A 57,671-nucleotide genomic window follows, 5' to 3' on the forward strand; every position below is an offset into this window, starting at 1 on the left:
TTGAATAAAACAACAATTCAAGTAGCGCTACCAATTGGTGCCGATTATAAAATTATAGGAAAAGGTAAACTTAAATGGTATGTAGGTAGCACCTTACAACCAACTTATGTACTTAGCGGTAGTGCATTAGTATTATCAAATGATGGCAAAAACTACATTTCTGAAACACCATTATTACGTCGCTTCAATTTAAATGCGGCCGTTGAAACTTTTGCCACTTTTAAACCATCTAACAATGTTACTTTAAGTGTGGGGCCACAGTTTAGGTATCAATTATTATCTACCTATAAATCACAATACAATTACACAGAAAAACTTTATAACGTAGGGGTTAAAATTGGCATCACCACCGGATTGTAACTGCACATAATTTTTACATTATTTTTATTTTCAATAGCTGTTAATATCACATAATTTTGTGTAATGAAGCAATTGATAATTGTATACTTTAGTGTTGCGTTATTGTTAAGTTGTAATAATAACTCAGGTGCAAATAACACTCAAAATTCAACAAATATTAATGCAGCGCAAGATACTGCTGCTAATTTTTTCCCTGTAACAGCTTTCTTAAAAGGAGAAGTCAATAACATAAAAACTGGTGGCGTAACGCCCTTAAAAAAAATAACTATTGGTAACCATACTGATTCAACATGGCTTAAGATGGATTCAATAGAAATAGCTGTATCAGATTTTTTATCACCAATTATTGATAGCGCCAACTTAAAAAAAACATTTACTGAAAAAAAGTTTTTAGACCAAACCATCAATGCATTTACATTTTCGTACGACCCAATTGATGCTAGTAATAATAACTTTTTATTTAAACATTGGGATGTATATGTTGACCCTGATAAAAACATTGTAAAACGTATTTACCTTATTAAAACTGCTAATGATGGCAAAACATTACAACTTACCTGGCAAACAGGCAAATGGTGTAAAATTGTAACCATCGCCACTATTGATGGAGCTGATGTTGTAGTAAAAGAAGAAAAGATTTTATGGAATTTTGATGAACAATGACGCAGCAAGAATTTTCAACCATAGCATCCACCATACCAACACAACCTGGTATTTATAAATATTTTGATGCCAGCAATCAATTAATTTATGTAGGTAAAGCCAAACATTTACGTAAACGAGTTAGCAGTTATTTCAATAAAATGAAAAGCAGCTATAAAACTGCAGAACTGGTAAACAGGATACGTAAAATTGAATTTACCATTGTGAATTCCGATCAAGATGCTTTTCTTTTAGAAAATTCGTTGATTAAGGAGCACCAACCTATGTTTAACATCAACTTAAAAGATGATAAAACATACCCCTACATTGTTGTTAAAAATGAACCATTCCCTCGTGTTTTTTTAACTCGAAGAAAAATAAAAGATGGATCAACCTATTTAGGCCCTTTTACATCAGTTGGTAAAGTTCGTGACTTACTTAATTTTATAAAGCAAAATATACAATTACGTACTTGTAAACTTAACCTTAGTGATAGCAATATCAAAAAGGGAAAATTTAAGGTTTGTTTAGAGTATCATTTAGGTAATTGCAAAGGGCCTTGTGAAGCTTTACAATCAGCGCAAGATTATGCAGAAGGTATTGCACAACTAAAAGATTTATTAAAAGGAAATTTAACTCCAGTAATCAATAATTACAAGGCAAAAATAAAAGAACATGTAGCATTGCTCGAATTTGAAAAAGCAGCTATTTATCAACATAAAATTGATCACCTACAATTATACCAAGCAAAATCTACCGTAGTAAATACCAACACTGGTACGGTAGATGTGTTTAGTATTTTAGAAGAAGGCAATGTAGCTTATGTAAATTACCTAGCTGTAAATAATGGCAGCATCATTCAAACCAAAACCATTACCCTTCAAAAAAAATTAGAAGAAACGGCCGAGGAAGTTTTGGCATTTGCAATTGCACAACTCAGGCAGGTTTTTGAAAGTGAAGCAAGTGAAATAATCGTTCCATTTGCTATTGATTATATTGAAGCAAATACTCAAATTACTATACCTAAAGCCGGCGATAAAAAGAAACTATTAGACCTATCAGAAAAAAACGTAAACTATTTTAAAGCTGAATTGCATGCCAGAAAGTTGTTGAAACTAGAAGATAAAACGAGTGATGAAAAATTGGAGGTACTAACGCAGTTGCAGCAAAATTTACAATTACAAGAGTTACCAATTCACATTGAATGTTTTGATAACTCTAACTTTCAAGGTAGCTACCCGGTTTCTGCAATGGTTTGTTTTAAAAATGGCGAACCGAGTAAAGCCGATTATAGGCATTACAATATTAAGACCGTAGTAGGTATTAATGATTTTGCCTCTATGAAAGAGGTAGTGTACAGGCGCTATAAACGATTAACCGATGAAGGATCAAGTTTACCACAACTCATTATTATTGATGGTGGTAAAGGACAATTAAGTGCCGCAATGGAAAGTATTGATGCCCTACAATTGAGAGGCAAAGTAACATTAGTAGGGTTAGCAAAAAATAAAGAAGAAATATTTTTTGATGGTGACAGCCAATCGTTGTTATTACCTTGGGATAGTGAAAGCCTTAAACTCATTAGGCGTATTAGAGATGAAGTACATCGCTTCGGTATTACCTTTCATAGAAATAAACGCAGCAAAGGCACATTTAAAAATGACCTTGAAGCAATTAAAGGCATTGGTAAACAAACGGCCGATGTTCTTTTAAAAACCTTTAAATCTGTTAAAAAAATAAAAGAAGCACCCGAGGCTGAATTAATTGCTGCAATAGGTTTATCAAAATACACTATTTTAAAAAAAGGGTTGTTAGAGGCAAACAATAATATTATCAATGAATAAACATACAACAACAAAAAAGCCCTTCGAAAAATTCGAAGGGCTTTTTAATATTTTATAAAGTTTTAGTAACTCCATAAATCTTGTTCGTAGTTGAAAATCTTTTCTTTGATATTTTCACCTTCTAACAATTGTAAAATGGTATTTTCACTTAAACCTTTATAGTTTTTAATGTATTGATCGTAAGGGTTATCAATGGTACTTTTTATAATTCTACCATAAAACATCCTACTTTCAAATAACTCTTCCCAACTCATACGAGCACCGTAGTTTTTACCATTGTACACTTCGTATTTAGCAAAAGTGGCCCTCATATCTGGGTAATACACCCAAAACAATTCAGTTTCACCAATATCTAAACCCTGTGGTGTTACAATACGCTTTACTGGAGCTATACCTAATATTCTCCAAAATAAACGAGAACTTTCTTTATCAAACACTACTTCTTCTTTAACCCTGAATTTGTAAATAGAATCGAGGTTGATTTCGTTTCTCATTTTTTTAGTGCCTGTTAAGTTACCAGCAGAGTCATATTGAGGTACATCAACTTCTTCTCCAGCTATGATTTTAGCTACTTCACCTACCGTCATTGGTGTGGTGAAACGATCATCAGTATTACTGAATACCGTTACAGTACTATCTTGTATTGCTTTCAACAAAATGGAGATGAAACGTTGGTTACCATTATCTTGGTCGGCCGAGTACCTAAAAGGTAAATTTATTTTTTCTCTAGCATCTATTTCTCTCCAAATTTTATGGCGATACACCGCATCATCAGCCCTTAAGTTTTCGTACGGCAATGGATTTCTATCTCTGATAGCATCATCATCCACTGCTGCATCTCTTCTTAAAGATTTTGCTACACGTTTAATAGGCAACGTATCAGCTGGTGGCGGTGTTACTGCCGCTGCTACTGCAACTGTATCAACCGAAGCAGTAGATGCTTTTACACTTGATTTTAAATTATTTTTTGTAGTACGCTTTGTAGCGGCACGTTTTGCTGGTGCTTTTTTAGTAGCTTTTTTCTTTTGTGCAAAAGCTACATTGCCTAAGGCACCAAAAAGAATTACCAACAAAAAATACTTAAAAATTTGCTTGTTCATAGTATGCTAATTATACATTTAGTAAAGCGTAATGCTTCTTTCATCAATTGATCTTACTCCATCTGGCCCCTGCACTTTAATATTTACAAAAGTTACAGAAGTACCAGGACCAGCTTTTGCCATATATTGAGCAACACTAGCAAGGCTGTTACCATTAATAGAACCTACTGCAGGGTTAGGGAAGTTAGCACCGCTGAAATAAACAGTTGCACTTACTACGTTAAACTTCAAATCAAAATCAAAGTTTTCTAAATCTGCACGGCAAAATTGTTGGTTTTTAAATTCTACTGCAGGAACACGAGCTTTACCAGTACCAACTTTAAAAATTGGATCAGGAATACGTTTTACCCTAAAAGAGAATTGACTTGGTTTACCATCAGCATTTACAGTTATTGATGCTGGGCCAATTGCACTTACTCTTACAACACGGTTTGAACCTGAACCTGTAATAGTACCACCACTCATTGAAACAGTTGTTTTATCCCAACCTGTTGGTGAGCCAATAGTTACAGGGTTATCAACGCCCATATAAAATACGTTCATTTTATCAAGCATAACCGCAGCACCACCTGGTGTACCTACAACATATTCAACGTTTTTAGTTTCTGTTTTTTCGTTACCATCTTGATCTTTATAACGAATAGTTACAGGTATTGTTCTTGCACCACCGCCTGAAGCAGTAATTTTATACGTTCCTTTACCATCAACAACAGGAACGCTTGAACCGCCAATTGATATTTGTGGCACCGCAGCAGAACTGTAAGCACCAATACCAGCCGTAACTTCAATTTCTTGACCAGGCATAACGTAGTTGGAGCTTTGGCCAATTAATACACCAGTTTTATCAAACTTCACTTTTACTTCACCCACTTTAGAGTGACAGTAAGTTACTACTTGGTTTTCAGCGTTTTTTACGTTATTTTGGAATTTACTCAACAATGTTAAACCAGCTACCGTTGGTGTCATGTGGAAATAAGCATCTGTAAAAGATTTTACTTTACCATCTTGACCTTTTGCAGGTGCACCATCTACTGCTAAAGTTGTAGCAAAAGCGGTGTTAATTTCTGGGTCAATCGCTAACATTGCAGCTTTGTAAGCCTTTAATTTATTTTCTAATTCAACGCCTAAGTTTTTACCACCTGGGCCATTGCCAAATAAACGGGTAGCAGCTTCTAAATCATCTTCTTTAAATTGTTCTTCTTGCTGACCTTGTTCGTTTGTAACCATTTTCAAACCAGCTTCTTCTTTAAGTTGCTTTTTAATGCTTTCAATATAGCTACTCAAATCAGCCGATAATTTTTTAGCTTGTTCAGCTTTGCCGTTCCAAATGGTAGCTTTTTCAGCCGTAACGGGGTCTGCTACTTTTGCTTGTAACGATTTATATAATGTTTCATTTGCAGAAGTTAAGTTTGAGTTTGATGTTTGTAAACTCTTATCAACTACTTTAAATGCATTTAAAATTTCTGATGATACGTTCAATGCCAATAATGCCGTAAGCACTAAATACATGATGTTGATCATCTTTTGCCTGGGCTCTTTCGGTAAAGCCATAACTAATAAGTATTAATAGATTTATTAAATATTGTTTGGATAAATACAGTTGTAAGCTGTTAGTGAAAACGAGGTATTATCTACCTTGCATTGCACCTAACATATTACCATATACTGCATTTAATTTACCTAAGTTAGTAGCCAATGCACCAATTTGCTCTTTTGCTTTGTTTGCATCGTCAACACTACTCATCATCGCTTGACTAGCTTCAGCCATTTTACCGTAGAAGCCATTCAATGCTTTTAAGTGGTTATTGCTTTCTTTTAATTCTAACTCGTAAATAGTATTTAATGAACCTAAGTTTTTAGTTAATACTTGTACTTGTTCGTGGAAACCACGAGCACTTTCAGATGCATTATTGAAAGAAGCCATTGTAGCTGCGCTGCTTGTAAATGCAGTAGACATTGAACTGATAGCGGCTGTAGCTTCTTGTGTTTTTTTAGAAAAATCAGAAGTTGATTTTACAACGTCACTCACATCAGAAATACCTGTTACGGTTGCACCTAATTTTTGGAAACCTTCGCCTAATTTTTTCAAATTAGTTGGAGTAATATCAGCGTCTTGTAACATTTTATCCATGTTGTTTAAAGCTGGGTTACCTGCTGCCACCACTGTTTTTGTTTCATAATCTTCCTTCACTGATGGGTATATCATATACATTACACCATAAGCTAAGAAGATAACTGCTTCTGTAATTAAACCGATTTTTAATAATAAATCTGCTGATGGTGTGTGTAATATTTTTTGTAGTGCACCGTAAATAACTACTGCTGCTGCTACTGATACACCAACGTCCATCCATTTGCTAATGTTTGAAGGAATTTTTACTGACATGTGTTTTTAATTTTAATTTAATTGGGGATTTTTGTTTGAAAAAATATATAGAAATACCTTAAGATAACCCGTTAATATGTAACGGGTTATCAAATATTTATAGTAAAATCATTTAAAATTTAATCGATTATTTACCTTTTTTAATGGTAGGCGGTAAGTCAATAACACAACGGAAACCAATGTATGATTTTGCAGTGTCTTGATATTCGTATGCACGTGTGCCTGTTTGTAAGAAATAAGCAACATCTTTCCAACTACCACCACGAATAACTTTACGCTTCATACGTGGAGGATCAGTTGTTTTCGCATTCCAACGAACATCTGGGTTCATATCATGTTGAAAGTTGTAAGAACCTTCGTAGTATAGAGAAGATGTCCATTCTGCAACATTACCAGCCATATTGTATAAACCGAAATCATTAGGGAAGTAAGCATCGGCTCTTACGGTGTACAAACCACCATCTTCAGGATAATTACCACGACCAGGCTTAAAGTTTGCTAATAAACAACCTTTTTTGTTTCTTAAATAAGGACCACCCCAAGGGTACGATGATTGGGAACGACCACCTCTTGCTGCATATTCCCATTGTGCTTCAGTTGGTAAACGGAAATCAGATTGACCTGCACGTTTTTTACTTTCATTGTAAGCAGCTAAATAATGGGTTCTCCATTCAGCAAAAGCCGTAGCTTGTTTCCAGTTAACACCAACAACTGGGTAATTACCGTATGCAGGGTGGCTGTAATATTGTTTAGACATTGGCTCGTTGTAAGAATAAGCAAAGTCTCTAATCCAACATAAAGTATCTGGATATACAGGAATATCCTGCTTCATAATAAATTCCTTACGTTGTACGGTAGTATCTCTGTTATAAGCTGATGCTTTATAATCAAAAACCTCTGAATGGTATACTATTTTTTTAGCATCCAATTCTTTTTTTCCGAAAATACGGTTATCTGCTGTAACAATGATTGCATCAATTTTTTCGAAAGTTGCTTTATCACCATATTTTATGGTACTAGCTTTTTTCCAATCAACATATTCAATACCATCTTGCCCTTGTTTTACATAATTCATCAACTTTGCAGCGATTGAATCACGAACCCAGTTGGTAAATTGGCGGTATTCGTTATTGGTGATTTCGGTAGCGTCCATCCAAAAACCACTTATAGAAACTTGTTTGTTTCTTGCAGTGTAAGCATAATTTACATCTTCATCACTTGGACCCATATGGAATGTACCTGCTGGCACATACACCATACCTGGCGGACGAGTAAGATTATACCTGTTGCCTGGAGATACGCCATGCAATTGACCATCATTAGGCAATGCACCTGATTTACCTTTACCGCTGATTAATTTACAACTGCCTGCGGTAAGGGCAAGAGAAACAACTGCAATGGAGCACAATAACCGATTGTTCATTTTTTAAACTTTGAGGGTAATAGCAAATGTATTAATTATTTATCTGCAAAAAACACAGCTTTGAAACAGTGAAATGTTAATTTTTTATAAAAAAACAAACACGTTTTGCTTAATAATAACGAGCCTTTTAATTATTTATTGTGGCTAAATGTTGTTAAAAGCACGCAACCTACCCTCGTTAAACAATTCCGAAGTATTGCTAAAAGGTTTCTCACAGATGAAATAACGGCATAAATATATGAAAGTTTTTGAAAAAACAAAGCGATTTTTAAATAAAGGCATATCTGAATTTGTTAAAGTTGATTGAATAATACAATTTGGAATATACTCAGGCAGCACATTTTTAAGTAATGGCATCATATTGGTACCGATAACCGATATTTCATTTATACCTGCGGCAATATTAATTGCATTTGCAGCCCAAACACCGAAGGAATTTGAATGTGTGGAAATGATAGTTTTGAGGGATTCTATCATTTCTACACTCTTTTTACGCCACTCTTGCCTATCAAAAACTACAGATAGGTAGTATAAATTTTTTGCCATAACTGCATTTGCAGATGGTGTTGCGCCATCATACAATTCTATTTTCCGCACAATTACATCTGTTTGTTGCTCATCAGTAAAGAAAAAATAGGGGCTATCCGTATCACTAAAATTTTTAATTACGAATGTAGCATATTGCTGGGCTTTAAATAAATAAGATTGATCGCTTGTAATTTCTTGCAAAGCAATACAAGCCTCAATTAAATAGGCATAATCATCTAAAAAAGCAGGATATTTTGCAACGCCATTTTTATACGTATGTAAAAAAGTTCCCTCTTTTTCCATAAATTTTTGCTCTATAAATGCCATTAATGTTACCGCTTCATGTTTATACATATCATTTTGTAATACTGCATATGCCTTACAAAAAGCAGTAACTAGTAATGCATTCCAACCTAATAAAATTTTATCGTCGGTGCCAGGCCTAACCCTTTTTGAGCGTTCTTGTAACAGCGTTGCTTTTGCTTGATTTATTATAGTAGTTGCGGTGCTAAAATCAAGGTCAAATTGTTGGGCTACTATTGATAATGGTTGTTGTACCCTCAAAATATTATGATGCTCCCAATTACCCTCTTTTGTAACATCAAAATAAGCAGCCACAAATTCAGCATGCTCACCTACGGTGTTTTTAAACGATTGTTCATCCCAAACATAAAACTTGCCTTCTACGCCTTCGCTATCAGCATCAAGCGCAGCAAAAAAGCCACCTTCAGGGTGTTTCATTTCATTTAATAAAAAGGCGATGGTTTTTTCAATACCTATTTTAAAATCATCATCTTTAGTAAACGCATATGCATTGCCTAAGCTCACAATGAAAAGTGCATTATCGTACAACATTTTTTCAAAATGAGGTGCTAACCAAACATCATCTGTACTGTACCTACAAAGTCCACCTGCTAGTTGATCATAAATACCACCATACAACATCTTTTTTAAAGAAAGTGTAGCTTGTTGCAGTGCTTTATCATCATAAAAAAAATAAGCCCCTTGTAACAAACAGTTTATTGAAAAAGTTTGAGGAAATTTTGGCGCTTTACCAAACCCTCCTTCCACTGTATCGGCTTTGCTTAAAATATTTTGAATGATGTTTATACAATCTTGTTTTGAAAACGCAGGTTTATCAACATCTACCACAATCTTATTTTTTAAATCAATAAAATTGTTGGATTTTTTGAGGTGATTGGTTAGTGTATGGGCTTGCTGTATAATAACATCATTTTCGTTGAGCCATGAGTGATGAATATGTAATAGCACGTCAGTAAATGAGGGGCGGTTGTAAGCTTTTACAGGAGGAAAATAAGTGCCTCCAAAAAAAGGTTTAGCATCTGGCGTTAAAAAAACATTGAGGGGCCAACCACCACTACCCGTCATGGCTTGAACAGCATCCATATAAATATGATCAATATCTGGTCGTTCTTCTCTATCAATTTTTATATTGATGAAATGCTCATTCATAATGGCAGCAGTAGCTTCGTTTTCAAAACTTTCTTTTTCCATAACATGGCACCAATGACAAGCTGAGTAACCAATACTTACTAATATGGGCTTTTGTAATGTTTTGGCTAATTGCAAAGCTTTTTCGCCCCAAGGTTGCCAATGCACAGGATTATGTGCATGCTGTAACAAATACGGACTAGTTTCGTGTATTAATTCATTTTTTAAACCCATGTTGGTTGTAGTTGATTTTAAGAAAGATATTAATTAAGTAGCAGTTTAAAGCAAAAAAAAATGGTTGTAAAGCATATACTTCACAACCATCATTTTAAATATGTAAATAAATTATTTCTTTTTTGTAGAAAGGCTTTGTAAAAATTTGTCTAATGCGCTTACCATACCTGGAGATTGTGGTGTTGGTGCTTTAATGTCTAAAGATAGCCCAGCATCTTCAGCAGCCTTAAATGTATTTAAACCGAAACCGCCTAATTTGGTACCGTTTTGTTTAAAATCAGGTATGTTTTCTAATAAACTTTTAACACCACCTGGCGTAAACAAGCATATAACATCATAATTTTTAGCTATTACAGATTTTATGTCGTTGCTAACTACTTTATATAAAACCGGTGTAGCAAATTCGCATTGGTGATTTTTTAACCAATTGGTTACTTCACTATCAAACGATTCTGAACATGGGTACAAAAACTTTTCATGTTCTTTGTGTTTATTAATAACATCGAACAAACTTTTGTTGGTACCATCTGCACCATAAAATACTTTACGCTTACGGTATAAAATAAATTTTTGAAGGTATAGTGCTACTGCTTCTGTGATGCAGAAATATTTAGTTTCTTGCGATACAGTAACTTTCATTTCATCGCATATGCGAAAGAAATGATCAATAGTGTTTCTGCTAGTGAATATTACAGCAGAATATGCAGCAATATCAATTTTTTGTTTACGGAACTCCTTTGCAGGCACCCCCTCAATAATTACGAATGGAAAATAATCAACTGCTACATCGTACTTAGCAATTATTTCTGAATAAGGCGACTTAGCACTTTCTGGCTGTGCCTGGGCAATCAATATTTTTTTAACCTTTTTGGCCGAAGAAACTACAGCCTTCTCTGCGTTTTTTACCATACCGATTTTCCTATGAGGATGCAAAATTACGAATTATTACTTATAAACATCATTACAGTTTTATAAATTAGCATAATCGGCAATATTTCTACTGAAATGATATACAAAAGGAAGTGAAAACCAGCTACTTTAAACTTATGCTGCAACATACTGTATGAACGCAAATACCTAAGTATTACAACTAGGCTTAGCAACAATATTGATATAAAAATAACAATTGCAACTATTTTTTGAACACTAAATGCCATAAAAAGTATAATGGGCAATAAAAAAATACCAATTACTTTATTAATAAGAAATACAATAAATATATAGGTATTAGCTGCAGATTGGTAACCTGTAAGCCAACCTGATAGTTTAAGAACCAAAAATTTTACAAAATAACATATGCCTACTGCGGCAATGCAATAAAAGCATAACAATGCGTTATGCGTTGTATCACCAAGAATTTTATTATGAACATATAAATAAATATAAATGCCCGTAACTATAACAAAATTGAGGTTAAAAATTAGTGACGGTATTTTGGCTTGCTCTAACTGATCGGTTAATTGGTTTTGCCGTAATGATGAATTAAAAAATACCCGAAATAAAGTATTGAAATACCTTGAAAAAAAAGTTCGCATTAAACCAACTAACAAAAACAATAAACTTATAATGTAAAAAAAAGGCTCATTGCTTTGCCTATTTTTAACTTTCGTTACAAAAGCTTGTGGCGTTTGCTTAGCGTTTAATAAGAAGTTACTATCTAATAAACGAACCATCGGTTGCTTTTGGGGCGCTTGTTTATTAACGACAGTATCAATAGTAGGTTTACTTAACAACGTAGTATCAACAGCTGTTTGGGCTTGCAACTTAAAAAGAAACAGTAACCAAAATACCCCAAAAGCAAGTAAGCGTTTCACTAAATTAATTTTTGCAAAAATAAGTAGTTGCCATTCAATGTTATTTAAAAATAGTTAACATAACCAAAATGAATTTTAGCAGCTTGCCTAATATTAAAAGGAATATCATTACGCTTGCCCAATGCCAAACTTAAGTTTAACAAACCTGCTTTTGTTTCGTAAGCAATGCCAAGACCAGTACTTACAAAATTATTACTCAGTTTTACATTTTGGTAGGTTGCTTTAGTGCTTCCATAATCTACAAATCCAAAAAAGTAAGAATTTAAGCCCAATAATGAACGGTATTCTGCTGTTAACACTGCATATTGGGTAGCATATATACTTTCTTCATCAAACCCTCTTAATAATTTATACCCACCAATTTGAAAAATTTCGTTTCTAAAAATGGTTGGGCTGCTATACAATCCTCCATGTAAACTAGCTTTAAAAGTACTAGCTTTTGAAAGCTGAAAATACTTACTAGCAAAAAGTTTTACCCTTAATTGATACGTTTTTAATTGAATAGAATCGTACAACGAAGCATAGTTAAAACTGTTACTTTTTAGAGAAATAATATCGTTGTTTTTTTGGATGCTTTTTAAACCAGTTAAGGCGGTAATACCAACATCAAACCCACTTAATGGATTGTACCTATAATTTGTATTGTTAAACTCGTAGGTAATACCAGCGTTAGTAGCTTTTACATCAATATTAGTAGGTAAGGTTTTGGTTTGTTTAATCATATTTGTATCAATACCACCTAGCAATAAATTTGTATTTTGAAACTGAGCAAACACTTTACCAACCTGATTTTTACCGAGGTTTAGCTGTACACCTACTTGAGCGTTTACTTGCAAAAAACTACTATCTTTTTTAAATAATTCAAATAAGGTACTCAGTCCAAATGCAGATTTTAGAAAAAAAGGTTTATCGTACCCTACATTTAACCTTGGCGATTTGGGCTGCAGGGCTTGGTATTTGAATAACAAGCCTTCGCCTGCACCAAAAACATTTTTTAAATCAAGATTTACATCACCCGTAATCTGTAGTTTACCCGTATTATTTGCATCTGGCAAAAATCCGAAAATAGCACTTGCTTCGCTGCTCTTTTTATTGTCAACATATAAATTTAAAATAGCGCCACTACCCAACATATTGAGGGTTGATGGTTGTTGTGTTTGGGCATATGGCAACTCCAACATGCGTTTATCAACCTCTTTTAATTTTTCTCGACTATAAATACTCCCATTTATAATATTGAGGTAACGCTGTAAAAATTTGGCATTGAGTTTTAGTTTTCCGTAGTTTTTAATACTATCAATTTTATAAATATTGCCTTTATTGCCCATTAATACAGCAGTAATTTGATTGTTATTAATACTTACACTATCTAAATACACCGAAGCAAATGGGTAACCATCATTTTCATATATAGATAATAATTGCTCTTTAAGCCGATTCACTTCTGCTATGTTCATTGGCTTGTTATTAAAAACCTTATCAGTATAACCAGCTTTGCTCAATATATTTTTATCAAACCCGTATGTTCTTAACTGTACCCAATTGTATTGCGTACCTACGTATAGCTGTATAAAAATAGTAGCATTTATTTCCCAAATACTATCAACAGAAGCCACTAAAAAACCTTTGTTGGCTAACAGTTGTGGCAAGTTATTGATGTATTCGTATGCTTGTTGTTTTGTAACAAAACTTGTTTTAATGACGGGCAGCGGTGTATTGATTGTATCTTTGTATTGCACAGTAAGGGTTACATTATTAGGAACCGCTATTTGCGTTTGTGCTTTTACACATAAATGTAGTACACAAGCCAGCATTATTAAAAATGTATGTTGCCCTATTTTTTTTAAAGCCATGTGCATGCGCTATGGTTCAATTTTTTGTAAAAGTAAAGCTATAATTATTTGTCTGGTATTTATATTCATATTCCATTTTGTAGACAAGCCTGCAATTATTGCAATTTCCATTTTTCAGTATCGCTGCAACATAAAAAAGCAATGGTGGCTGCTATTGTGCAAGAAATTACATCAAGGTTAAACTTTATTCCTTCAAAAAAAATTGCCACCGTTTATATTGGTGGCGGTACACCTAGTTTATTATTGGCAGATGAGTTATCACAAATAATTACAGCTGTATACCAACAATTTGATGTAGCAGCTGATGCAGAAATAACCCTTGAAGCCAACCCCGATGATATTAATGACGCCTCTTTACAAACATGGCTACATTTGGGCATCAATAGATTATCAGTAGGTTTACAATCATTTAATGAGAACGAATTGAAGTGGATGAATAGGGCCCACAATGCCACACAATCTATTGAAAGTATTGCGGCGATAAAACGAGCAGGTTTTCAACAATTTTCGGTTGATTTAATTTACGGTTCACCCTTACAAACTGATGAAGATTTGATTCGCAATTTCAACATTATTGCCGCTGAAAAAATACCACATATATCATGTTATGCCTTAACAGTTGAACCGGGTACTTTACTCAATCAACAAATTGCCAAACAAAAAATGAGTAATGTAGATGCAGATAAACAAGCTGCACAATTTGAGTTATTGTTACAATTAATGAAAAATGCAGGCTACGAGCAATATGAAATCAGTAACTTTTGTTTACCAGGCCACCGCAGTAAACACAATAGTAGCTATTGGCAAGGCAAGCCTTATTGGGGCTTTGGCCCATCAGCCCATAGTTTTAATGGTGAAAATATAAGACGTTGGAACGTAGCAAATAATAGCATTTATATAAAATCTATAGAAAATAATATAGTTGCCTTTGAAGAAGAAATACTTACCAAAGACCAACAATTTAATGAGTATGTTATGACAGCATTACGTACCATAGAGGGAATCAATACCACTATTATAAAAGAAAAATTTGGGGGCGACTACCTTTCGCTTCTATCAAAAAATATTGAAAAATATACCACAAACGAGTTACTTGTAATAAATGATGATTGTGTAGTGGTAACTGCCAAAGGCAAGTTTTTGGTAGACGGTATTGCTAGTAATTTATTTGTATAAAGCCGTTAAATCAACAATGATTCAATTTTTTTAAACCCAGCTTTTGCATGTACGCCATTCCATAAAATATCATACACTGTGCTTGCAATAGGCATATCTGCTTTTACTTTTTGGTTAATAATGTACATACATTTTGCTGCATTGTACCCTTCAGCAACCATACTCATTTCAAGTTGTGCATTTTTTACTGAATACCCTTTACCTACCATGTTTCCAAAGGTTCTGTTACGGCTAAATAAGGAGTAACAGGTTACCAACAAATCACCTAAGTAAACAGAGGCAGCATAATTAGCATGTAAATTTTCAATGCCATTACTGGTATGGTCCATATAACCTACTTCTGCATTTATAATACCAGCTTTTCGTAAAAACCCAGCCATTTCATCGGCACTGTTTGCAATAAGTACGCTTAAAAAATTATCACCATAATCAAGCCCATGCACTATACCTGCTCCAACTGCATAAATATTTTTTAGTACTGCTGCATACTGCACCCCATAAATATCTTTATTTAAAACTGTGTTGAGGTAAGGTGTTTTAAAATGTTGTGCAATGTTTTTATTCATATCAGCATCAACACCAGTAAAAGTGAGGTACGATAGTTTTTCAGAAGCAACTTCTTCAGCATGACAAGGCCCTAACAATGCAAAATAATTTTCGATACTTACATTAAAATGTTTTGCCAAATAATCATTCAACAATTCATTTTCATCTGGTAAAATACCTTTAACAGCCGATACAATTTTTTTACCCTCAAAACTATTTTTTTGTAACTGCGATAACGCATTAATTGTAAAAGCAGATGGTATAGCAATTACAATAACATCTGACTGGTCAACTACTTCTTGTGCATTGGTGGTGAGTTGTAGTTTATTAATATCGAAACGGGCACTAGCAAGGTATTGCGGATTGTGATGCGATATTTTAAAAGATTCAATAGCCTCTGCACTTCTATTCCACCAACAAATACTATTACCATTATCAGTTAAAATTTTTGCAATAGCAGTACCCCAACTTCCACTCCCTAATATGCCAAATTTCATGATGTAATTTTTAATAATATAAACTGTTACTTTATTTACAGTCCTAAATTTTCAACGGCTTTAAATGCCGCTAACTGGCTAGCATCTTTCTTATTAAAGCCTTTAGCTTGTGCAATAACTTCACCATCAATAGTAGCACCAATGGTAAACAAACGTCTGCCGCCTTCCATTGATTCATTCACAATAACAAAGGTTAAAGATTTACCATTTTTATTAGCCCAGCCGTATAATTTATTTTTGATGTTAATTTCAATACTTTCCAATTCATCTGTAAACATATGATTAGAAATGATGTATTGCTCAACCCACTGTTGTGTTTTTTTATAGCCTTTATCTAAGTACACTGCACCTATCAGTGCCTCCAAGGTATTGCCGAATATTTGTGATTTCTTTAAAGCAGTGTCTAACTTATTGTAGATGGTAATTTTTTTAAGCCCCATACGCACCGCTATTTCATTTAACTTCTGACGATTTACCATTTTACTTCTCATCTCAGTTAAAAACCCTTCATCTTTATATGGGTATTTCATAAAAAGAAAATGAGCAATAATAGCACTCAGTACCGCATCACCCAAAAACTCTAAACGTTCATTATTTTCATCGGCCCCTTCACGTACAGAACGGTGGCTCAAGGCTGTTTTATACAACTGTACATCACCCGGTTTAAAACCCAACACGTTTTGTAGTTGTTTTTTAAAATCCTTTTTTTGGGGCTCATCTATAAAAATGCCTTGTATGTATAGTAATGTTTTTTTGATATACTTTTTTTGCTAAAATTAAAGAATTTGAATGGAAACATTTGCTTAATCTTTGATTTTCAACATCAAAAAAATATTGAAAAATATACAAACACCCATAGCAATGCTAGGCTATTATTAGCAATAACTAGTAAAATAAATTAAAATAGAATTTAAGCTTTGTACTTTTTAATAATCACACTTGCGTTGTGACCACCAAACCCAAAAGTATTACTCAATGCAGCATTCACCACTTTGTGTTGTGCTTTATTGAAAGTAAAGTTTAATTTAGGATCTAGCTCCGGATCATCAGTAAAGTGATTAATGGTAGGCGGAACAATATCTTTAGTAACCGCTAATATACAAGCCAAGGTTTCTAATGCGCCTGCAGCACCTAAACAGTGGCCGGTCATACTTTTTGTAGAACTAATATTAAGATTATAAGCATGATCACCAAAAACGCTTAAAATAGCTTTGGTTTCAGCAATATCACCTAACGGTGTTGACGTACCATGTACGTTAATGTAATCGATTTCTGTTGGTTGCATACCTGCATCTTGCAATGCGGCATTCATAACATTTTTGGCACCTAACCCTTCTGGGTGTGGAGCTGTAATATGGTGTGCATCAGCAGTAGCACCACCACCGGCAATTTCACAGTATATTTTTGCACCACGAGCTAGTGCATGCTCAAGGCTTTCAATAACTAAAACACCAGCACCTTCTCCCATAACAAACCCATCACGATCTTTATCGAATGGGCGACTTGCCGTTTCTGGTGAATCGTTTCTTTCGCTGAGCGCTTTCATGGCATTAAAACCACCTACCCCAGCTGCACTTACAACCGCTTCGCTACCACCTGTAACTACAACATCGGCCTTGCCCAAACGAATGGTATCAAAAGCATCAATAATAGCGTTGGTTGATGAAGCACATGCACTTACAACAGCATAGTTTGGTCCCCTAAAACCATGTTTCATAGATATTTGACCAGCGGCAATATCTAAAATCATTTTAGGTATAAAAAATGGATTGAAACGAGGCGTTCCGTCACCATTTGCAAAGTTTACTACTTCTTCTTGAAAAGTAATTAAACCACCAATACCGCTAGCGAAAATAACGCCTACTCTATCGGGATTTGCATTTTCTGGCGTAATACCAGCATCTTTCACTGCTTCATCAGCTGCAATCATAGCAAACTGTGTAAAGCGATCCATTTTACGGGCTTCTTTACGGTCTAAATAAGTAGCAGCGTCAAAATCCTTTACCTCACATGCAAAACGAGTTTTGAATTTTGATGCATCAAATTGTGTAATCATAGCACAGCCACTCACACCATCTGTTAAACCTTGCCAATATTCATCAACAGTTTTTCCGATGGAAGTAAGTGCACCAAGGCCAGTTACTACTACTCTTTTTAAAGCCATAAATTGTACGAGTGAAAGTTAAAAATGTTCGAATGCTTTATAAAAAAGCATTCGAACCAGTAATTACTTTGCGTTTTCTTCTAAATAAGAAACAGCTTGACCAACAGTTGTGATTGTTTCAGCCTGCTCATCAGGTATAGAAATGTTGAACTCTTTTTCAAATTCCATGATAAGCTCTACAGTATCTAGGCTATCTGCACCTAAATCATTGGTGAAAGAAGCTTCGGTAGTAACTTCTGCTTCATCAACACCTAGTTTATCAACGATAATTTTTTTGACTCTTGTAGCGATGTCTGACATGTTTGTAATATTTAGTTAATACGGTGCAAAAATATACTTTTTGATAAAAAAACAATCATTTTAAAAAATTTGTTACAATATGTTTTTAAACATTCTTTGTGCAACAAATAAAATTTATAGATAAATAGCACAATTTATATGGAAAATATACCCCAAACGCAATAAACACAACACTTTATAAAAAATAATTTTGGGGTAAAGCAATTTTTTTTATTTGTTTTTATTCAAAAAAAATAGCAAGCTCGTATGTAAAATTTTATTATTCAACAATGTTTTTTCGTAATTTGATAAAACAAATACCTAAAAAACTTGATATGGCGTTAAAACAAATTGATCACGGTAGTAATGAATACCTGCAAATGGTACAGTTAAGAGATATGGTATTGCGTCGCCCCTTGGGTTTAACATTTAACCACGATGAATTGATGGCCGAAAAAGATGATATTCTAATTGTTTGTAAAGAAGATGATGATATATTGGGATGTTGTATTTTAACCAAAATAGATGAAAGTACCGTGAGGTTACGCCAAATGGCCGTACCAGATAAGCTTCACGGTAAAGGTATTGGTGCACAAATAATTCACTTTGCAGAAAATATTGCAAAAGATAAGGGCTTTAAAACCATTACCATGCATGCAAGAGATGCAGCCATTGGTTTCTACGAAAAATTTGGCTACAATATTAAAGGCACTCAATTTATAGAAGTAAACTTACCGCACCATATTATGGAGAAAATGCTGTTATAACATTTACGATTTTACAATTTTTGCGGCGAAAATTTTTCGGGCTTCATGTTCTTCATCACCCACAAAAGCATCTTTTGGAATAATAAAAAATGACCTTGGGTTAAAATATAAATGAAAGAAGTGTGGACTTTCCATCCATGTGCTAAAGGTAGCCCAATCCCAACCTTTGTGGCCTCGGGCATTTTCAATTGCAAATTGCTGTGGCCCCAACACCGCACTAAACGAATCTTTAAATGTTTGTGTTTGCTTATAAATTACTTGAGGCAATAAAAACCAAAATAATATCATTAACACAATCCATAATATGGAGCTTATTAAAAATGCCAAAGGGCTCACAACCTTAAAATAAAATAAAACGGCAGAAAGTATTGCAAAACCGTTCACTACTAACATCATCACTTTAATTTCGGGCCTACTAATAAAGTGGTAACGCAATGCTTGTATTACTTTAGATTTTTGATAAGTAAATGGTGCTGATGTCATGCTGCAAATATAATTAATAAGCCATCAATCTGTACAAGTAATAGGTACAATAACGCCACCACCATCAATAGGTAAACCGCCAATTACCCTATTATTGATACTTACATTTACAAATTGTATATAAGTGTTTTTGTCGTTATTATTAGGTGTTGTAATAGCCACTAAGGGTTTAGTATCACCAAATGCAACTGGTATTAAACGTTTACATGAAACCCCAGCGTTTACTAAAGTTTCATATACTGCCAAAGCCCGTTGAGCCGATAATGATTGTGCATTAATACTAGGTTTATTTGGTACCACATTACTTTCAATACGCAGTAAACTGATGTATTTTTTATCGTTTAAATATTGTTTAATGATTAATACAGCAGCTTTGCCATCGTCTGTTAAAACACTGGTATTACCAATAAAAGTTACGGGCATACTTATAACCACTTTATTACCTTCTAATTGATACTGTTGTGCGTTAGTAATTAAACTAACATTTATGCAAATAAATATTAAAAAATATTTCATACAGTATTAATTATTTAGTTCGCTTTTAATTCACTTTCGTTTACGCTCCATGTTCCTAAAACTGCACCCTTTACGCCAACAAAATCAACCTTTAGGGTACGCTTATTTTTAGCACCACTTACGCTAATCTTACCAAAATTTTGTGCTTCTACCAATGTATTAGCAACCCTATACGGACTATTTTTCTCTACACCCGTAACTTTTGAAACCCCCGATGTATAAGGCGATATAGTAACATCGTATAAAGGATATTGTTGTGGCCTTTCCATTTTTACAACTTCACTATGGTGCCTATCACCCGTAAAAAATAGTACCCCATTAATTTTTTGATTGGTAATAAATTGAAGTAATTGTTGGTATTCGTAAGGATAACGTTGCATACTTTCTGCTTTATCTAACGGATTTAAAACTTGACTACCTACTACAATTATTTTAAAAGTGGCATTGCTAAAACTTAATTGGTTTTGCAACCATTCCATTTGGGCAGCACCAAAAAAATGTTTTTGTGGCGATGGTTGTCCGTTCACACTATCAGGCATTTCATCTTCACTTCTAAAGAAACGGTCATCGGTTAAAAATATATCAACATCGCTGTAGCTAATTTTGGTGTAAATACCTTTTTCATCTTCACCATAACTAGGGTTGAGCATATAATTTTTAAAAACATTTCTACTTTCATTTTTTAAAATATAACTTTTGCCTGCGTCGTTAGGTCCGTAATCATGATCATCCCAAATAGCATATTGTGGCATGCTGGCCATAAAAGGCTGTAAGGCTTTTTGTGCCCTGTCATGCGAAGCCCTATAGTTCAACCCCCAAGCATCATTGTAATCAACTTCCCTTGTATACCAATTATCGCCCATCCAAACATGAAAGGCTGCTGCTGTGTTGGCCATTGTGTAAAAAATACCATCAGTATCGCCATAAGGCTTGCCTGGCCTATCGTATATCGGTTCATTAAAGTAGGCGCAACTACCTGCTAAAAAACTAAAATCTGGTGCTGGTTTACGCCATTGCCACAAATCTTGTGTTGTAAACTGAGTTGCAAAGGGTACGTTTATTTTTTTACCATCTATAATAATTGTGTAGGTGTAGGTAGTGTTAAATTTTAAGCCGTTTAAATAAATTTTTACTGGGTTAAAGTCTAACCCTAAAGCGCCCTTATACGCCACTATTTTTTTATTAATCGGATTGTTTTTTTCAACAAATTCAACGGCCACCATTTTAACAGAAGGTGCGACTTCAGCCCAAATAACCGCTGTACGCATTTGTACATTACCTGCCCATGGGCCACTTACTAACGGGTTTTGTTGTGCCACTATTAACTGGCTAATGAATAAGGTAATAAAAAGGACAACAAAGTGTTTTTTTACAGAAAACATTTTTTAAAATTTTAGTAAAAGTAGTAGTTAGTATAAGGTAGTGGTATTAATAAATTATCAACTTACTTTTCATTGTAGTTTGGGATTGTTAAGGTGCCTATCAGCATCTCTTATTGTTTTTTTATCAAAGTTTTTTTGCAAAGCTTCCGTAAGGTTTACACCTGTTTGGTTGGCCAAGCAAATAAGTACCCAAAGTACATCAGCCATTTCATCGGCTATTTGGTGTTGCTCATCACTTTTTTTAAATGATTGTTCACCATATTTTCTTACCATAATTCGTGATAACTCCCCTACTTCTTCCATTAAAATACCAAGGTTAGTCAATTCGTTGAAATAACGAACGCCTACTGTTTTTATCCACTCATCTACTTGTTGTTGTGCTGCGGCTAATGTTAATGATTGCTCCATTTATATTTTATTTTTTGAATCGATGATGATGGTTAAAGGGCCATCGTTTACCAATGCTAATTGCATATCGGCACCAAATACACCTGTACCAACCGGCTTACCTAATTGTTGCGTTACTGCTGCTACAAAAGCCTCGTATAATGTTGCAGCCAATGGTGGCTTTGCAGCTTTTATATATGACGGTCTGTTCCCTTTTTTAGTAGCAGCATGTAAGGTAAATTGACTTACAATGATGACATCGCCACCAACATCTTTCACACTTAAATTAGGTATAGCAGCCTCATCATTAAAAATACGAAGCTGTACTAATTTTTGTGAAAGCCATTGCACATCGTCATCAGTATCAGCATCCTCTACCCCTACCAAAACAAGTAACCCCGTTTTTATAGCAGCATGTATTTGCCCTGCAATAGTAACACTCGCTTGCGTTACACGTTGAATAACTATTTTCAAAATTGAATAACTAATTGGTTTATAATGTTGGTAAAATTAAATGGAAGTTATTGGATTGTATTAAAATGATACCTTTATTAAAATTTGCAACAACAAAATGGATAACAACGATATTTTAAAGAAATTAAGGGTAGCATTATCACTTCGCAATGAAGATATTATTGAAATTTTAAAACTCGTTGATTTTGAGATTAGCAAAGGCGCATTGGGTGATTTTTTTAGAAACCCTGACCATCCGGGTTATGTGGTGGCACAAGACCAAGTGCTGCGTAACTTTTTAAATGGATTAATCATTTACAAACGTGGTCCTATGCCTCCTTCAAAAAGAGCTTTGCAGGATGATGATGCTGCAAAATAAAAAGGTATTTTTTGTTTGAAAAGCTACATCTTCTTAAAAAAGCCATGCTTGCTTTATATTTGCAGCTATGGCAAATGAAATAAATAATTTTTCCGAGATCATTTCTCACTGTAAAGAATATGGCTACATTTTTCAAAGTAGCGAATTGTATGATGGCTTAAGTGCTGTGTACGATTATGGCCAAATGGGCGCCCAACTCAAAAAAAACTTAAGGGATACTTGGTGGAAAAGCATGACCCAAATGCATGATAACATTGTGGGTATTGATGCTGCTATTTTTATGCACCCAACTGTTTGGAAAGCTAGTGGGCATGTTGATAATTTTAGCGATCCCATGATTGACAATAAAGACAGTAATAAAAGATACCGTGTAGATCATTTAATTGAAGGTTTTGCTGATGAGCAAATAGCTGCAGGAAATGAAACATTAGCAAAAGAAGTATTAGCTCAAATGGATACTTTACTAGCTGCTGATGATTACAGCGGACTTAAAGAATTAATAGAAGCTAATAATATAAGATGTGCTATTAGTAAAACCAGTAACTGGACAGCCATTCGCCAATTTAACCTCATGTTTAAAACGGAGTTTGGAGCAGTAGCTTCTGACAATCCTGATGATAATATTGTATACCTACGCCCCGAAACGGCACAAGGTATTTTTGTAAACTTTTTAAATGTGCAAAAAACTGGTCGTATGAAAATACCTTTTGGTATTGCACAAACCGGTAAAGCATTTAGAAATGAAATTGTGGCCCGTCAATTCATTTTTAGAATGAGGGAATTTGAACAAATGGAAATGCAATTTTTTGTTCGCCCTGGCACACAAAAACAATGGTATGATTACTGGAAAACCACCCGTAAAGCATGGCACGAAAGTATTGGTATACCTGCTGAAAAATTACGTTTTCACGACCATGTTAAACTAGCACATTATGCTGATATGGCGTTGGATATTGAATTTGAATTTCCATTTGGTTGGAAAGAATTAGAAGGTATACATAGTAGAACTGATTTTGATTTAACACAACATGCTACATATAGCAAAAAGAAGATTCAATATTTTGATAATGATTTAAATGAAGAAGGTAAACCGTACGGCAACTATACACCGTTTGTTGTGGAAACTTCTGTTGGTTTAGATAGATTATTTTTAACTGTATTGAGTTTGGCTTACCAAAACGAAAAATGGACCAAAGAAGATGGTACTGAAGATGGCAGAGTGGTATTAAAAATACCGGCTAAAATTGCCCCAACTAAATTGGCCATTTTGCCATTGCTTAAAAAAGATGGATTACCAGAAATTGCCAAATCGTTGTTAGATGATTGCAAAGAAAGTTTCCATTGCTTTTATGAAGAAAAGGATGCCATTGGTAAACGTTACCGCCGTATGGATGCGATTGGCACACCGTTTTGCGTAACTATTGATCATCAAACAAAAGAAGACAATACAGTTACAATAAGATACAGAGATGATATGCGCCAAGAACGCATTGCTTTAAGCGATGTAAAAGTGTTGGTTGAAAAATTGATAAAATAAAAAATAAAGCCCTTGAAATTTCAAGGGCTTTATTGTGGTTAGACCTATAAGGTTTTGAAAACCTTATAGGTCTTTAAACTGATTTTACACCACTACATTTATCATTCTACCTTTCACGAAAATAAATTTCTTTACAGGTTTGCCATCAAACCATTTGGTTATAGCCTCTGTACCCATTACAGCTACTTGTGCTTCAGACTCCGTAACTTCTGTTGGCAATACAATACTGCTACGCATTTTACCATTAATTGATACAGGGTATTCTTTTGTAGCTTCTACCAAATAACTTTCGTTGAGTATTGGGTAAGGTGCTTCTAATATACTTTCAGTATTACCCAATTGGTGCCACAACTCTTCAGCAATATGCGGTGCATAAGGTGATAATAAAATTAATACCTGCTCCAAAATTTCTTTTTTATGGCACTTAGCATCCGTTAAATCATTTACACAAACCATAAAAGCACTCACCGCTGTGTTGTAAGAAAACTGCTCGGTATCTTGTTCAATTTTTTTAATGGTTTTATGCAATATTTTATACTCTGGTTGAGTAGGCGTTTCATCAACAAAAACGGCTTTACCTGGCTCTTTGGTAGCTGGGTTTGCATCAGTATAAAACAAGCGCCATAATTTTTTTAAGAAACGATGTACGCCTTCAATACCTTTTGTATCCCATGGTTTGCTTTGCTCTACCGGACCTAAAAACATTTCGTACATACGAAACGTATCAGCACCGTATTTATCAACCAACACATCAGGGTTAACGGTGTTGTATTTTGATTTTGACATTTTTTCAACTTCATTGCCACATACATATGTACCATTATCTTCTAAAATAAAAGTGGCATTGGCATACTCTCCATTTTTCCATTGTTTAAAAGCATCTACATCTAGCACCATACCATCAACAATGTTTACATCAACATGTAATGCATTGGTTTCGTATTGCTCTTTTTTAGAAGCTGTTACAAACTGTTGTGTTCCTGCAACTCTGTAAACAAACCTACTACTCCCTTGTATCATGCCTTGGTTAACCAACTTTTTAAAGGGCTCATCAAAACCAATAAAACCAAGGTCGTACAATACTTTTGTCCACATACGGCTATAAAGCAAATGCCCTACTGCATGTTCCGTTCCGCCAATGTACACATCAACTTGTCCCCAATAATCGCTGGCTGCCCTATCGCAAAAGCTTTCGGTATTATGTGGATCCATATAGCGTAAAAAATACCATGATGAACCAGCATAACCCGGCATAGTAGATGTTTCTCTTTTGCCTTGTGGCGTTTGTACCCAATCGGTAATATTAGCTAGTGGTCCTTCACCTTCTGGGCCTGGACCATAAGTATCAACATGTGGCAACGTTAAAGGCAAAGCAGTTTCAGGCAAAGCTTCGGCAATGCCCTCATTCCAAATAATAGGAAATGGCTCACCCCAATAACGTTGGCGACTAAAGCCAGCATCTCTCATACGATAATTTACCTTACGCTTGCCTACACCAATTTTCTCTAAAGCATCAATAGCTGCACCAATAGCTTCTTTCATCACCATACCTGTTAAAAAGTCTGATAATTGCAACACTGCTTCTTTGGTAGGGTTAGCGGCTTCGCCAGTATAATGTTCACCAATGATATTGGTAATAGGTATGTTAAAATGTTTGGCAAAACCAAAGTCACGTTGATCGCCACAAGGCACCGCCATAATAGCCCCTGTACCATAGCCAGCCAATACATATTCAGCAATCCAAATAGGTATTAATTGCCCATTAAAAGGATTTTTTGCATAGGCTCCGGTAAAGCAACCTGTAATTTGTTTTACCTCTGCCATACGCTCTCTATCACTCCTGCTTTTTACATAAGTAAGGTACTCATTCACTGCATTGCTTTGTGCAGCAGTTGTAATGCTAGCCACCAATGCATGCTCTGGTGCCAATACTAAAAAATCTACCCCAAAAATAGTATCAGGTCTAGTAGTATAAACAGTTATTTTTTCGTTATGTTCGGCAATGCCAAATTGTATTTCGGCACCTTCACTTTTGCCAATCCAGTTGCGTTGCATTTCTTTCATGGCATCGCTAAAATTTACCGTTTCGAGGCCTTGCAATAAACGATCAGCGTATGCCGTAATACGTAAATACCATTGGCGCATTTTCTTTTTTTCTACTGGGTGGCCGCCACGTTCACTCACACCATTTACCACTTCATCGTTCGCCAATACGGTACCCAATGCCTCACACCAATTTACTTCCCCAAATTTTGAAAAAGCCAAACGACGTTCCATCAACACATCAGCTTGCTGTTGTGGTGTAAACTGTAACCATTGTGCTGCAGTAAAATGCTTACTGCCTTTGGTAGCGTACTTTTCAATAAGCTCACTAATGGGCCTTGCTTTTTGTTGGGTATTACAGAAATAGCTATTGTATAATTTTAAAAATAGTTGCTGGGTAAACTTGTAGTAACTAGCATCGCTGGTTCGTACCTCACGGCTCCAATCGTAACAAAAACCAATTTTATCGAGTTGTGCTTTAAACGTAGCAATATTTTTTTCGGTTGTTACAGCAGGATGTTGCCCCGTTTCAAGTGCATATTGCTCCGCAGGTAATCCAAAACTATCAAACCCCATGGGATGCAATACATTAAAACCTTTATGCCTTTTGTACCTGCTATAAATATCGCTGGCAATATAACCTAACGGATGCCCCACGTGTAAACCTGCACCACTTGGGTAGGGAAACATATCAAGCACATAAAATGATGGTTTGTTTGATGTGTTGCTTACTTTGTATGCATCGGTTGCTTTCCAATGCAATTGCCATTTTTGCTCAATACTCCTGAAATCGTACTCCATACTACTTTGTAAATTTTGTAACCTTTAAATGAAACGATAATTGATATTGCAATGCCACATAAACTCACTATTTGTTGCCAAAAGTTACCATGCTGGGCCTGCGTGAGGGATTGCAGCGAATACCCCACAGCTGCAGCCTTGTGCAAAGCCTTGCGGTGAGGAGTAGTAGCGTAAAGCCCGACCGACGAAGGAGGGCACGCCACACAAAAAACTTTTTAACAAATTAATAAGCAGCGTTATTGCTCAGCTTAAAATATATTTGAACATAATATATTGGGCAGCGCCCAAAATTAAAGTAAACATTACAAAATACTTTATTTTTGTAAGCATCACCATTAAATAACAAAAACGCTTAACTCATTTTTAATATGGCTCAACTCGGTAAAGGATCAAGTAAAAAAGGAAAAACAAGTTATATAGGAGCCATTATTGGTGTATCGCTGGTACTATTTTTATTTGGTATTATGGGTTGGTTTTTCTTAAACCTTCGTAAAACCGGCGACTATTTTAAAGAAAGTATACAAGTACATACCTATTTAAATAGAGATGCATCTAAAAAACAAATTGATAGTTTAACTCAATACATAGCATCGTTACCCTACGCCAACAGAGTGGAGTATGTTACCAAAGAAAAAGCGATGCAAAAGTGGAATCAAGAAAATGATAGCACTTGGAAACAATTTTTAAGCAATAACCCGTTACCGGAAAGTATTGATTTTTATGTGAAGGCCGACCATGTGGAGCAAGATAGTTTAAACTTATTGGCTACCAATTTACAAACCATTTACCCCGGTGTAATTTCGGAGTTTCAGTTTCCTACAGAAACGGTTACCAAAGTGAGCAAATTTGTAAAAACGGTTGGTTTAGTGTTTTTAATTTCTGCAATTATATTAACGGTACTAGTTGTTTTTTCTATTGATAATACCATACGCTTGGCCATGTATAGTAACCGTTTTATTATTAAAACCATGCAAATGGTTGGTGCTACTCGTTGGTTTATTGCAAAACCTATTAATAAAAGAGCGGTTATTAATGGCTTAATAGCATCGGGCATTGCCATTGCTGCCGTTTGGGGCTGTATTGGTTTAATTGAACAATTTAGGCCTGAGTTTAAGGTATTGCATGATAATAATGGCTTACTCGTTTTATTCTTCATTATTATTGTTTTGGGTATTACCATTACTTTAGTGAGCACCCACCGTGCTGTAATAAAATACCTCCGCATGAAATTGGATGATTTATATTAATTACAAACGAATTATATTGCAGTTTTAATAAAAGATTATGCTGAAAGAAAAAAAGGAAGCCGCTGCGCCAATAGCACCACAAAGTTTATTTGGTAAAGAAAATTATGTATGGATGCTAAGTGGTTTAATTGTACTAGCATTAGGATTTTTTTTAATGGCTGGTGGTAAAAGTGCCGATCCTAAAGTGTTTGACCCAAAGGAAGTGTACAGTCCTGTTAGAATTACAGTGGCTCCTATATTAATTATTATAGGTTTTGTTTTAGAAATTGTAGGTATCATGAAAAAAAGTAAGTAACACTTACAATTAATTTTCAACCTTTATTAAATATGTAATGCTATGAAATGCGCCGGAAGTGAAATGCTTTCAGCGCATTTTTTATTAAAATTTACCTAACAAAAAAACACATACATGAATTTATTTGAAACTATTGTAATTGCCATTGTTGAAGGCTTAACTGAATTTTTGCCCGTATCATCAACTGGGCACATGATTATTGCTGAACGTTTTTTAAATGTTACCGAAACAGATTTTGTAAAAGTATTTACCGTTGCAATACAGTTAGGCGCCATATTAGCAGTTGTTGTTTTGTATTGGAAAAAGTTTTTTGATTTTACAAAATGGCAGTTTTATTTAAAATTATTGATAGGCGTAATACCTGCTATTATATTAGGATTGTTATTCTCTAAAAAAATTGATGCATTGTTAGAAAGTGCTACTACAGTAGCCATTGCATTGCTTTTGGGCGGTATTGTGTTATTATTTATTGATAAATTTTTTAACAAGCCCACTATTGAAAACGATACTCAAATTAAACCCATGAATGCTTTTGCCATTGGTATGTGGCAATGCTTGGCAATGGTACCGGGTGTTAGCAGAAGTGCCGCTTCTATTATTGGCGGTATGCAACAAAAATTAACCCGTAGCGCTGCTGCTGAATTTTCATTTTTTTTAGCAGTACCTACCATGTTAGCTGCAACCGGTTATAAATTATTGAAATATTATAAAGATGCTGGTGGTTTTAGTAGCGAAGAAATGAAGATGTTGGCTGTTGGTAATTTAGTAGCTTTTGTAGTAGCACTATTGGCCATAAAATTCTTCATCAATTTTGTAAAAAAATATGGCTTTAAAGTTTGGGGTATTTATAGAATTATTGCAGGACTAATTTTATTATTTTTAATTTACAAAGGCTACATACAAGGCTAACATGTTAGCATTAAAAATAAACTGAACTTCCATTACCAAATTATCATCATGCAAACTGCTCCTAAAAAAGTTTTAAATGGTTGGGCCATGTACGATTGGGCTAACTCAGTATACAATTTAGTAATTACCACTACTTTTTTTCCTGCGTATTATGCAGCCGTTACTGGTGTGGAAAATGAGCAGTTTAAAGATGGGGTTACATTTTTAGGCCGCCGTTTTGTAAATACTGAATTGAAAGATTATGTATTGGCATTCGGATTTTTAATAGTAGCATTGATGTCACCCATATTATCATCTATTGCAGATTATAAAGGCAACAAAAAAAACTTTATGCGTTTCTTTTGTTATATGGGTGCATTGAGTTGTAGCTTGATGTTCTTTTTTGATGGTAACCATGTTACCCTTGGCCTCATGTGCTTTATGTTTGCCGGTATTGGCTTTTATGGTAGCCAAGTTTTTTATAACTCTTACTTGCCAGATATTGCTGCAGATGCCGATATGGATCGCATAAGTGCCAAAGGCTACACCATGGGGTATATTGGTAGTGTTATTATGCAAATGATTGGCTTTGCATTGGTAATGTTGATGCCCAAAGGTGCTTTGCCTTTACAATTAACGTTTTTACTTGTAGGTATTTGGTGGGTAGCCTTCGCTCAAATAACTTTTAAAACATTACCTATGAGTAGTAAGGCTGAGCGTAATGATAAAAAAAATGTAATCGCCAATGGGTTTGCTGAACTTAAAAAAGTAGGACACCAAGTACAACAAATGCCTGTTTTAAAAAGCTACCTCACCGCTTTTTTCTTTTACAGTATGGGTGTACAAACCGTTATGCTAGTTGCGATTGATTTTGGTATTAAAGAGTTGAAGTTAGCGAACGAAAAATTGATCATTACAGCTGTAATTATTCAACTTGTGGCCATTGTAGGTGCCATTGCTATGAGTAAATTATCTAACAAAATAGGCAATTTAAAAGTACTCATTTTTACCGTGCTGTTATGGATTGGAGTTTGCATTGCCGGCTATTTCATTACAACTGAAATACACTTTTACATCATCGCATCATTGGTAGGTTTGGTAATGGGTGGTATACAATCAATGAGCCGCTCAACCTACTCTAAATTAATGCCTGAAACCAAAGACACAGCTTCATTTTTTAGTTTTTATGATGTTACTGAAAAACTAGCGATTGTAATTGGCTTATTTACTTTTGGTGTTATTGAAGGGGTGAGCAGCATACGCCAATCAATATTATCATTAGTGGTATTTTTTGTAATTGGCTTTTTGTTTTTAATAATTACAAATAAAAGGCAAAATAAAACTGCTCAACTTAACTAATCAATCAACTTTTTATATGAAATTATATAGTGTAAACGCCGGTCATTTTAAATTAGATGGTGGCGCTATGTTTGGCGTAGTACCTAAAAGCATGTGGAACAAACTCAACCCAGCAGATGAAAACAATATGTGTAGCTGGGCATTGCGTTGTTTATTAATTGAAGATGGTAATCGCCTTATATTGGTTGATACCGGAATGGGCAATAAACAAGATGCCAAATTTTTTGGTCATTATTACATGCATGGCGATGATACACTTGATACATCATTAGCAGCAAACGGCTTTCACCGTAACGATATTACTGATGTTATATTAACGCATCTTCATTTTGACCATTGTGGTGGTGCTATCGAAAAAGAAGGTGATTTATTGGTGCCTGCATTTAAAAACGCTACATATTGGAGTAACGAACGCCACTGGAAATGGGCTACCAACCCAAACCCTAGAGAAAAAGCCAGTTTTTTAAAAGAAAATATTTTGCCGATTGAACAAAGCGGCCAATTAAAATTTATTGAAACAGCTGCCCATGATTTTCCGGTTAATGTTAGTATTAGACAAGTATTTGGGCATACTGAAGCGATGATGTTACCCCAAATTAACTACAAAGGAAAAACGATTTTATATATGGCAGATTTATTACCATCTGCAGCACACATTCCAATACCTTATGTAATGGCCTATGATATGTTTCCGTTAACAACCCTCAACGAAAAACAATCATTTTTAACTGAGGCGCAACAGAATGACTTTGTTTTGTTTTTTGAACACGACCCAACTATTGAGTGTGGTACATTACAAATGACAGAAAAAGGTATTCGTTTAAAAGATCATTTTAAGCTTTCTGAGTTGTAAATCAATACATTAGATAAAAAACAGCCACTAAAACAACGATAATCGCATTTTGCTGCCTAACTTATTTTGGTAAAACGGAATATTTCGTTAGTTTTAGCATGAAGTACAACTTCAAACCCACATTACTAACCATAAATTAAATTCAAAATGGCAGAAAAATTAACAGCTTATTGCATGAAGACCAAAGAAAAAAATGTTCCTATGCAAGATGCGGTGATCACAAAAACGTCACGTGGTGGCTATATGGCTCAAGGGCATGATGGTAAAGGTAATAAAATGACTACCATGCTAGGTGAAGCCAAAGCATTGCAAGCTATTAAAGATGGTGTTGCAAAAAAAGGTTGGTAATATCAACTCAGTTTATACAAAAAAGTCATCTTTTCGATGGCTTTTTTTATGCCCATACCTCCATGATTTTAAATGAAATTGATCCCACAATTACAAAGTGTTAAAAAAATATTAACTTAGAAGGAATCAAAGAAACATGAAAAAAATTGTACGCATCACCATTACCACATTAATATTACTTTATAATACAGCCTACGGTCAGTACGTAATAAATGGTACAACCGTTATGGAAACATGTAACTGCTATCAATTAACAGCTGCACAAAATACGCAGAACGGTAGTGTTTGGAATACAAACAGCATTGATCTTACACAATCGTTCACATACAATTTCGATGTATTTTTTGGCTGTTCAGATGGAGCTGATGGATTAGCATTCGTAATGCAAAAAACAGGTACCAATGTTTTAGGTATTGGCGGTGGTGCAATGGGTGTTGGAGGTATTGCTACTTCTGTTGCTGTTACTTTTGATACGTACCAAAATAGTAGTCCGGATAATGACCCTTTATACGACCATATAGCCATTCAATTAAACGGTGATGTTAACCACGGTACTGCCAACACTATTACACCCTTAACCCCCATTTCATTTACCAATAATGATGTGGAAGATTGTGCGTACCACAGAGTAAGGGTATTATGGGATGCCCCAAGCACTACCTTAAAAGTTTTTGTAGATGGTGTACAGCGCATTAGTGTAGTAAGAGATTTTGTGAATACCGTTTTTGGTGGCACCAATTTGGTATACTGGGGTTTTACAGGTGCAACAGGTGGATTGAACAATGTGCAAAAATTTTGTAGAACATTAGCACCAAAATTTTATTTTGCACCTACACAAAAAAAATGTGCAGGTCAAGCCATCACTTTTTTAGATTCATCCATCACATTCAATGGCGTAGTAAAACGCTACTGGAATTTTGGTGATGGCAGCAATATTGATTCAGTAAGTGTAAACCCAGTTCATACCTATGCTACGGCAGGCAATTACAATGTTACCTTAACAGTTTTAGGTATTGATGGGTGTTCTGATGTATACCCACTCACCATTACAGTTGGTGCAAAGCCAATAGCTGGCGTAAGCATTACTGATAGTTGTGTTACTAACAGTATTTTGTATACAGATGCATCATCAGTAAGTAATAGCAGTATTAATGCTTGGTATTGGAATTTAGATGATGGCAACCCTGCTACTACTGTTCAAAACCCTAGTACTACTTACACTAGTTTTGGTGTTAAAACGATTAAACATGTTGTAACTTCTGCAGAAGGTTGTATATCAGATACGCTAACAAGACCAACCAATATTAGACCTGTACCTATGGCACAATTTAACTTAACAGATACCGTATGCAGGGGTACAACTTTAACCATTACAGATAATAGTACTGTTGCAGATGCTGGGGCCATACAAGCATGGCAATGGCAGGTTGATGGTAGTAATACAAGTACGCAATCGAGTTTTAATTATACGTTTAATACGCCTGGCAACCACCAAGTATCACTTATATCATCAAGCATTAGCAATAGTAGTTGTGCTAGTGCTCCAGTGCAAAAAACAATTTTTGTAGTTGATAAACCGAAGGCTGCAACTAAAGTAATTCGCCCTTGTGTTAATGTGTCAACGCAACTACTTGACTCTTCATATACCACTGATGGCTTGGCCATTGTAAGCTGGTGGTGGGACCTCGGTAATGGACAAACATCTACCCAACAAAACCCTACTTATACATTTACTAATACTGGTAATAATTTGGTAAGATTGGTGGTTACCAATAGCAGAAATTGTATATCAGACACATTAGATATCAACATAAATGTTGGCGCAACCCCTATTGCAAATTTTGGATATGTGCCCATTGTTTGTAATGCCACCAATGTGCAGTTTGCAGACTCATCTACCGTAAACAATAGCAGCATCGCAACATGGCAATGGGTAAGCCAAGGCAATACATTCAGCACTATACAAAACCCTAATCAAAGTTTTAACTATGGCAACCAAAGCGTAACACTCACTGTAACCAGTGCTTTGGGCTGTACAAGTGCACCTATTACAAAAACATTTACGCTTCGTAAAACCCCTGAAATTGCCGTTCAGTTTAACGATGCATGTAAAAATGCTGCTGTATTATTTACTGCTACCGAAACCAACACCAACATTGGTATAAACAATTGGCAATGGCGTTTTGGTGATGGTAGTAATGGTATAGGCAACCCTGTAAATCATACTTATTCATCAAATGGTGCTTATCAAATATCATTAATTGCTACATCCATTGAAGGTTGCCCAAGTGCGCCTTACATTGATACCATTAATATTTACGGCACCAATGCGTTTGCTGGTAACGATACTATTACAGCAGCGCAGCAGCCTGTACAATTACAAGCTACGGGTGGCTTAAGCTACGAATGGTCGCCTAGTACAGGGTTAAGCAGTACCAACATTGCTAACCCAATTGCCACTTTACAAAACGATCAAACTTATTACCTAAAAGCGTTTACTCCAGAAGGTTGTGAAAGCTATGACACCATAAAAATAAAAATTTACAACGGCCCTGAAATATATGTACCCACTGCATTTTCACCTAACAAAGATGGTAAAAATGATATTTTAAAAGCGTTCCCTGTTGGTATAAAAAGCTTTGATTATTTCATTGTATATAACCGGTACGGACAAATTGTTTTTAGAACAACTGATTACTTTAAAGGTTGGGATGGTAACTTTTTGGGAAGTCCGCAGGGTAATGGTAGTTACGTTTGGATAGCATCAGCAACAGATTTTAGAGGTAATAAATTATTTAGAAAAGGCTCCGTTTTATTAATACACTAATTAAAAAAGGTTCGATTGTAATCGAACCTTTTTTAATATTTATTTATCAGTATTTAGCTTGTTGTACTCACTACACTGTTGTGCATTTTGGTAATAAATCTAAATAAATCGTTCATTGTTTTGATATCATCAACCACCAAAATACCATTTTTACCTACTTGCTTTAGTTTAGCTTTATTAGTACCTGTTTGTAAAAACAATAATATTTTATTAAAGGTATCACTTTGAAAGTAAGGTGACTCAGGGTTGCTTACAAAGAAACATTTCAACACATCATTTTTAATAAACATACGCTCAAAGCCCAAAGTTACCGCCATTTTACGGCAACGAACGGTTGTAAATAAATCTTCCACAGGTGCTGGTACTGGGCCAAAACGATCCGTCATTTCTGCATGAAAATCTTGTAATTCTTTTTCGGTATCGCAATTATCTAATCTGCTGTAAAGGCTCAACCTTTCAGTTATACTTTCAACATAACTATCGGGTATTAATATTTCTAAATCAGTATCAATACTACAATCTTTCACAAAATCATCTTGCTGTTGAATTTCTTCAATAAACAAATCTCTAAACTCATTTCGTTTTAATTCCTTCACCGCTTCATCTAAAATTTTCTGGTACATTTCAAAACCAATTTCGGCTATGAAACCGCTTTGCTCTCCACCAAGCATATTACCAGCGCCACGTATATCTAAATCTCTCATTGCAATTTGGAAGCCACTACCTAAATCGCTGTACTGCTCTAATGTGCTTAAACGTTTTCGACTATCAGGTGGCAATGTACTCATGGGTGGTGCTAATAAATAACAAAATGCTTTTTTGTTACTACGGCCTACCCTGCCTCTAAGTTGGTGTAAATCGCTCAACCCAAATTGATGGGCATTATTGATGATGATGGTATTTACATTTGGTATATCAACCCCACTTTCAACAATGTTGGTACAAACCAATACATCGTATTTTTTATCCATAAAATCGAGTATGGTATCTTCTAATTGATCGCCTTCCATTTGTCCGTGAGCAAAAGCAATACTCACATCAGGACAAAGCCCTTGTATCAAACTCTTCATTTCTGCTAAACCCTTTACCCTATTGTGAATAAAGAAAACCTGTCCGCCTCGTTCAATTTCATAATAAATAGTATCACGAATAGCATCTTCATTAAACACCAACACTTCGGTTTGTATGGGCTGTCGGTTAGGTGGCGGTGTGTTAATGATACTCAAATCCCTTGCACCCATTAAACTAAATTGTAACGTACGTGGAATAGGTGTTGCGGTAAGGGTTAGTGAATCAACCGTAGTACGCAATGTTTTTAATTTTTCTTTTGCGGCTACCCCAAATTTTTGTTCTTCATCAATAATCATGATGCCGAGGTTTTTAAATTTAACCTCTTTACCCAACAATGCATGGGTACCAACAATGATATCAATTTTACCTTCTTCTAAACGCTTGAGGGTATCTTTTTTTTCTTTAGATGATTTAAAGCGATTGATAAAATCAACCACTACCGGAAAATCTTTTAAACGTTCACTAATTGATTTGTAATGTTGATAAGCTAAAATTGTAGTAGGCACTAAAATGGCAGCTTGTTTACTATCGCATACCGTTTTAAAGGCGGCACGTATCGCAATTTCTGTTTTACCAAAACCCACATCGCCACACACCAATCGATCCATTGGTATGGGTTTTTCCATATCTCTTTTTACATCTTCACTTGCTTTGGCTTGGTCAGGTGTATCTTCATAAATAAAGCTGGCTTCCAATTCGGTTTGCATGTAGTTATCTGGGCTATGAGCAAAGCCTTCTAAACTTTTACGTTGGGCATATAGTTTTATTAAATCAGTAGCAATATCTTTTACCTGCTTTTTGGTTTTATCTTTTAGCTTGGCCCATACATCGCTACCTAACTTATTCATTTTAGGTATGGAGCCCTCTTTACCGCTGTACTTACTAATTTTATGAAGCGATGAAATATTTACATACAACAAATCACCATCTTTATATTGAATGCGTACCGCCTCTTGCATTTTACCATTGGCTTCAATTTTTTGTAACCCACTGTATACACCCACGCCATGGTCAATATGGCTTACATAATCGCCAGGTTGCAACTCCCTCAAGGTTTTAAGGGTAAGTGCTTTGTTTTTACTAAAAGCTTGCTTTACTTTATACTTATGATAACGTTGAAAAATTTGATGATCTGTGTAACAAATCAGTTTTAAATCGTTGTCAATAAAACCTTCGTGTATGGCGAAAGGTATGGGCGTTACTTGAATTTCGGCTTTAAGATCGGTAAAGATGGTGTGTAACCTTTCTAGCTGTTTGGGGTTATCTGCAAAAATGAAAATATTGTATTGTTGCTTTTCAAAGTCTTGCAAATTTTTAATCAACATATCAAACTGCCTGTTAAAAGCAGGTTGCTGAATGGTTGAAAATTGAATAGTGTGTGCTTGCCCTAGTGTGGTAAAAAAAGCTTTGTTACCAAACTCTATAATATGTTTTTGAGCAACTGCGGCTTCAATAATTGCAGCGCTATCAAAATCTGCGGCTGATAAATCTTTGGCATAAGTATTTTCAGTACTCGTTAAAAGATCGTCAGCCATTTTAAAATCAAACAATGAAACGCCTTCCATTTCATCTTCAATTCTTTCTTTAGCAAAGCCCCAATCGTTCATCCAAACAACAGTATTTTCCGGCAAAAAATCAAGCAACGATACTTTTTCACCGGTTTCAAATTGCGTAGCAGCGTTGGGTATAATATTTACTTGTAATAATTTACGCTCACTCAACTGTGTTTCTGGGTCAAATATGCGTATACTATCCACCTCATTTCCAAATAACTCAATACGGTAAGGTTTTTCGTTACCAAACGAATAAATATCAATAATACCGCCACGTATTGCAAACTGACCAGGCTCATATACAAAATCAGTATGAGAAAATCCTTGATCAATAAATTGCTGCAACATGCCAGTAACATCTAACGTATCAGCTTGTTTAATACTGATAATGTTGGCTGCTAACGTATTTGAACGAACCACTTTTTCGAAAATAGCTTCCGGATAAGTGATGATTATTTTTTTGTTTTGCCCTAGTACATTGGCCTGACTCAACTTTGTTAAAGCCTCTGTACGCAACATCACATGGCTACTATTGAGTAATTGATAGTTGCGTTTGTTTTTAAATGAAGAAGGAAAATAAAATATATCTAAAGCATGGGTAATATTTTCAATAGAGTTATGAAAATAAGCTGCTTCTTCAGCATCTCTCAACACAATAAGGTGGTTTGTTTGAGCCGCTAATGCATTATTAAAAACGGCTGCAACTACAAATTGCGATGCACTACCGTTAAGCCCTTTTAAATGAAATTGCTGCGGTGTACTCAAAGTAATGCCATCCGTAATTTTAAATATACGGGGGTCATTATTATACATACTCATCAACACATCTGCATTCATGCAATGCAAATATAAAACAAAGGCACAATTTTGATGAATTACATTTTTAAATACTATTACAAATTACCTTTTGTATATTCATTAAAAAATAAATGTATGATACCAAAACAAATTGCCACCATCGCAATCATTCTATTGGTTTCGTGTAATGCTAACAATAAAAATATGACGTACAATTGGCCTACACTTACGCCTCCTAAAGCAATGCAAAAGCCGCATGTAAGAATATTGCATGGCGATACAGTACAAGACCCCTATTATTGGATGTATGATTATTTTGGTAAAGGACCAGATAGCACCAATGTGGTAAATTATTTAACGGCTGAAAATACCTACCTCGATTCAATGATGGCAGGCACTAAAACCTTTCAACAAAACTTGTTTAATGAAATGAAAAGCCGCATTAAAGAAAAAGATGAAAGTGTGCCCGTATTTAAAAATGGATATTACTATTATTCTCGATCTGATGATGGTAAACAGTATTATAAATATTGTCGCAAAAAAGAAACTTTAAACGCACCTGAAGAAATTTTATTAGATGTTGATAAAATGGCTGAAGGCCATTCATATTATAGTGTTACAGGTTTTGAAGTAAGTGAAAATAATAAACTACTAGCCTTTGCTGTAGATGAAGTGAGTCGCAGACAATACACCATTTATATAAAAAATATTGAAACAGGTGAAATTTTAAAAGATGCTATTACCAACACAGAAGGCGACCCTTGCTGGGCCAATGATAACCAAACTATATTTTATACAGAAAAACATCCTGTTACTTTATTATCAGAAAAAATTAAACGACATAGTTTAGGAACCGCAGCAAGTGCTGATGTTGTGGTATATACTGAAACCGATAAAAGTAATTATATAGGTGTTGGTAAAAGCAAAAACAATCAATACATCTACATTTATTCTGGCGCTACTTTATCGTCAGAAATATTTATGATTAATGCAGCTACACCAACTGCTGCTTTCAAAAGTTTTCAACCACGAATAAAAGATGTAAAGTATGATGTATACCCTTTGGCAGATAAATTTTTAATACGCACCAATAAAGATGCTATTAATTTTAAAATAATGGAATGCCCATTAGATAAAACGGGTGTTGAAAATTGGAAAGATTATATTCCACACAGAGCAGATGTGTTAGTGCAAAATATAGAAGAGTTTAGCAATTATATTGTTGTAAACGAACGAAAAAATGGCTTAGTTCAGTTACGTGTTAGAAACCTATCTACTGGCAATGAACATTATATTGATTTTGGTGAAGCCACCTACGGGGCAAATTTTTCTGCTAATCCAAATTACAATACCACCGCCTTACGTTATACCTATACTTCGCTTACAACCCCAGCATCTTTTTACGAATATGATATGGGCACTAAACAAAAAAAATTATTAAAACAGCAAGATGTTTTGGGAGGCTATAACAAAGAGGAATACGCAACAGAACGTATTTATGCAACTGCAAAAGATGGCACCAAAATTCCTATTTCAATTGTATACAAAAAAGGTTTTGTAAAAGATGGCAATGCCCCATTATTATTATACGCTTATGGTAGTTACGGTAGCAGTACCGATGCTAGTTTTAACAGCAGCCGACTCAGTTTATTGAATAGAGGTTTTGCATTCGCCATTGCACACATTCGAGGCGGACAAGAAATGGGACGCCAATGGTATGAAGATGGTAAAATGATGAAAAAGAAAAATACTTTTACAGATTTTATTGATTGTGGCGAATTTTTAATCGCTCAAAAGTTCACCAACAAAGCTCACTTGTATGCACAAGGTGGTAGCGCCGGTGGTTTATTAATGGGTGCTGTAGCCAATATGGCGCCTGATTTATGGAATGGCATTATTGCACAAGTGCCATTTGTAGATGTTGTAAATACCATGCTCGATGAAAGTATACCATTAACAACTAATGAGTTTGATGAATGGGGTAACCCTAAAAATAAAGATGCTTATTTCTATATGAAAAGTTACAGTCCATACGAAAACATTGAAAAGAAAAACTATCCCAATATGCTTGTTACAACTGGCTTGCACGATAGCCAAGTTCAATATTTTGAACCTGCCAAATGGGTTGCAAAATTAAGAGCAACAAAAACAGATAACAATATTTTACTACTACATACTAATATGGAATTTGGCCATGTCGGCGCAAGTGGCAGGTTTGATTACTTAAAAGATGTAGCACTCAATTATGCTTTCTTATTTGCTCTTGAAGGTATCAATAAATAAAAAATAAAGCGATTTAAAAAAGCCTCCACATATTTTGGAGGCTTTTGTTTTAAAAGCATATTGAACAAAAACCTACGCAATTACTTGCCAAACTTTTAATCAAAAAAATATAACTTACATAAAACTATTGTTATGTTACAACCTTGGCAAAAAGCAACCGTTATAAAAATTGAACAAATTACACATAACACCCGTAGCTTTTTTTTACAATTAGATGAAGTAGCAGCATTTGATTTTAAACCTGGTCAATTTGTAACACTCGATTTACCAATACATGAAAAACCGCATAAACGTTTGCGTAGTTACTCCATTGCAAGCTGGCCAAATGGTACTAATATTATTGAGTTATGCATTGTTTTGCTAGATGATGGCGCAGGCACCACCTACTTATTTAACCACGTAAATGTCGGTGATCATATTACTTTACGAGGACCAGTTGGTGTATTTACTTTACAAGAAAACGCCTTGCAAAACGATTTATTCTTAATATGTACAGGTACAGGTATTGCCCCCTTTAGAAGTATGGTGCAATGGCTCTTTAGCCAACAGCATGCTATCAAAAACATTTATTTGATTTTTGGCTGCAGAACACAAGCTGATTTATTGTACCATACTGAACTACAACAACTCAGTAATCAAATGCAAGGGCTTCATTATTTACCCACTTTAAGTAGAGAACTCTGGGAAGGTGCCACTGGCTACGTACACCAAGTGTATGAATCCATCATCGCTCAACAACCTAACCCTCAAGCAACCTTTATGCTTTGCGGTTGGAAAGCCATGATTGATGAGGCCAAACAGCGAATAATTGAATTAGGTTACGATAAAAAAGCCATTCATACAGAGTTGTACGGTTAACTTACTACACATCATTTGTTTTGAGCTAACTTAGCTTACTCAAATGAATTTCATGCAAGTAGATTTAAATTTTTTACTAAAAAAACACTACGCTAGCTTTTTCCCTGTTGTGAAAATAAACAAAGAAAAAGATGGCATACATACCTTTGATTTTACCATTAATAACCAACAAATTTCACCAGCGCTTATTGCAGATACAAATGCTTTTAGTGCATACATTACTCAACAATTAACAGCTAATAATGCCACTTACGGTATAGGTGGTTATAACGAAAATAGGGTACTTTACAAACGCAGTACCTTGTTTGATGGTGCTCAAAATCGTAGCATTCATTTAGGCGTTGATATTTGGGGGCCTGTTGGCACCAAAGTATATGCTCCTTTAGGTGGTATGGTACACAGCTTTGCTTTTAATGATCAATTTGGCGATTATGGTGCTACTATTATTTTACAACACCAGCTTGATACAGTTTGTTTTTACACATTATACGGCCACTTATCGCTTGCTAGCTTACATGATATGCGTAAGGGTAAATTTATTACAAGAGGTGAAGCTTTTTGCAGCTTTGGCAACCCAATTGAAAACGGCAATTGGCCACCACATTTACATTTTCAAGTAATTGAAGATATTGGTAATTATGAAGGCGATTACCCTGGTGTTTGTAGCGAACCCGATAGGGCTTTTTATTTAAAAAATTGCCCTGATGCAAACCAACTGATTAATTTTGATGGAGGCGTTTTTTATTAAACTTTCAGCCAATTACTGAATACTTTGGCTTTTGAATTAAGGAAATATTATTTGTACCACCATCATCAAAAATGGTTGCTGAAATAAGCACAAATGCCCAAAGGCTGCCGGAACGCAGCGGTAGCCCACAACGAGGCACGAGTGCGGACTACAAGCGTAGTGCCGGAACTACTGCTCATACTAGCACAAAAAGATGATAGCCCCACTATTAAAAAATAAATTGTAACTTATATTGTTATAATTTTGTGATGATACTTAATATCAATAAAAATGGAGATAAAGCCAGGACCACTACTAGCCAACATTAACACCCCTGCCGATTTAAAAAAGCTGAGTAAAGATGATATGTTGCAGGTTTGCGACGAATTACGTCAATATATTATTGATGTGGTGAGTATACATGGCGGCCATTTTGCAGCTAGCTTAGGCGTAGTGGAACTTTCTGTTGCATTGCACTATGTAATGAATACTCCTTATGATCAATTAGTATGGGATGTAGGCCACCAAGCTTACGGACATAAAATTTTAACTGGCAGGCGTGACCAATTCCCTACAAACAGAAAGCTGAATGGCTTAAGCGGTTTTCCTAAACGCAGCGAAAGTGAATATGATACTTTTGGCGTGGGCCACTCCTCTACCTCAATTTCAGCCGCTTTAGGCATGGCAATGGCTAGCCATTATAAAGGCGAAACTGATAGACAGCACATTGCTATTATTGGTGATGGCTCAATGACTGCAGGCATGGCTTTTGAAGCGATGAACCATGCTGGTATCGAAAAAAGTAACCTGCTCATTATTTTAAATGATAACGGCATCAGCATTGATCCAAATGTGGGTGCTTTAAAAGAATACCTTACTGATATTACTACTTCACACACTTACAATAAAGTGAAAGATGATGTGTGGAACTTGCTAGGCAAATTACCTGTGGGCAAAACTTTTACCCGTGGTATGGCTACCAAACTTACCGAAGGCTTAAAAGGCATGGTAAGCAGCAGTAGCAATTTATTTGAAGCATTGAAGTTGCGCTATTTTGGACCAATTGATGGACATAACGTTACCAAATTAATTGAAACCCTCCAAGATTTAAAAGATATACCTGGCCCCAAAATTTTGCATATAAAAACAGTAAAAGGCAAGGGATATGAGTTGGCAGAAAAAGACCAAACCAAGTGGCATGCACCGGGCTTGTTTGATAAAATTACTGGCGAAATTGTAAAGAAAACTTTTGATGTACCACAACCGCCAAAATACCAAGATGTATTTGGACATACTATTATTGAGTTAGCTGAAAAAAATGATAAAATAATGGGTGTTACTCCGGCAATGCCTAGTGGTAGCTCATTAAAGTTTATGATGGATGCTATGCCTCACCGAGCTTTTGATGTAGGTATTTGTGAACAACATGCCGTTACCTTAAGTGCAGGTATGGCAACACAAGGCATGAGGGTGTTTTGCAACATTTACTCATCATTCATGCAAAGGGCATACGATATGGTAATACACGATGTTGCTATTCAAAAATTACCTGTAATATTTTGTTTAGACAGAGGTGGTTTAGTGGGTGAAGATGGCCCAACGCACCATGGCTGTTATGATATTGCCTACATGCGTTGCGTACCAAACATGATTGTAAGTGCACCCATGAACGAAGCTGAGTTGAGAGATTTAATGTATACAGCACAACTTGAAAGCAACAAGCTTCCATTTAGTATACGCTACCCACGTGGCGAAGGTGTTATGCCTGAGTGGCGTACCACCATGAAGGCTATTGAAATTGGTACAGGCCGTAAATTAAAAGATGGTGAAGCAATTGCAATTTTAAGCTTTGGTCACCCTGGCAATTTTGCTGCCGCAGCAATTAGAGATGTAAAAAAAGAAGGTATTAACCCTGGCCATTTTGATATGCGTTTTGCAAAACCAATTGATGAAGCCATGTTGCATGAGGTTTGTCAGCAGTATCCTAAATTAATTACGGTTGAAGATGGAACTGTAGTGGGTGGCTTTGGTTCAGCTGTTTTAGAATTTATGGCGACACATGGTTATAAAAATGATGTAACCATTTTAGGTATTCCCGATGCATTGGTGGAGCATGGTACACCAAAACAATTATATGATCAAATTGGTATTGACGCAAACGGTATTGCAAATACATTACGTAAAGTAGCACAAAAGCAAGTGATGATAGCCTAATTATTACATACATTTTTAAAAAAGCCACTCAAATTAGAGTGGCTTTTTTATTACCAATCAATTATATTATAATTTAAAATATGTATTTTATTTTTTATTAAAATGTAAATTTTAATACATTTAATTAAATATTTCACCGATTTCTAATCTTAATTCCTCTATTTTTTATATAATTTACTTAATATTTGCTATTATTGTAACATACATTATAGAACATTAATAAAATTATGAGCAAAAAAAGAGCCCTTATTCCTTTCCTAATTTTAGTGGCGATTGTATTAGTAGCTACCATCAGCTCGAGCCCAGCAACTGTGTTAAGTGAAGCCGATGCAAGTGGCATTAACGGGGCCGATACAGCTTGGATGTTGGCGGCTACAGCCTTGGTATTAATAATGACACCCGGATTAGCCTTTTTTTACGGAGGTATGGTTAACAAAAAAAATGTAATCAGTACCATGCTACAAAGTTTTATAAGCATGGCCGTTATTTCTGTTTTGTGGGTGGTTGTGGGCTTTAGTTTAGCTTTTGGCGACTCAGTGGGTGGCATTATTGGCAACCCCAGTACATTTTTTTTAATGAAAAATATTACCAGCTTAAAACCTTGGGTATTGGCACCCACTATTCCGTTTTTATTATTTGCATTTTATCAATTAAAATTTGCCATTATAACCCCGGCACTCATAACGGGTGCTTTTGCTGAACGTATAAAGTTCACTTCATACATTTTATTTATTTGTTTGTTTAGCGTATTCATTTATTGTCCGTTAGCACATGCCACTTGGCACCCTCAAGGTTTATTATTAAAATATGGTGTACTCGATTTTGCTGGTGGAACCGTCGTGCACATGAGTGCAGGCTGGGCAGCTTTAGCCGCTGCCTTATATTTAAGAAAACGCAATGAGCCTATGCATACACCTGCAAGAATTACCTATGTTTTGCTAGGTACTGGTTTGCTTTGGTTTGGCTGGTTTGGTTTTAACGCCGGCAGTGCATTTGGCGCCAATAGCTTAGCAGCCACAGCATTGGGTACCACAGGTGCAGCATCAGCAGCGGCAGCCTTTACATGGATTTTATTTGATGCACTTCGTGGCCGCAAACCCAGTGCAATGGGCACTTGCATTGGTGCAGTAGTAGGTTTGGTGGCCATAACACCAGCAGCAGGTTTTATTAGTTTACCCCATTCATTAGTAGTTGGTTTTGTAAGCAGTATTGTAAGTAATTTGATGGTGGAATGGCGTACCAAAACTTCTATTGATGATACGTTAGATGTTTTTCCTTGCCACGGCGTAGGAGGAATTGTAGGTTTTATACTTACAGCAGTATTTGCTGATCAACATATTAATGCAGCCAACGCCACAGGCAATGGGTTAATTTTTGGCGAAACCCATTTATTTATAGTGCATTGCATAACCATGGTGGTAGTATCGGTTTTTATATTTTTTGGCACCTTATTATTATTAAAAATTACAGACTATATCTCTCCTTTAAGGGTATCAGTAGAAGATGAAACCATTGGTTTAGATATTACGCAACATGATGAAAAACTGTAATCATTATCAATCATATAAATGAACATTTATACTTGTACCTTTAAGTACAAATTAATGTGCTCGTAATGAATAAGGTGAAAAAAGGCGAAAAAAATATTTTAGGAAACCCGTTAGAACAAGCTGGTACTAATCCACTTACTGGGTTTTATAGAGATGGGTTTTGCTCCACCGGACCAACAGATACCGGTAACCACGTAATAGCTGCGGTAGTTACAGATGCTTTTTTACAATTCTCAAAATCACAGGGCAACGATTTAATTACGCCTTATCCAGCATATAATTTCCCTGGCCTCAAAGCTGGTGACACTTGGTGCTTATGTGCCAACCGCTGGAAACAAGCTTTGGATGCAGGTGTAGCACCACCTATAATTGCAGCAGCTACACACGAAAAAGCTTTGCAATTTGTTGATTTACCCACATTGCAGCAATACGAACAAACTAACGAACCAACCAAATGACCATCAGTTTTACGTTCAACATCATTGTATTATTGGTGGGTATTATCATCGGCTGTATTACAGCAGTGTTATTGTTGGTAGAAAAGAAAAACAAAAAAGCCAATATTTTTTTAGCTGCATTGGTTACCATTTGCATTGGTACACTTTTACATAACTTTTTACTTGAGAGTGGCATTTATGATAAAAAACCATCGTTGTACTTTTTACCTGTAATTGGTAGTTTAGGTATTGGGCCTTTACTTTACTTATATACACAGCAATTAATTGGCAATAAAAAATTATCGAAAGCGGCTATAGCATTACACCTTAGCCCATTAATGGCACAATTATCGTTTTTCGTTTATGCCTTTTTACAAAATAGCGATAACAAATACAACATCTATATTAATTGGTACAAACCATTTGTAAGTCCGTTACAAAATATTGGCACCTATGTTTTAGTGGCTATTTATGTGTACAGTGCCTTACAATTAATAACAAATTATAAAAAAGCATTACAAAACTTTTATGCTGATGATCATAAACTAGCTTTAAGGTGGCTGCAAAAGTTACTTTTAGCTTTTGTAACCTATTATGTACTATCGCTCATTTTTGTATTAATTGATTTTTATTTTAAAATAGAAGGTGATATTTTTCCGAGTGATTTTATTCGTTGCATCATCATATTCATCATCGGTTTTTTCGCTATTAAACAAAACAGTCTTTTACAAATTCAACAAAATATACAATCGGTAGCTGATGTTGTTGTTGAAACAGACATACCATCTGCCAACAATGAACTATCATCAATACCATCATCAACCACCAAAAAAGAAATAAACGAAGCCCTATTACAAGAAATTATTGCATTGGTAGAAAAAGAAGCATTATACCTCAACGAAAATTTAACGGTAGCTGATATAGGTACTGCTTTGGGTTATAGTGCTCGAACCATTTCACATACCATCAACAATGGGTTACAAAAAAGCTTTTCATTGTTTATTAATGAATACCGGGTACAATTATTCAAATCAAAAAAACAATCGGGGCAATTTGAACACCTATCTATAATGGGTTTAGCGTACGATTGTGGTTTTAATTCAAAATCATCATTCAACCGTATTTTTAAAGAAATAACGGGTGAAGCCCCTTCAAAAACCAATAGCATATAGTCCTATATTCGGAAATTATTTCACAAATAATTGATTTTCATTTACTTAAAAAGTAACATTCCATAAGTCTCAAATCACAAATTGGGGCGGTACAGGCATTTGGCAAAAGTATTTTTGTGTTTCAAAATTAAATATTTACAATATGAAACATTTGCTTTTAATGCTTGCCATTTTTGGATTTACAACAACCGTATGTAACCAACAACAAAAAACAACCCCCACAGTTGCTACCAACAGTAACCCTTTTAACCTAGATTTTGAGGGTGGTAAAAAAGCTGATAACCGATTATTTCCTGATAAATTAAGGGGTTTGCCACAAACCATTATAGCAGCACATTACCCCAACCCAGTTTCGGCCACTTATGAAGATAGCATGTACGTTTGGAAACATAACATTACCATAACTACCAATGAAGATGTACAAATAATAGAGTATGGCAGTTTTGTATACACAGATAGTGGTTGGTACTTAAGAGTGAGCCTCACCCCAAAAGATTTTGAAACTAGTTTTAATTGCAAAAATGCATTTTTAAAGAAAGGGGTTGTTTATACCGATAATAATGATTGGAGAAGAGGGCCACAACTCATAGCTGGGGATGCCATGTGGTATTTTATAGGCAAAAATAGCAAGGGCGCATTAGTAAAAGGTATAGCACCAATTGAAACTGAAGCAACTTTAGTTACAAAACCTGCCATTACTACTATTGCCAAAATAAGTAAAGCCACTATTAATTGGACAGGTTACGGCGAAGTAGGTGGTTATAGTTTAACTGGTACATTGCCTTTAAAAGGCAGTACTATTGAGGTAGATAGTAACAAGATAACATTCGCCAATATCATTTTTAATATGAAAGGTATTGCACATGAAAATGAACAATTGGTTTCGCATTTAAAGGGTGAAGATTTTTTTGATGTAAATAAATTTGCAACAGCCCAATTTGTTACTGAAAAAATTATATACAAAAATGAAAATACCTTGGAACTCACCGGTAAACTCACCATTAAAGGAATTGTAAAAACGATTTCGTTCACTTGCCAACAACAAAAAATAAAAGATGGTTTAAAAATAAACGGAACTATAAAGGTTGATAGAACCATTTTTGGTATAAAATATAACTCTAGTAGTTTTTTTGGCAACTTGGGCGACCAAGCCATTAAAAACGAATTTGATGTAGCGGTTGAATTGATGGTATCAATATCATAACAACAAAAAAGCCGATGAACCTACATTCATCGGCTTTTAATATTATAAAATACTACTATTTACTTCCGCTCATTTTCGCTTCCATACTTAGTGTTGCATGAGGCACGGCACGTAACCTTGCTTTATCAATTAATTTACCGGTTACCCTACAAACACCGTAGGTTTTATTTTCAATACGAATCAATGCTTTTTCAAGGTGATCAACAAAAGTAATTTGGCGACTAGCCATTAAACTTAAGTTTTCTCTTTCCATGCTTAAACTACCATCTTCCATTGTCATGTAACGACCATCACCTTCATCGCCACCCATATCATCTTTACGAGTAATTAATCCTTGTAAATAAGCCAATTCTTTTTTAGCAGATGCTAATTTTCTTTGAATCAGCTCTTTAAATTCAGCAAGGTCAGCATCGCTGTACATTACAATAGGAGCACCGGGGTCTTGTGGGGCTTTATCTAAAACAGATTTTGTAAAATCTGGTTCGTATTTTCTACTAGTTTTGGTATTAATTTTTGGTAATACCACTGGTTTTTGAACAGCTGGTTTTGCTGGCGCTGCTTTTGCAACCGGCTTTTCAGCAGCTACTTTTGCAGGAGCTGGTTTTTCAGCAGCTACTTTTGCAGGAGCTGGTTTTTCAGCAGCCTTTGCCACTGGCTTTGCAGGGGCTACTTTTGCTGGAGCCGCTTTTACTGGTGCAGCTTTTGCTACCGGTTTATTTGGTGTTTTTGCCAATACTTTGGTTGGTTTTTGTGGTGCAGCCGCTTTTTTAACTGGAGCAGGTGCACTCTTTTTAACAGAAGATGCAGGTGTTTTTGTTACCGCTTTGGCAACAGGTTTCGCTGCTTTTTTAACCGCTACTGGCTTTGCAGCTGCTTTTTTGGCAACTGGCTTAGGTGCAGCCTTTTTTGCAACTGGTTTTGCAGCTGCTTTTTTAACTGGAGCCGCCGCTTTTTTTGCAGGTGCTGCTTTTTTTACCGGGGTAGCCGTATTTTTTTTAGGAGCCGGCTTTTTAACTGCTGATTTTGCAGGTGCTTTTTTGGTCGCCATAAATACTCACTATTTTTTTGTTACAATTACTTTTAAAATTGCATCGTTCACTTCAATTTGTGTGCCTTCGGTTAGAACTGCCAAAAATTCAAGCGTATCTGCTAATATTTCGGCGCAAATATACGTTTTATATTCTATTAATGAATGTTGTATACTTTCATTTGCCTCAATTTGTACAGTAATGCGGTCAGTAAGTTCAAAACCACTGTCTTTTCGTATATTTTGAATACGATTAACAAATTCACGTGCATTACCCTCATGTTGTAACTCCTCAGATATAGTAACATCTAAAGCAACGGTTAAACTACCTTTTGATGCTATTTCGTATCCCGGAATTTCATCGGTAATCACCTCTATATCTTCAGCATTTATATAAATTTCTTCTCCATCTTTCGCTACTGTATCAGCATTTAATAAAAATGGTGCCGCTAACACTTGCTCAATAGTTCCGTTATCAAATTGCTCTATTGCACTAGCAGCCCATTTCATTTTAGCGCCCATACGTTTACCCAAAGTTTTGAAATTAGCTTTGGCTTTTTTACGGATGAAATCATTATCAGCGGCTAAAATTTCAATTTCTTTTATATTAGTTTCTGATTTTATAATATCAGCAATTAATAATATATCATTTTTTATTGATGCGTCTTGCGCCGGAATAAATATTTTTTGTAACGGTTGACGTACTTTAATATTTACTTTTTTACGCAAACTCAACACCAATGAAGAGGCATCTTGAGCCAATTGCATACGCTTTTCAAGCGAAATATTAATGGCACTTTCATCAGCAATTGGGTAAAAACTATGGTGTACCGATGCATGTTCCATACGCTGCGTAGCATTGTTGAGGTTTTGGAACAACCAATCAGCAAAAAACGGCGCCACGGGTGCAATTAACCTACTAATGGTTTCTAAACAATCATATAAAGTTTGGTAAGCGGCAATTTTATCATGCTCGTATTCGCCTTTCCAAAAACGACGACGGCATAAACGTACGTACCAGTTACTTAATAAACTATCAACAAATTCTTCAATAGCCCTACCTGCTTGCGTTGGCTCGTATGCATCTAAACTTTCTGTAACGGTTTTTATTAAACTGTTGAGAGATGAAATAATCCATTGGTCAATTTCTGGCCTATCTTTTAAAGGAATATATGCTTCCTTAAATGCGAAACCATCTACATTGGCATACAATGCAAAAAACTGATAAGTGTTATATAATGTACCAAAGAATTTGCGTTGAACTTCTTTAATACCTTCTTCATCAAACTTTAAACTATCCCATGGCGATGCATTGGTAATTAAATACCAACGTGTGGCATCAGCCCCATATTGATTAATAGTAACAAACGGATCAACCACATTACCCAAACGTTTACTCATTTTGTTACCGCTCTTATCTAAAACCAACCCATTACTCACTACGGTTTTATAAGCTACACTATCAAATAACAAAACGCCTAAAGCATGTAAAGTATAGAACCAACCACGGGTTTGATCAACCCCTTCTGCAATAAAATCAGCAGGGAATGAACTCTCCGCCCCCGGACCAAATGGGAAAGGGTCGCCGTTTTTCACCTTCTCCATATCAAGCCCCCATTGAGCATAAGGCATAGCACCACTATCAAACCAAACATCTATCAAATCAGGCACACGTTTCATTGGTTGGCCAGTAGCACTTACCAACACAATATCATCAACATATGGCTTGTGTAAATCTAAAATGCCTTCGTGTAAATAATGTTGGTTGGTATCGCCCCCCAACACATCAGCCGCTTTTTTTATTGCTTCATTTAATTCAGCAATAGAGCCAATACAAACCTCTTCGGTTCCATCATCTGTACGCCAAACGGGTAACGGCGTACCCCAGTAACGACTACGACTAAGGTTCCAATCTACCATATTTTCTAACCAATTACCAAAGCGACCGCTGCCTGTGCTGGCTGGTTTCCAGTTAATGGTTTTATTAAGCTCCACCATTCTATCTTTTACCGCTGTGGTTTTTATAAACCAAGCATCTAACGGATAATAAATAATAGGTTTATCGGTACGCCAACAATGCGGATAATTGTGTTCGTATTTTTCAACTTTTAGCGCCCTATTTTCTAATTTTAACTTTACTGCTATGTCAACATTCACATCAACATAATCAGCAGCATCTTTATAATTTTTTACATAGCGGTGGCTGAACTCACCCACACCTTCAACAAATTTCCCTTGCTTATCAACCAAGGTTAAAATGCCGATGTTATTCTTTTTGCCTACACGATAATCATCTGCCCCAAAAGCAGGAGCCGTGTGTACAATACCCGTACCATCTTCAGTAGTTACAAAATCGCCTACAATTACTTTAAATGGTTCGGCACCTGGTGTAATTTCTTGTATAGCGGCAAGTGTATTGGCTGCTGATGGGAGTAGTTGTTCGTATGTTGCACCAGCAATATCATTGCCTTTAAAAGTGGCCACAATTTTCCACGGTGTTAATTTTACGGTAGCAGAATAACCTTCAAAATCACCATTTTCAGCTTCTGCCTTAAAATATTTTGATACTAAATTTTTAGCAACTACAATAAATTGGGGTTGATGTGTATATGGATTAAAGGTGTGTACCAATACATATTCAATTGCCGGTCCTACCGTTAATGCTAGGTTTGATGGAAGTGTCCAAGGGGTGGTGGTCCATGCTGCAAAATAAACAGGTTCGTTATTTGAAGCATCAAATAAAAACTGCGTTGTGGTATTTTGTACTGCTTTAAATAATGCCACCACACTCGTATCTTTCACATCTTTATAAGTACCTGGCTGGTTCAATTCGTGGCTTGACAAGCCAGTGCCAGCAGCAGGTGAGTATGGCTGAATGCTTACACTTTCGTACAAATAACCTTTTTTGTACAATGTACTTAAGCACCACCAAAGTGTTTCAATATAATCGTTTTCAAAAGTAACGTAGGGCTTTTCTAAATCAACCCAGTAGCCCATTTTTTGTGTGATATCATCCCACTTATCTTTATACTGCATTACAACTTCTCTACACTTGGCGTTGTAATCTGCTATCGATATTTTTTTACCAATATCTTCTTTAGTAATACCCAACATTTTTTCTACCCCTAATTCAATAGGCAAACCATGGGTATCCCAACCGCCTTTACGCTTTACTTGAAAACCTTGCATGGTTTTGTACCTACAAACCAAATCTTTTAAGGTACGAGAAATAACGTGGTGAATACCCGGCATACCATTGGCACTTGGCGGACCTTCAAAAAACACAAAGGGTTTGTTACCCTCACGTAGCTCAATACTTTTTTTAAATGCGTCAGTAGCTTGCCATTGTTTCAATATATCATCGCTAATTGCGGCTAAGTTTAACTGTCCGTATGTTTGGTATCCCACACTCATTGCATAAAATCTTTAAATTAAGTGTGCAAAGGTAATAAAATAAGCATTTGCGTTGGGCTGAATTGAAACTATGCAGTTACATCATTCGTTTTCTTTTTACGACGGGTACGGTTCCACCACATAATTACCCCAGAAATTGGAAAAAATGTGCCCAATAAACAAACTATAAAGCCAATAATTTTAGAGGTATATCCATAAATAGATGCTACATGAATGGGTTTAAATGTAGCCCTTACTTTTTGGCCTTTGTTACGGTCTTTAAAATATTGTGTGGAAACTATTTGAGATGAATATTGATCAACAAAATAAGTATCCGTTGCTGATTCGTGGGGTGCATTATACGCCAATATATTAACTGCATAAGTTTCAGCACTATCTTTTGGCAAACTAATATTATAGGTAATAGCATTGGGTTGTTGCCCCCATACAACTTGATAGGCAGCTTCTACAGGCACTTTAAAAGTTGGCAAAATGGTACTTTTCGGTGCTTTTGGTCGCTCCATGCTGCTATTGGTTACGGAGTAAATAGCTTTATTAAACCAATCGAACGACCAAGCCAACCCTGTAAATGCAAATACAAATAAAAAAATAGCTGAATAAAAACCTAACACTACATGATAATCATGATTGAGGCGTTTAAAACCTGCCCCCCTTTTTAATGTGAGGCGTTGCTTTAAAACAGCTTTGTTTTTTGGCCACCATAATATGATGCCCGTAATTAAAATAAATAAGAAAATGATTGTAGCAACCCCCACTATTATTTTGCCTACATCGCCAGCTAATAACCAACGATGCACATCCATAGTAAAATAAAAAAACGATTTCCGATAATTGTAAACCTCAATAATTTTTGCCGTATATGGATTAATGAAAACAGTTAATCTTATACCTTCATTACTTTTTTTATTGGTAACTGTTGCTGTTGATTTTTTTGTTGGCTTTTGAGTAATATTTACTTCTGCTGAACGAGTATCAACATTATAAAACTTGATACCATTAACGGTTGCATTCGGTAATTGCTGTTGTACAGTATGTATTAAACTATCGGCTGTTAATCGTTGTGTTGATGCGGTAACGAAATAACGATTTTTATGAAATAACTGTTGCAACTCTGTTTCAAAAACCAAAATAGCACCGGTTAAACAATTAAATGTAATGACCAAACCTGCTGCTAGCCCCAAATACAAGTGAATACGCCTAAAAAAAACTTTCATAACAAAACTTAAAATAATTGAATTTACAATTTGTATGTTAGTGTACTAACAAATTGTGTTGGGGCAATTGGGTTAACACTATAATTTTCGTGTACATAATAATTATATACATTAAAAATATTAGACAATTTGGTTTGTAATGAAAAGCGTTTGTAAACATACCCCACCATAACATCAACAGTTGTAAAACCTTTTACATTAATAAGGCGATTGTAGTTTTGCGTTTGTTGTTGTGTATTGTTCCACCCACCCAAACGATCACCAATATATAAAGTTGAAACGCCTACTTTTAAACCATTTAGTTTTTGTTGATGAAAAGCATAAGTAATACTAGCATTAGCTGTATTGGCAGGTGTATTAATTAAACGTTCACCCTTAATATAATTGCCTTTACCTTCTTTCACTTTTGTATAACGCATATTGTTGTAGCTATAGCCTGCAATAATGTGTAAACCCTTTACAGGTGTAGCTTGTACATCAACCTCCACACCATCGCTGGTAGTTTGGCCAGTTAACTCCCTTAAATTGCTATTGTTATTCGGCGTAACACCATCTGCCGCAAATTGTGCTGTTTGAGCAAGGTTGTTGTTAATTATTTTATAAGCTGTTACATTGAAAGATAAACGCCCTTGTAATAACTCATTTTTAATACCCACTTCATATTGATCAACAATAGATGGTGCTAAGGCATTGCCGAATACATCAGTACCTGAATTTACGTTAAATGAATTAGCATAACTGGCAAACAAAGAGGTTGTTTGTGTTGGGCGATACACCAAACCAAGTCTTGGTGAAAAAGCCTGATCAACTTTTGCGATACTTTTAGCAATACTGTCTTTTAAAATATATTTAGTAGTAGCTGCTTTTGATTGTTGTTGCGACCAACGAATACCTGCCAATACATTAAACTTAGGCGAAAGCGTAATTAAATCTTGTACATAAGCACCCATACGATAAATTGGTGTTTGTACCCTTGTAACTTTTGAAGCAGCTGGTATATCAGTACGAGGCGTAAATTTATTAGGGTCAAGAATATTTATTTTATCATAAGTAGTAGGGTTGTTAAAGGTATAGTTGGTTGTAAAATAATGATCAGCATCCATACCAGTAAGCAACGTATGTTGTACATTACCTGTTTTAAACTTACCCGTAACATCTACCCCAACAATAGCATAATCTTCTTGTAATTGTATTCTATTTAATGGCCTTGTAAAATCACCATTTGCCAATGCTTGTATACGTTCTATTGAATAATAATTACGGGTAAATTGTTGGTATGATGTATTGGTCGCTAGTGACCAATTGCTATTAATTTGATATTTGTAAGTTGCAGTAGCTGTGGCTTGTTGCACTTTATTATATTGCCATGGCGTACCAAAAAATGCACTGCGTTTTACATTAGGAATAATGGTATTATCAATAGTACCAATACCAAAATCAGGCGTAAAATTGGCTTTTAAGTAATCGCCTTGAATGAGTAAAGATGATTTTTTTGATAAGTTGAATAAAAAACTAGGGTTTACATAAAAGCGATCAGATTGTACTTGATCTCTGTAGCTATCTGCTTTTTCAACAGTGGTATTTATTCGGTAAGCAATATTTTTATTGATTGGACCATAAACATCTACCGAAGGTTTTACCAAACCGTAACTACCAGTACGTAAAGCCACTTCGCCACCAAAATTAAACTTTGGTTGTTTAGTAACCATGTTGATAATACCACCTGGCGCTACGTTTCCGTATAAAATGGCTGCACTACCTTTTAAAATTTCTACTTTTTCTAACGAACTAATTTCTGGCATTATGCCTGTATTTACCCTTGCACCATTCTTAAACATATTGGAGCTTGAAAAACCATAACCTCTTGCAGAAAAACTTTCTTGTACATTGCCTCGAGTTGTACCTAAGTACACCCCATTTACATTACGAATAACATCACTCAAACGTTGTGCCTGTTGGTCTTTCATAATCATTTGTCCAACTACTGCAACACTCTGCGGCAATGCCAAAGGGTTAATGGCTACTTTACCTGCACTTAAAGGCGTTGTATTCATTCCTTTTTTGCTATTGACCACCACGGCATCTAATTGTTGGGCGTTTTGTGGTAATGTAATTTTTATTGATGTAGGTGTACCATTGATTACTTCAACCGATTTTTTTACAGAAACACCAATATAGCTGATGCTAATGTTGTATACGCCTGTTGGAACATTTTCAAAAACAAAAACACCATCTTCATTACTAACCGTTTGTAGTTTTAATTCATTTAAAGTGATGTTTACTTGAGTAGCCGGCTCCTGATCATTGGTTAATACAATTCCTTTAATACTGGTTTGTGCATGAGCATAACTTTGTAGGAATAAGACACTTATAACAAAAAATATATATTTAAACATAGTAACTGTTTTAGGGGGTTATTTAACGAGTGCAAAGAAAAAAGCATTGTTAAATAAAACAGCTACGCATCGGGAAATGCATTTACGCAAAAAGAAAAAGCATTGGAAACAATGCTTTTTCTTTTGATCAATTATAATTAAAAACTAGTGTACTAATAATTCACAAGGCTTAATACCCGTTTGCTTTTTAAAGGCGGTACTAAAATGAGATATAGAAGAATAACCTAATAAGTGTGACACTTCCGTTACACTAAGGCCTTTTTCGTACAACAAATATTTCGCATGCTCCATTCGTTGACTTTGGTAAAAATCAAAAATGGTGGTTCCAAAAATTTCTTTAAAGCCTTTCTTTAAATAGCATTCATTGATGGCTACTTTACGACTTAAAGCCTTAATAGTAATGGGTTCGCCAATATGTTGCAATAAAATTTCTCTTGCTTTGATGATTTTTTCTCTATCGGCTTCATTGGCCAAAAACTTACATGCAAAAGTTGTTTCTTCTTTATCACCCAACATACAATCTAAACTATACAACAGCAAAATTTGCATTTGTGCGTTTACAAAAATATTGGCGGATGTATCTGTATAGGTATGGTTTAGCAGTGCTTCAATGGCCATACGGGTTTTACCACACAAAGGCAACATTTTACTGAAAGATGTACTATGGGTAAACGATAGCACTTCATCAATAATAGTTTCGTTGTTTTTATGTGTTTTAGTGAATTGTTGTAGGTAAGATGGAGAAAAACTAAAACTTAATACATCAACACTATCTACCCTATCAGAACAATTCTTGGTAGTGTACAATTTACAAGCGTCGCACTCTGTTTGCTTTTGGTTGCAATACACATTACCACTTAAACAAAATTTAAGATTGAGTGTTTTGGTGG

The 57,671-nt window shown here is 35.3% G+C and carries 46 protein-coding genes (2 of these 46 cut by a window edge); 22 read left to right on the forward strand and 24 right to left on the reverse strand.

Translation table 11 applies throughout. From position 1 onward, the window contains the following. The 3 genes from ACFOWM_RS06375 to uvrC all read left to right on the forward strand — a co-directional run. Positions 1-360, forward strand: the final stretch of a protein-coding gene (locus ACFOWM_RS06375) for a hypothetical protein (protein WP_379707954.1). It extends 1,101 nt beyond the left edge of the window; only the last 360 of its 1,461 coding nucleotides appear in the window; its start codon lies off the left edge, out of view; its stop codon occupies positions 358-360. A gap of 63 nt (positions 361-423) precedes the next feature. Further along, the gene (locus ACFOWM_RS06380; RefSeq protein ID WP_379707956.1) at positions 424-1,023 is read left to right on the forward strand and encodes a hypothetical protein; all 600 of its coding nucleotides are present in this window, start codon (positions 424-426) and stop codon (positions 1,021-1,023) included. Beyond that, positions 1,020-2,846, forward strand: coding sequence for an excinuclease ABC subunit UvrC (gene uvrC, locus ACFOWM_RS06385; RefSeq protein ID WP_379707959.1), 1,827 nt, complete (start codon positions 1,020-1,022; stop codon positions 2,844-2,846). Before ACFOWM_RS06380 ends, uvrC begins: the two co-directional genes overlap by 4 nt. A gap of 62 nt (positions 2,847-2,908) precedes the next feature. Here the strand turns inward: uvrC and porN are convergent, their stop codons facing one another. From porN to ACFOWM_RS06425, 8 genes are all read right to left on the reverse strand, one after another. After that, positions 2,909-3,946, reverse strand: coding sequence for a type IX secretion system ring subunit PorN/GldN (porN, locus tag ACFOWM_RS06390; RefSeq protein WP_379707962.1), 1,038 nt, complete (start codon positions 3,944-3,946; stop codon positions 2,909-2,911). Positions 3,947-3,964: 18 nt separating this feature from the next. Continuing rightward, positions 3,965-5,497, reverse strand: a complete 1,533-nt coding sequence (gene porM, locus ACFOWM_RS06395) for a type IX secretion system motor protein PorM/GldM (protein WP_379707964.1) — start codon at positions 5,495-5,497, stop codon at positions 3,965-3,967. Between the two features lie 76 nt (positions 5,498-5,573). After that, a complete protein-coding gene (gene porL / locus ACFOWM_RS06400) occupies positions 5,574-6,332 on the reverse strand; it encodes a type IX secretion system motor protein PorL/GldL (protein ID WP_379707966.1) in 759 nt (252 codons plus the stop codon). A 127-nt stretch (positions 6,333-6,459) separates the two neighbouring features. After that, a complete protein-coding gene (gene porK, locus ACFOWM_RS06405; protein ID WP_379707968.1) occupies positions 6,460-7,755 on the reverse strand; it encodes a T9SS ring complex lipoprotein PorK/GldK in 1,296 nt (431 codons plus the stop codon). Positions 7,756-7,899: 144 nt separating this feature from the next. Next, positions 7,900-9,969 (reverse strand): thioredoxin domain-containing protein, encoded by a 2,070-nt coding sequence (locus tag ACFOWM_RS06410; protein ID WP_379707970.1) that lies wholly within the window; start codon positions 9,967-9,969, stop codon positions 7,900-7,902. Positions 9,970-10,080: 111 nt separating this feature from the next. Continuing rightward, positions 10,081-10,878, reverse strand: coding sequence for a uroporphyrinogen-III synthase (locus tag ACFOWM_RS06415; protein WP_379707972.1), 798 nt, complete (start codon positions 10,876-10,878; stop codon positions 10,081-10,083). A gap of 26 nt (positions 10,879-10,904) precedes the next feature. Beyond that, entirely contained in the window at positions 10,905-11,783 is an 879-nt protein-coding gene (locus ACFOWM_RS06420; protein ID WP_379707974.1) for a DUF4271 domain-containing protein, read from the reverse strand. A gap of 44 nt (positions 11,784-11,827) precedes the next feature. Continuing rightward, positions 11,828-13,636, reverse strand: a complete 1,809-nt coding sequence (locus ACFOWM_RS06425) for a ShlB/FhaC/HecB family hemolysin secretion/activation protein (RefSeq protein ID WP_379707976.1) — start codon at positions 13,634-13,636, stop codon at positions 11,828-11,830. Between the two features lie 48 nt (positions 13,637-13,684). On the opposite strand from ACFOWM_RS06425, the gene hemW reads away from it, so the two are divergent. Continuing rightward, on the forward strand, positions 13,685-14,812 hold the full coding sequence (gene hemW, locus ACFOWM_RS06430; protein ID WP_379707978.1) for a radical SAM family heme chaperone HemW: 1,128 nt from the start codon (positions 13,685-13,687) through the stop codon (positions 14,810-14,812). A gap of 5 nt (positions 14,813-14,817) precedes the next feature. Here the strand turns inward: hemW and ACFOWM_RS06435 are convergent, their stop codons facing one another. From ACFOWM_RS06435 to ACFOWM_RS06450, 4 genes are all read right to left on the reverse strand, one after another. Then, positions 14,818-15,855, reverse strand: coding sequence for an NAD(P)H-dependent glycerol-3-phosphate dehydrogenase (locus ACFOWM_RS06435; protein WP_379707980.1), 1,038 nt, complete (start codon positions 15,853-15,855; stop codon positions 14,818-14,820). A 35-nt stretch (positions 15,856-15,890) separates the two neighbouring features. Further along, positions 15,891-16,532, reverse strand: a complete 642-nt coding sequence (rnc, locus tag ACFOWM_RS06440) for a ribonuclease III (RefSeq protein WP_379707982.1) — start codon at positions 16,530-16,532, stop codon at positions 15,891-15,893. Between the two features lie 233 nt (positions 16,533-16,765). Next, positions 16,766-18,019: a beta-ketoacyl-ACP synthase II gene (gene fabF / locus ACFOWM_RS06445; RefSeq protein ID WP_379707984.1), complete on the reverse strand. Its 1,254-nt coding sequence runs from the start codon at positions 18,017-18,019 to the stop codon at positions 16,766-16,768. 63 nt (positions 18,020-18,082) lie between these two features. Further along, positions 18,083-18,319 (reverse strand): acyl carrier protein, encoded by a 237-nt coding sequence (locus ACFOWM_RS06450; protein ID WP_379707986.1) that lies wholly within the window; start codon positions 18,317-18,319, stop codon positions 18,083-18,085. Between the two features lie 314 nt (positions 18,320-18,633). Here ACFOWM_RS06450 and ACFOWM_RS06455 point away from each other — a divergent pair, with 314 nt between their 5' ends. Beyond that, entirely contained in the window at positions 18,634-19,065 is a 432-nt protein-coding gene (locus tag ACFOWM_RS06455) for a GNAT family N-acetyltransferase (RefSeq protein ID WP_379707988.1), read from the forward strand. A 3-nt stretch (positions 19,066-19,068) separates the two neighbouring features. Here the strand turns inward: ACFOWM_RS06455 and ACFOWM_RS06460 are convergent, their stop codons facing one another. From ACFOWM_RS06460 to dtd, 5 genes are all read right to left on the reverse strand, one after another. After that, positions 19,069-19,548 carry a YcxB family protein gene (locus tag ACFOWM_RS06460; RefSeq protein WP_379707990.1) on the reverse strand — a complete coding sequence of 160 codons (480 nt, stop codon included), beginning with the start codon at positions 19,546-19,548 and terminating at the stop codon, positions 19,069-19,071. Positions 19,549-19,572: 24 nt separating this feature from the next. Then, positions 19,573-20,064: an OmpA family protein gene (locus tag ACFOWM_RS06465; protein WP_379707992.1), complete on the reverse strand. Its 492-nt coding sequence runs from the start codon at positions 20,062-20,064 to the stop codon at positions 19,573-19,575. Between the two features lie 14 nt (positions 20,065-20,078). Further along, a complete protein-coding gene (locus ACFOWM_RS06470) occupies positions 20,079-21,383 on the reverse strand; it encodes an alkaline phosphatase D family protein (protein WP_379707994.1) in 1,305 nt (434 codons plus the stop codon). A 132-nt stretch (positions 21,384-21,515) separates the two neighbouring features. Further along, a complete protein-coding gene (locus ACFOWM_RS06475; RefSeq protein WP_379707996.1) occupies positions 21,516-21,854 on the reverse strand; it encodes a nucleotide pyrophosphohydrolase in 339 nt (112 codons plus the stop codon). Further along, entirely contained in the window at positions 21,855-22,307 is a 453-nt protein-coding gene (gene dtd / locus ACFOWM_RS06480) for a D-aminoacyl-tRNA deacylase (protein ID WP_379707998.1), read from the reverse strand. A 97-nt stretch (positions 22,308-22,404) separates the two neighbouring features. Here dtd and ACFOWM_RS06485 point away from each other — a divergent pair, with 97 nt between their 5' ends. Together ACFOWM_RS06485 and ACFOWM_RS06490 are read left to right on the forward strand one after the other, a co-directional pair. Continuing rightward, positions 22,405-22,665: a DUF1456 family protein gene (locus ACFOWM_RS06485; protein WP_379708000.1), complete on the forward strand. Its 261-nt coding sequence runs from the start codon at positions 22,405-22,407 to the stop codon at positions 22,663-22,665. Positions 22,666-22,732: 67 nt separating this feature from the next. Further along, positions 22,733-24,202: a glycine--tRNA ligase gene (locus ACFOWM_RS06490; protein ID WP_379708002.1), complete on the forward strand. Its 1,470-nt coding sequence runs from the start codon at positions 22,733-22,735 to the stop codon at positions 24,200-24,202. A gap of 84 nt (positions 24,203-24,286) precedes the next feature. Here ACFOWM_RS06490 and leuS read toward each other — a convergent pair whose 3' ends face one another. Then, positions 24,287-27,046 carry a leucine--tRNA ligase gene (gene leuS / locus ACFOWM_RS06495; protein ID WP_379708004.1) on the reverse strand — a complete coding sequence of 920 codons (2,760 nt, stop codon included), beginning with the start codon at positions 27,044-27,046 and terminating at the stop codon, positions 24,287-24,289. 368 nt (positions 27,047-27,414) lie between these two features. On the opposite strand from leuS, the gene ACFOWM_RS06500 reads away from it, so the two are divergent. From ACFOWM_RS06500 to ACFOWM_RS06530, 7 genes are all read left to right on the forward strand, one after another. Further along, on the forward strand, positions 27,415-28,293 hold the full coding sequence (locus tag ACFOWM_RS06500; protein ID WP_379708006.1) for a cell division protein FtsX: 879 nt from the start codon (positions 27,415-27,417) through the stop codon (positions 28,291-28,293). 37 nt (positions 28,294-28,330) lie between these two features. Further along, positions 28,331-28,588 (forward strand): DUF3098 domain-containing protein, encoded by a 258-nt coding sequence (locus ACFOWM_RS06505; RefSeq protein ID WP_379708008.1) that lies wholly within the window; start codon positions 28,331-28,333, stop codon positions 28,586-28,588. Between the two features lie 114 nt (positions 28,589-28,702). Continuing rightward, positions 28,703-29,497 carry an undecaprenyl-diphosphate phosphatase gene (locus ACFOWM_RS06510; RefSeq protein WP_379708010.1) on the forward strand — a complete coding sequence of 265 codons (795 nt, stop codon included), beginning with the start codon at positions 28,703-28,705 and terminating at the stop codon, positions 29,495-29,497. A gap of 48 nt (positions 29,498-29,545) precedes the next feature. After that, entirely contained in the window at positions 29,546-30,835 is a 1,290-nt protein-coding gene (locus tag ACFOWM_RS06515; RefSeq protein WP_379708012.1) for an MFS transporter, read from the forward strand. Between the two features lie 16 nt (positions 30,836-30,851). Further along, positions 30,852-31,688, forward strand: a complete 837-nt coding sequence (locus ACFOWM_RS06520; RefSeq protein WP_379708014.1) for an MBL fold metallo-hydrolase — start codon at positions 30,852-30,854, stop codon at positions 31,686-31,688. Positions 31,689-31,835: 147 nt separating this feature from the next. Beyond that, entirely contained in the window at positions 31,836-32,036 is a 201-nt protein-coding gene (locus ACFOWM_RS06525) for a hypothetical protein (protein WP_379708016.1), read from the forward strand. Between the two features lie 136 nt (positions 32,037-32,172). Next, positions 32,173-34,863 (forward strand): PKD domain-containing protein, encoded by a 2,691-nt coding sequence (locus tag ACFOWM_RS06530; protein WP_379708018.1) that lies wholly within the window; start codon positions 32,173-32,175, stop codon positions 34,861-34,863. A 53-nt stretch (positions 34,864-34,916) separates the two neighbouring features. Here ACFOWM_RS06530 and mfd read toward each other — a convergent pair whose 3' ends face one another. Then, positions 34,917-38,324 carry a transcription-repair coupling factor gene (mfd, locus tag ACFOWM_RS06535; RefSeq protein WP_379708021.1) on the reverse strand — a complete coding sequence of 1,136 codons (3,408 nt, stop codon included), beginning with the start codon at positions 38,322-38,324 and terminating at the stop codon, positions 34,917-34,919. Positions 38,325-38,420: 96 nt separating this feature from the next. On the opposite strand from mfd, the gene ACFOWM_RS06540 reads away from it, so the two are divergent. From ACFOWM_RS06540 to ACFOWM_RS06575, 8 genes are all read left to right on the forward strand, one after another. Next, complete coding sequence (locus ACFOWM_RS06540; RefSeq protein WP_379708023.1) at positions 38,421-40,568, forward strand: S9 family peptidase; 2,148 nt, start codon at positions 38,421-38,423, stop codon at positions 40,566-40,568. Between the two features lie 132 nt (positions 40,569-40,700). Further along, positions 40,701-41,426: a ferredoxin--NADP reductase gene (locus tag ACFOWM_RS06545; RefSeq protein ID WP_379708025.1), complete on the forward strand. Its 726-nt coding sequence runs from the start codon at positions 40,701-40,703 to the stop codon at positions 41,424-41,426. Positions 41,427-41,478: 52 nt separating this feature from the next. Further along, complete coding sequence (locus ACFOWM_RS06550) at positions 41,479-42,174, forward strand: peptidoglycan DD-metalloendopeptidase family protein (RefSeq protein ID WP_379708028.1); 696 nt, start codon at positions 41,479-41,481, stop codon at positions 42,172-42,174. A 270-nt stretch (positions 42,175-42,444) separates the two neighbouring features. Further along, complete coding sequence (dxs, locus tag ACFOWM_RS06555) at positions 42,445-44,367, forward strand: 1-deoxy-D-xylulose-5-phosphate synthase (RefSeq protein WP_379708030.1); 1,923 nt, start codon at positions 42,445-42,447, stop codon at positions 44,365-44,367. A gap of 227 nt (positions 44,368-44,594) precedes the next feature. Then, on the forward strand, positions 44,595-45,917 hold the full coding sequence (locus tag ACFOWM_RS06560; RefSeq protein ID WP_379708033.1) for an ammonium transporter: 1,323 nt from the start codon (positions 44,595-44,597) through the stop codon (positions 45,915-45,917). A 65-nt stretch (positions 45,918-45,982) separates the two neighbouring features. Beyond that, positions 45,983-46,375, forward strand: a complete 393-nt coding sequence (locus tag ACFOWM_RS06565; protein ID WP_379708035.1) for a DUF2237 family protein — start codon at positions 45,983-45,985, stop codon at positions 46,373-46,375. Beyond that, entirely contained in the window at positions 46,372-47,526 is a 1,155-nt protein-coding gene (locus ACFOWM_RS06570) for a helix-turn-helix domain-containing protein (RefSeq protein ID WP_379708037.1), read from the forward strand. The genes ACFOWM_RS06565 and ACFOWM_RS06570 overlap by 4 nt, the downstream gene beginning before the upstream one ends. A 142-nt stretch (positions 47,527-47,668) precedes the next feature. Beyond that, entirely contained in the window at positions 47,669-48,730 is a 1,062-nt protein-coding gene (locus ACFOWM_RS06575; protein ID WP_379708039.1) for a YceI family protein, read from the forward strand. A 55-nt stretch (positions 48,731-48,785) separates the two neighbouring features. On the opposite strand, the gene ACFOWM_RS06580 is transcribed toward ACFOWM_RS06575, so the two are convergent. The 5 genes from ACFOWM_RS06580 to ACFOWM_RS06600 all read right to left on the reverse strand — a co-directional run. After that, on the reverse strand, positions 48,786-49,778 hold the full coding sequence (locus ACFOWM_RS06580; protein ID WP_379708041.1) for a TraR/DksA family transcriptional regulator: 993 nt from the start codon (positions 49,776-49,778) through the stop codon (positions 48,786-48,788). Between the two features lie 9 nt (positions 49,779-49,787). Further along, positions 49,788-53,171, reverse strand: coding sequence for an isoleucine--tRNA ligase (gene ileS / locus ACFOWM_RS06585; RefSeq protein WP_379708043.1), 3,384 nt, complete (start codon positions 53,169-53,171; stop codon positions 49,788-49,790). A gap of 68 nt (positions 53,172-53,239) precedes the next feature. Further along, the gene (locus ACFOWM_RS06590) at positions 53,240-54,385 is read right to left on the reverse strand and encodes a PepSY-associated TM helix domain-containing protein (protein ID WP_379708046.1); all 1,146 of its coding nucleotides are present in this window, start codon (positions 54,383-54,385) and stop codon (positions 53,240-53,242) included. A gap of 23 nt (positions 54,386-54,408) precedes the next feature. Beyond that, a complete protein-coding gene (locus ACFOWM_RS06595; protein WP_379708049.1) occupies positions 54,409-56,781 on the reverse strand; it encodes a TonB-dependent siderophore receptor in 2,373 nt (790 codons plus the stop codon). 144 nt (positions 56,782-56,925) lie between these two features. Further along, positions 56,926-57,671 carry the 3' portion of a helix-turn-helix domain-containing protein gene (locus ACFOWM_RS06600; RefSeq protein ID WP_379708051.1) on the reverse strand. Its footprint extends 199 nt past the window's final position, so 746 of the gene's 945 nt are visible here — the last part of the coding sequence; its start codon lies beyond the right edge, outside the window; the stop codon is at positions 56,926-56,928.

This window comes from Ferruginibacter yonginensis, from assembly GCF_042651465.1.
In the GTDB taxonomy this organism is placed as follows: domain Bacteria; phylum Bacteroidota; class Bacteroidia; order Chitinophagales; family Chitinophagaceae; genus Ferruginibacter; species Ferruginibacter yonginensis.

What these genes read in the sequence shown, in the direction of transcription:
- ACFOWM_RS06485 (WP_379708000.1), top strand. Translation starts at nt 22,405, where the DNA reads ATGGATAACAACGATATTTTAAAGAAATTAAGGGTAGCATTATCACTT.
- ACFOWM_RS06425 (WP_379707976.1), bottom strand. Translation starts at nt 13,636, where the DNA reads ATGGCTTTAAAAAAAATAGGGCAACATACATTTTTAATAATGCTGGCT.
- porL (WP_379707966.1), bottom strand. Translation starts at nt 6,332, where the DNA reads ATGTCAGTAAAAATTCCTTCAAACATTAGCAAATGGATGGACGTTGGT.
- ACFOWM_RS06590 (WP_379708046.1), bottom strand. Translation starts at nt 54,385, where the DNA reads ATGAAAGTTTTTTTTAGGCGTATTCACTTGTATTTGGGGCTAGCAGCA.
- fabF (WP_379707984.1), bottom strand. Translation starts at nt 18,019, where the DNA reads ATGGCTTTAAAAAGAGTAGTAGTAACTGGCCTTGGTGCACTTACTTCC.
- ACFOWM_RS06410 (WP_379707970.1), bottom strand. Translation starts at nt 9,969, where the DNA reads ATGGGTTTAAAAAATGAATTAATACACGAAACTAGTCCGTATTTGTTA.
- ACFOWM_RS06455 (WP_379707988.1), top strand. Translation starts at nt 18,634, where the DNA reads ATGGCGTTAAAACAAATTGATCACGGTAGTAATGAATACCTGCAAATG.
- ACFOWM_RS06500 (WP_379708006.1), top strand. Translation starts at nt 27,415, where the DNA reads ATGGCTCAACTCGGTAAAGGATCAAGTAAAAAAGGAAAAACAAGTTAT.
- ACFOWM_RS06530 (WP_379708018.1), top strand. Translation starts at nt 32,173, where the DNA reads ATGAAAAAAATTGTACGCATCACCATTACCACATTAATATTACTTTAT.
- ACFOWM_RS06580 (WP_379708041.1), bottom strand. Translation starts at nt 49,778, where the DNA reads ATGGCGACCAAAAAAGCACCTGCAAAATCAGCAGTTAAAAAGCCGGCT.
- ACFOWM_RS06560 (WP_379708033.1), top strand. Translation starts at nt 44,595, where the DNA reads ATGAGCAAAAAAAGAGCCCTTATTCCTTTCCTAATTTTAGTGGCGATT.
- ACFOWM_RS06525 (WP_379708016.1), top strand. Translation starts at nt 31,836, where the DNA reads ATGGCAGAAAAATTAACAGCTTATTGCATGAAGACCAAAGAAAAAAAT.
- ACFOWM_RS06450 (WP_379707986.1), bottom strand. Translation starts at nt 18,319, where the DNA reads ATGTCAGACATCGCTACAAGAGTCAAAAAAATTATCGTTGATAAACTA.
- ACFOWM_RS06490 (WP_379708002.1), top strand. Translation starts at nt 22,733, where the DNA reads ATGGCAAATGAAATAAATAATTTTTCCGAGATCATTTCTCACTGTAAA.
- ACFOWM_RS06595 (WP_379708049.1), bottom strand. Translation starts at nt 56,781, where the DNA reads ATGTTTAAATATATATTTTTTGTTATAAGTGTCTTATTCCTACAAAGT.
- ACFOWM_RS06505 (WP_379708008.1), top strand. Translation starts at nt 28,331, where the DNA reads ATGCTGAAAGAAAAAAAGGAAGCCGCTGCGCCAATAGCACCACAAAGT.
- ACFOWM_RS06460 (WP_379707990.1), bottom strand. Translation starts at nt 19,548, where the DNA reads ATGACATCAGCACCATTTACTTATCAAAAATCTAAAGTAATACAAGCA.
- ACFOWM_RS06540 (WP_379708023.1), top strand. Translation starts at nt 38,421, where the DNA reads ATGATACCAAAACAAATTGCCACCATCGCAATCATTCTATTGGTTTCG.
- ACFOWM_RS06510 (WP_379708010.1), top strand. Translation starts at nt 28,703, where the DNA reads ATGAATTTATTTGAAACTATTGTAATTGCCATTGTTGAAGGCTTAACT.
- ACFOWM_RS06575 (WP_379708039.1), top strand. Translation starts at nt 47,669, where the DNA reads ATGAAACATTTGCTTTTAATGCTTGCCATTTTTGGATTTACAACAACC.
- porK (WP_379707968.1), bottom strand. Translation starts at nt 7,755, where the DNA reads ATGAACAATCGGTTATTGTGCTCCATTGCAGTTGTTTCTCTTGCCCTT.
- porN (WP_379707962.1), bottom strand. Translation starts at nt 3,946, where the DNA reads ATGAACAAGCAAATTTTTAAGTATTTTTTGTTGGTAATTCTTTTTGGT.
- ACFOWM_RS06570 (WP_379708037.1), top strand. Translation starts at nt 46,372, where the DNA reads ATGACCATCAGTTTTACGTTCAACATCATTGTATTATTGGTGGGTATT.
- porM (WP_379707964.1), bottom strand. Translation starts at nt 5,497, where the DNA reads ATGGCTTTACCGAAAGAGCCCAGGCAAAAGATGATCAACATCATGTAT.
- ACFOWM_RS06545 (WP_379708025.1), top strand. Translation starts at nt 40,701, where the DNA reads ATGTTACAACCTTGGCAAAAAGCAACCGTTATAAAAATTGAACAAATT.
- dxs (WP_379708030.1), top strand. Translation starts at nt 42,445, where the DNA reads ATGGAGATAAAGCCAGGACCACTACTAGCCAACATTAACACCCCTGCC.
- ACFOWM_RS06550 (WP_379708028.1), top strand. Translation starts at nt 41,479, where the DNA reads ATGCAAGTAGATTTAAATTTTTTACTAAAAAAACACTACGCTAGCTTT.
- ACFOWM_RS06465 (WP_379707992.1), bottom strand. Translation starts at nt 20,064, where the DNA reads ATGAAATATTTTTTAATATTTATTTGCATAAATGTTAGTTTAATTACT.
- ACFOWM_RS06475 (WP_379707996.1), bottom strand. Translation starts at nt 21,854, where the DNA reads ATGGAGCAATCATTAACATTAGCCGCAGCACAACAACAAGTAGATGAG.
- ACFOWM_RS06520 (WP_379708014.1), top strand. Translation starts at nt 30,852, where the DNA reads ATGAAATTATATAGTGTAAACGCCGGTCATTTTAAATTAGATGGTGGC.
- uvrC (WP_379707959.1), top strand. Translation starts at nt 1,020, where the DNA reads ATGACGCAGCAAGAATTTTCAACCATAGCATCCACCATACCAACACAA.
- ACFOWM_RS06435 (WP_379707980.1), bottom strand. Translation starts at nt 15,855, where the DNA reads ATGAAATTTGGCATATTAGGGAGTGGAAGTTGGGGTACTGCTATTGCA.
- ACFOWM_RS06515 (WP_379708012.1), top strand. Translation starts at nt 29,546, where the DNA reads ATGCAAACTGCTCCTAAAAAAGTTTTAAATGGTTGGGCCATGTACGAT.
- leuS (WP_379708004.1), bottom strand. Translation starts at nt 27,046, where the DNA reads ATGGAGTACGATTTCAGGAGTATTGAGCAAAAATGGCAATTGCATTGG.
- ACFOWM_RS06380 (WP_379707956.1), top strand. Translation starts at nt 424, where the DNA reads ATGAAGCAATTGATAATTGTATACTTTAGTGTTGCGTTATTGTTAAGT.
- mfd (WP_379708021.1), bottom strand. Translation starts at nt 38,324, where the DNA reads ATGAATGCAGATGTGTTGATGAGTATGTATAATAATGACCCCCGTATA.
- ACFOWM_RS06565 (WP_379708035.1), top strand. Translation starts at nt 45,983, where the DNA reads ATGAATAAGGTGAAAAAAGGCGAAAAAAATATTTTAGGAAACCCGTTA.
- ileS (WP_379708043.1), bottom strand. Translation starts at nt 53,171, where the DNA reads ATGAGTGTGGGATACCAAACATACGGACAGTTAAACTTAGCCGCAATT.
- ACFOWM_RS06415 (WP_379707972.1), bottom strand. Translation starts at nt 10,878, where the DNA reads ATGGTAAAAAACGCAGAGAAGGCTGTAGTTTCTTCGGCCAAAAAGGTT.